General features: G+C 52.4%; 64 protein-coding genes and 1 tRNA gene (1 of these 65 only partly in view). 27 read left to right on the forward strand and 38 right to left on the reverse strand.

Annotated features, from left to right (window positions below):
• The 11 genes from NP77_RS18535 to NP77_RS18585 all read right to left on the reverse strand — a co-directional run.
• On the reverse strand, positions 1-982 hold a 982-nt coding region (locus NP77_RS18535), incomplete at its 3' end, for a DNA methyltransferase (RefSeq protein ID WP_039661173.1).
• Positions 979-1887 carry a recombination-associated protein RdgC gene (gene rdgC, locus NP77_RS18540; RefSeq protein ID WP_039661175.1) on the reverse strand — a complete coding sequence of 303 codons (909 nt, stop codon included), beginning with the start codon at positions 1885-1887 and terminating at the stop codon, positions 979-981. The genes rdgC and NP77_RS18535, both read right to left, overlap by 4 nt.
• Positions 1888-1951: 64 nt before the next feature.
• The gene (locus NP77_RS18545; protein ID WP_072040371.1) at positions 1952-2560 is read right to left on the reverse strand and encodes a baseplate protein; all 609 of its coding nucleotides are present in this window, start codon (positions 2558-2560) and stop codon (positions 1952-1954) included.
• Positions 2557-3546 carry a hypothetical protein gene (locus NP77_RS18550; protein WP_039661177.1) on the reverse strand — a complete coding sequence of 330 codons (990 nt, stop codon included), beginning with the start codon at positions 3544-3546 and terminating at the stop codon, positions 2557-2559. The genes NP77_RS18545 and NP77_RS18550 overlap by 4 nt, the downstream gene beginning before the upstream one ends.
• Positions 3546-4316, reverse strand: coding sequence for a hypothetical protein (locus NP77_RS18555; protein ID WP_039661179.1), 771 nt, complete (start codon positions 4314-4316; stop codon positions 3546-3548). Before NP77_RS18555 ends, NP77_RS18550 begins: the two co-directional genes overlap by 1 nt.
• Complete coding sequence (locus tag NP77_RS18560; protein WP_039661180.1) at positions 4313-5098, reverse strand: hypothetical protein; 786 nt, start codon at positions 5096-5098, stop codon at positions 4313-4315. Before NP77_RS18560 ends, NP77_RS18555 begins: the two co-directional genes overlap by 4 nt.
• A complete protein-coding gene (locus NP77_RS18565) occupies positions 5098-6315 on the reverse strand; it encodes a hypothetical protein (RefSeq protein ID WP_039661181.1) in 1218 nt (405 codons plus the stop codon). Before NP77_RS18565 ends, NP77_RS18560 begins: the two co-directional genes overlap by 1 nt.
• Positions 6308-6640 (reverse strand): hypothetical protein, encoded by a 333-nt coding sequence (locus tag NP77_RS18570; protein WP_039661183.1) that lies wholly within the window; start codon positions 6638-6640, stop codon positions 6308-6310. Before NP77_RS18570 ends, NP77_RS18565 begins: the two co-directional genes overlap by 8 nt.
• The gene (locus tag NP77_RS18575; protein WP_039661184.1) at positions 6637-7290 is read right to left on the reverse strand and encodes a hypothetical protein; all 654 of its coding nucleotides are present in this window, start codon (positions 7288-7290) and stop codon (positions 6637-6639) included. The genes NP77_RS18570 and NP77_RS18575 overlap by 4 nt, the downstream gene beginning before the upstream one ends.
• Before the next feature lie 239 nt (positions 7291-7529).
• On the reverse strand, positions 7530-8024 hold the full coding sequence (locus tag NP77_RS18580) for a hypothetical protein (RefSeq protein ID WP_039661186.1): 495 nt from the start codon (positions 8022-8024) through the stop codon (positions 7530-7532).
• 119 nt (positions 8025-8143) lie between these two features.
• A complete protein-coding gene (locus NP77_RS18585; RefSeq protein WP_052250673.1) occupies positions 8144-8659 on the reverse strand; it encodes a Ref family recombination enhancement nuclease in 516 nt (171 codons plus the stop codon).
• Between the two features lie 514 nt (positions 8660-9173).
• On the opposite strand from NP77_RS18585, the gene NP77_RS18590 reads away from it, so the two are divergent.
• From NP77_RS18590 to NP77_RS18595, 3 genes are all read left to right on the forward strand, one after another.
• A complete protein-coding gene (locus NP77_RS18590; protein ID WP_039661187.1) occupies positions 9174-10055 on the forward strand; it encodes a RepB family plasmid replication initiator protein in 882 nt (293 codons plus the stop codon).
• A 14-nt stretch (positions 10056-10069) separates the two neighbouring features.
• Positions 10070-10450: a hypothetical protein gene (locus tag NP77_RS23510; protein WP_156137303.1), complete on the forward strand. Its 381-nt coding sequence runs from the start codon at positions 10070-10072 to the stop codon at positions 10448-10450.
• A gap of 116 nt (positions 10451-10566) precedes the next feature.
• Entirely contained in the window at positions 10567-11313 is a 747-nt protein-coding gene (locus NP77_RS18595; protein WP_052250664.1) for a hypothetical protein, read from the forward strand.
• 1058 nt (positions 11314-12371) lie between these two features.
• Here the strand turns inward: NP77_RS18595 and NP77_RS18600 are convergent.
• Positions 12372-12587 (reverse strand): hypothetical protein, encoded by a 216-nt coding sequence (locus tag NP77_RS18600; protein WP_039661189.1) that lies wholly within the window; start codon positions 12585-12587, stop codon positions 12372-12374.
• 119 nt (positions 12588-12706) lie between these two features.
• Between NP77_RS18600 and NP77_RS18605 the strand changes: the two genes are divergently transcribed.
• The 16 genes from NP77_RS18605 (at position 12707) to NP77_RS18670 (ending at position 22977) form a co-directional block, all read left to right on the forward strand.
• Positions 12707-13147, forward strand: coding sequence for a LexA family transcriptional regulator (locus NP77_RS18605; RefSeq protein ID WP_039661190.1), 441 nt, complete (start codon positions 12707-12709; stop codon positions 13145-13147).
• Entirely contained in the window at positions 13131-14396 is a 1266-nt protein-coding gene (gene umuC, locus NP77_RS18610; RefSeq protein WP_039661192.1) for a translesion error-prone DNA polymerase V subunit UmuC, read from the forward strand. The genes NP77_RS18605 and umuC (NP77_RS18610) overlap by 17 nt, the downstream gene beginning before the upstream one ends.
• Positions 14397-14905: 509 nt before the next feature.
• Complete coding sequence (locus tag NP77_RS23515) at positions 14906-15082, forward strand: hypothetical protein (RefSeq protein ID WP_156137304.1); 177 nt, start codon at positions 14906-14908, stop codon at positions 15080-15082.
• Positions 15082-15726 carry a hypothetical protein gene (locus NP77_RS18615; RefSeq protein WP_039661193.1) on the forward strand — a complete coding sequence of 215 codons (645 nt, stop codon included), beginning with the start codon at positions 15082-15084 and terminating at the stop codon, positions 15724-15726. Before NP77_RS23515 ends, NP77_RS18615 begins: the two co-directional genes overlap by 1 nt.
• Complete coding sequence (locus NP77_RS18620) at positions 15719-16198, forward strand: class I SAM-dependent methyltransferase (RefSeq protein WP_039661195.1); 480 nt, start codon at positions 15719-15721, stop codon at positions 16196-16198. The genes NP77_RS18615 and NP77_RS18620 overlap by 8 nt, the downstream gene beginning before the upstream one ends.
• Entirely contained in the window at positions 16195-16548 is a 354-nt protein-coding gene (locus tag NP77_RS18625; RefSeq protein ID WP_039661196.1) for a hypothetical protein, read from the forward strand. Before NP77_RS18620 ends, NP77_RS18625 begins: the two co-directional genes overlap by 4 nt.
• A 130-nt stretch (positions 16549-16678) precedes the next feature.
• On the forward strand, positions 16679-17359 hold the full coding sequence (locus NP77_RS18630; RefSeq protein ID WP_039661198.1) for a hypothetical protein: 681 nt from the start codon (positions 16679-16681) through the stop codon (positions 17357-17359).
• A 2-nt stretch (positions 17360-17361) separates the two neighbouring features.
• Positions 17362-17835 (forward strand): hypothetical protein, encoded by a 474-nt coding sequence (locus tag NP77_RS23520; protein WP_072040372.1) that lies wholly within the window; start codon positions 17362-17364, stop codon positions 17833-17835.
• 31 nt (positions 17836-17866) lie between these two features.
• Positions 17867-18175 (forward strand): hypothetical protein, encoded by a 309-nt coding sequence (locus tag NP77_RS18640; protein WP_039661199.1) that lies wholly within the window; start codon positions 17867-17869, stop codon positions 18173-18175.
• Positions 18175-18537, forward strand: a complete 363-nt coding sequence (locus tag NP77_RS22630; RefSeq protein ID WP_052250665.1) for a hypothetical protein — start codon at positions 18175-18177, stop codon at positions 18535-18537. The genes NP77_RS18640 and NP77_RS22630 overlap by 1 nt, the downstream gene beginning before the upstream one ends.
• Before the next feature lie 135 nt (positions 18538-18672).
• A complete protein-coding gene (locus NP77_RS18650; RefSeq protein WP_039661201.1) occupies positions 18673-19605 on the forward strand; it encodes a hypothetical protein in 933 nt (310 codons plus the stop codon).
• Between the two features lie 467 nt (positions 19606-20072).
• On the forward strand, positions 20073-20216 hold the full coding sequence (locus NP77_RS23525; protein WP_156137305.1) for a hypothetical protein: 144 nt from the start codon (positions 20073-20075) through the stop codon (positions 20214-20216).
• A gap of 112 nt (positions 20217-20328) precedes the next feature.
• Positions 20329-21405 (forward strand): acyltransferase, encoded by a 1077-nt coding sequence (locus tag NP77_RS18655; protein WP_039661202.1) that lies wholly within the window; start codon positions 20329-20331, stop codon positions 21403-21405.
• 274 nt (positions 21406-21679) lie between these two features.
• Complete coding sequence (locus tag NP77_RS18660) at positions 21680-22096, forward strand: hypothetical protein (RefSeq protein ID WP_039661204.1); 417 nt, start codon at positions 21680-21682, stop codon at positions 22094-22096.
• A 252-nt stretch (positions 22097-22348) separates the two neighbouring features.
• Positions 22349-22624, forward strand: coding sequence for a hypothetical protein (locus NP77_RS18665; protein WP_039661206.1), 276 nt, complete (start codon positions 22349-22351; stop codon positions 22622-22624).
• A 14-nt stretch (positions 22625-22638) separates the two neighbouring features.
• On the forward strand, positions 22639-22977 hold the full coding sequence (locus NP77_RS18670) for a type II toxin-antitoxin system RelE/ParE family toxin (RefSeq protein WP_039661207.1): 339 nt from the start codon (positions 22639-22641) through the stop codon (positions 22975-22977).
• Between the two features lie 51 nt (positions 22978-23028).
• Here the strand turns inward: NP77_RS18670 and umuC (NP77_RS18675) are convergent, their stop codons facing one another.
• Positions 23029-24291: a translesion error-prone DNA polymerase V subunit UmuC gene (umuC, locus tag NP77_RS18675; protein WP_039661209.1), complete on the reverse strand. Its 1263-nt coding sequence runs from the start codon at positions 24289-24291 to the stop codon at positions 23029-23031.
• A 225-nt stretch (positions 24292-24516) separates the two neighbouring features.
• Here umuC (NP77_RS18675) and NP77_RS18680 point away from each other — a divergent pair, with 225 nt between their 5' ends.
• Both NP77_RS18680 and NP77_RS18685 read left to right on the forward strand, forming a co-directional pair.
• Positions 24517-24792 (forward strand): type II toxin-antitoxin system RelE/ParE family toxin, encoded by a 276-nt coding sequence (locus NP77_RS18680; RefSeq protein ID WP_039661212.1) that lies wholly within the window; start codon positions 24517-24519, stop codon positions 24790-24792.
• 85 nt (positions 24793-24877) lie between these two features.
• On the forward strand, positions 24878-25246 hold the full coding sequence (locus tag NP77_RS18685) for a helix-turn-helix transcriptional regulator (protein WP_039661213.1): 369 nt from the start codon (positions 24878-24880) through the stop codon (positions 25244-25246).
• 35 nt (positions 25247-25281) lie between these two features.
• Here the strand turns inward: NP77_RS18685 and NP77_RS18690 are convergent, their stop codons facing one another.
• The gene (locus tag NP77_RS18690) at positions 25282-25659 is read right to left on the reverse strand and encodes a peptidase (RefSeq protein ID WP_039661215.1); all 378 of its coding nucleotides are present in this window, start codon (positions 25657-25659) and stop codon (positions 25282-25284) included.
• A 137-nt stretch (positions 25660-25796) separates the two neighbouring features.
• On the opposite strand from NP77_RS18690, the gene NP77_RS18695 reads away from it, so the two are divergent.
• Both NP77_RS18695 and NP77_RS18700 read left to right on the forward strand, forming a co-directional pair.
• Entirely contained in the window at positions 25797-26477 is a 681-nt protein-coding gene (locus NP77_RS18695; RefSeq protein WP_039661217.1) for an SOS response-associated peptidase family protein, read from the forward strand.
• Positions 26478-26637: 160 nt separating this feature from the next.
• On the forward strand, positions 26638-27387 hold the full coding sequence (locus tag NP77_RS18700; RefSeq protein ID WP_039661218.1) for a hypothetical protein: 750 nt from the start codon (positions 26638-26640) through the stop codon (positions 27385-27387).
• A 168-nt stretch (positions 27388-27555) separates the two neighbouring features.
• On the opposite strand, the gene NP77_RS18705 is transcribed toward NP77_RS18700, so the two are convergent.
• The 6 genes from NP77_RS18705 to NP77_RS18730 form a co-directional block, all read right to left on the reverse strand.
• A complete protein-coding gene (locus tag NP77_RS18705) occupies positions 27556-28353 on the reverse strand; it encodes a hypothetical protein (RefSeq protein WP_039661220.1) in 798 nt (265 codons plus the stop codon).
• A gap of 9 nt (positions 28354-28362) precedes the next feature.
• Positions 28363-28974 carry a dUTP diphosphatase gene (gene dut, locus NP77_RS18710; protein WP_072040373.1) on the reverse strand — a complete coding sequence of 204 codons (612 nt, stop codon included), beginning with the start codon at positions 28972-28974 and terminating at the stop codon, positions 28363-28365.
• Positions 28961-29452 (reverse strand): hypothetical protein, encoded by a 492-nt coding sequence (locus NP77_RS18715; RefSeq protein ID WP_039661221.1) that lies wholly within the window; start codon positions 29450-29452, stop codon positions 28961-28963. Before NP77_RS18715 ends, dut begins: the two co-directional genes overlap by 14 nt.
• Positions 29453-29563: 111 nt before the next feature.
• Entirely contained in the window at positions 29564-30022 is a 459-nt protein-coding gene (locus tag NP77_RS18720) for a hypothetical protein (RefSeq protein WP_039661223.1), read from the reverse strand.
• A complete protein-coding gene (locus NP77_RS18725) occupies positions 30022-30354 on the reverse strand; it encodes a hypothetical protein (protein WP_039661224.1) in 333 nt (110 codons plus the stop codon). The genes NP77_RS18720 and NP77_RS18725 overlap by 1 nt, the downstream gene beginning before the upstream one ends.
• 93 nt (positions 30355-30447) lie before the next feature.
• Positions 30448-31479: a tyrosine-type recombinase/integrase gene (locus tag NP77_RS18730; RefSeq protein WP_039661225.1), complete on the reverse strand. Its 1032-nt coding sequence runs from the start codon at positions 31477-31479 to the stop codon at positions 30448-30450.
• A gap of 609 nt (positions 31480-32088) precedes the next feature.
• Between NP77_RS18730 and NP77_RS18735 the strand changes: the two genes are divergently transcribed.
• Positions 32089-33168, forward strand: coding sequence for a hypothetical protein (locus NP77_RS18735; protein WP_039661226.1), 1080 nt, complete (start codon positions 32089-32091; stop codon positions 33166-33168).
• A 123-nt stretch (positions 33169-33291) separates the two neighbouring features.
• On the opposite strand, the gene NP77_RS18740 is transcribed toward NP77_RS18735, so the two are convergent.
• Positions 33292-34803 (reverse strand): terminase, encoded by a 1512-nt coding sequence (locus NP77_RS18740; RefSeq protein ID WP_039661227.1) that lies wholly within the window; start codon positions 34801-34803, stop codon positions 33292-33294.
• Positions 34803-36080, reverse strand: a complete 1278-nt coding sequence (locus NP77_RS18745) for a hypothetical protein (protein WP_039661229.1) — start codon at positions 36078-36080, stop codon at positions 34803-34805. Before NP77_RS18745 ends, NP77_RS18740 begins: the two co-directional genes overlap by 1 nt.
• 185 nt (positions 36081-36265) lie before the next feature.
• On the opposite strand from NP77_RS18745, the gene parM reads away from it, so the two are divergent.
• Together parM and NP77_RS18755 are read left to right on the forward strand one after the other, a co-directional pair.
• The gene (gene parM / locus NP77_RS18750) at positions 36266-37390 is read left to right on the forward strand and encodes a ParM/StbA family protein (RefSeq protein ID WP_039661230.1); all 1125 of its coding nucleotides are present in this window, start codon (positions 36266-36268) and stop codon (positions 37388-37390) included.
• Positions 37391-37392: 2 nt separating this feature from the next.
• Complete coding sequence (locus NP77_RS18755; RefSeq protein WP_039661232.1) at positions 37393-37926, forward strand: hypothetical protein; 534 nt, start codon at positions 37393-37395, stop codon at positions 37924-37926.
• A gap of 16 nt (positions 37927-37942) precedes the next feature.
• Here NP77_RS18755 and NP77_RS18760 read toward each other — a convergent pair whose 3' ends face one another.
• The 15 genes from NP77_RS18760 to NP77_RS18820 all read right to left on the reverse strand — a co-directional run bounded on the left by NP77_RS18760 (position 37943) and on the right by NP77_RS18820 (position 52881).
• Complete coding sequence (locus NP77_RS18760) at positions 37943-38350, reverse strand: hypothetical protein (protein ID WP_039661233.1); 408 nt, start codon at positions 38348-38350, stop codon at positions 37943-37945.
• Between the two features lie 398 nt (positions 38351-38748).
• A complete protein-coding gene (locus tag NP77_RS18765) occupies positions 38749-39099 on the reverse strand; it encodes a hypothetical protein (RefSeq protein WP_039661235.1) in 351 nt (116 codons plus the stop codon).
• A complete protein-coding gene (locus NP77_RS18770) occupies positions 39099-39683 on the reverse strand; it encodes an MW1434 family type I TA system toxin (protein WP_039661237.1) in 585 nt (194 codons plus the stop codon). The genes NP77_RS18765 and NP77_RS18770 overlap by 1 nt, the downstream gene beginning before the upstream one ends.
• A gap of 2 nt (positions 39684-39685) precedes the next feature.
• The gene (locus tag NP77_RS18775) at positions 39686-39913 is read right to left on the reverse strand and encodes a hypothetical protein (RefSeq protein WP_039661238.1); all 228 of its coding nucleotides are present in this window, start codon (positions 39911-39913) and stop codon (positions 39686-39688) included.
• 282 nt (positions 39914-40195) lie between these two features.
• Entirely contained in the window at positions 40196-40318 is a 123-nt protein-coding gene (locus NP77_RS23975; protein WP_255351912.1) for a hypothetical protein, read from the reverse strand.
• 284 nt (positions 40319-40602) lie between these two features.
• Complete coding sequence (locus NP77_RS23980; protein WP_255351913.1) at positions 40603-40731, reverse strand: hypothetical protein; 129 nt, start codon at positions 40729-40731, stop codon at positions 40603-40605.
• A 740-nt stretch (positions 40732-41471) separates the two neighbouring features.
• A tRNA-OTHER gene (locus tag NP77_RS18785) sits at positions 41472-41535 on the reverse strand.
• A 435-nt stretch (positions 41536-41970) separates the two neighbouring features.
• Positions 41971-43260 (reverse strand): DNA-directed RNA polymerase subunit alpha C-terminal domain-containing protein, encoded by a 1290-nt coding sequence (locus tag NP77_RS18790; protein ID WP_039661242.1) that lies wholly within the window; start codon positions 43258-43260, stop codon positions 41971-41973.
• Positions 43261-43401: 141 nt separating this feature from the next.
• Entirely contained in the window at positions 43402-43698 is a 297-nt protein-coding gene (locus NP77_RS18795; RefSeq protein ID WP_039661245.1) for a hypothetical protein, read from the reverse strand.
• Complete coding sequence (locus NP77_RS18800) at positions 43698-44216, reverse strand: hypothetical protein (protein ID WP_039661246.1); 519 nt, start codon at positions 44214-44216, stop codon at positions 43698-43700. The genes NP77_RS18795 and NP77_RS18800 overlap by 1 nt, the downstream gene beginning before the upstream one ends.
• Positions 44217-44807, reverse strand: a complete 591-nt coding sequence (locus NP77_RS18805) for a hypothetical protein (protein ID WP_039661247.1) — start codon at positions 44805-44807, stop codon at positions 44217-44219.
• Between the two features lie 136 nt (positions 44808-44943).
• Positions 44944-45108, reverse strand: coding sequence for a hypothetical protein (locus NP77_RS23530; RefSeq protein ID WP_156137306.1), 165 nt, complete (start codon positions 45106-45108; stop codon positions 44944-44946).
• 151 nt (positions 45109-45259) lie between these two features.
• A complete protein-coding gene (locus NP77_RS18810) occupies positions 45260-45544 on the reverse strand; it encodes a hypothetical protein (protein ID WP_039661249.1) in 285 nt (94 codons plus the stop codon).
• Positions 45545-45552: 8 nt separating this feature from the next.
• Positions 45553-45981 (reverse strand): hypothetical protein, encoded by a 429-nt coding sequence (locus tag NP77_RS18815; protein WP_039661250.1) that lies wholly within the window; start codon positions 45979-45981, stop codon positions 45553-45555.
• 30 nt (positions 45982-46011) lie between these two features.
• The gene (locus NP77_RS18820) at positions 46012-52881 is read right to left on the reverse strand and encodes an SNF2-related protein (protein WP_052250666.1); all 6870 of its coding nucleotides are present in this window, start codon (positions 52879-52881) and stop codon (positions 46012-46014) included.
• Positions 52882-53068: 187 nt separating this feature from the next.
• Here NP77_RS18820 and NP77_RS18825 point away from each other — a divergent pair, with 187 nt between their 5' ends.
• Positions 53069-54658 carry a phage portal protein gene (locus NP77_RS18825; protein WP_231572343.1) on the forward strand — a complete coding sequence of 530 codons (1590 nt, stop codon included), beginning with the start codon at positions 53069-53071 and terminating at the stop codon, positions 54656-54658.
• 1033 nt (positions 54659-55691) lie between these two features.
• On the opposite strand, the gene NP77_RS18835 is transcribed toward NP77_RS18825, so the two are convergent.
• Positions 55692-55935 carry the 3' portion of a hypothetical protein gene (locus NP77_RS18835; protein WP_039661255.1) on the reverse strand. Its footprint extends 236 nt past the window's final position, so only the last 244 of its 480 coding nucleotides appear in the window; its start codon lies off the right edge, out of view — the gene reads right to left on this strand; its stop codon occupies positions 55692-55694.

Here is a 55935-nt window from a genome sequence, read left to right on the forward strand (position 1 = left end):
GTGTGCTGTCATGGCTGAATTGCGGGCCGGGATTCTTTACGCCTTCATGGCGCTCTCTTGAACTCGCTTTTGCGCAGTAGAAAAAGCGCGCCGTGCTGCCGCTGTCGGTGTACTCGGTACTCTGATGGTTGTCAGTTCCCCAGCTGGTGCCATCAACACTCGCCGCTTTACTGGTGGCGCTTCGCTTGCCCGTCTGGCTGGATTCAGGAAACAGCGACAGAACCGGATCGCTGCCATCATGGATCAGGTTCGCTGGCCACCGGCCTGGCGGATTGTAGTTCTCCTGGAGCCGGTCATACTTACCGTAGCTGTTAACCGTTACGGCACTCTCTGTTTTGAAATCGCCATGCTTGTTCTTGCTCTTCGATTCGCTTTCATCACCGTCACCAGCAAAAGGCACGCGACACTCTTCAACGTTAATCGCACCTATCCCGTCTTTCAGAAGGTTCGCCACAAGCGATCCCCGGAAAGGTTTACGCGCAACGGAAATCGGCTCATGCGCTGGCTTTAACGCCGTTCCCCAGCCTTTCCAGCGTTTAACAGCGTTATGTTCGAAATCTGATACCTGACGGAAAATTGCTTTCCCGACGTCCATATTTTTCGGGAAGCCGCTGCCGTACATCCAGGCAATAGAATCGCGGATCTCAAAACCGGCAAGGCGTATGGCCAGCGTGCCTAAGTCCTGTGTGCGGGGGCTGAAAAATGCCATAAGATGTCCGCCTGGCTTAAGCACGCGCAGGCACTCTTTCCATACGGACGGCCCCGGAACAAAGCCATCCCACGATTTACCCATGAAGCCGCCGCCTGAATGCTGATAATCATCGCCAGCTAACCAGTGGGACAGCACCTCGGCCATGTCAGGCTCTTTGCTGTTCATGCCATAAGGCGGATCGGTAATAACGCTGTCTACAGAGTTGTCAGGAAGGGTGCGCAGGATATCCAGGCACTTTGCGTTATGAAGTGAAACAGCCGGATAGATCATCGTTTCGCCTCACCGCCCAGCGATTCTACCAGCCCGGAGAAGAAGCTGGAAAACTCGGACGCAAAGAGCATGAAATCAGCCAGCATGCGGGCGCGCTGATCCTCGCGGTCGATATCATCATTCTGCTGTGTGAGCATGTCAGCGTACTTAATGCCCTTAATGCTCAGGTCATCAGATACGCGGCATAATATGCGCTCCTGCCAGTCCAGGCTAAGCTGCGTGACCAATTTCCCGGCTTCAATGTGCGTGCGCACTTCATCGCTCAGTAGATCCTGTTTTTTGCAGCGGATTTTGCCGCCATCTTCCAAAATTGCCGCCAGCTCGGCCTCATCGCCCAGCGCAAAACCGGCAGGCAGTTCTGCGGCGCGCAGCCATTCAGTCAGCGTCAGTTCAATGGGATCAGCGGTCATCATTGGAATAACCGGCAGGGAGCCGATTGTTTTGCGCAGTAGTGCAAGCATGTCTTCAGCGGCTTTCGCGCTGGCCGCGTCAACGTAGATACGCCTGTTAATGCTGTCGATCCAGATATAGGACTGGGAGCGGCGCGAGAAAGCACGCGGCAGAAGCACACACAGCGCCTCATCTCTCAGGCTTACCCTTTCGTTACGGCGCACCTTACGCGACTGCTCGCGCTCCATTTTCTCCACTTTCTCGGCAACGTAATCGTTGAGCGTGGACACGGGCATGATTTTACTTTCGGTCTGACAGCAGAGCAGGTACTGCCCGTTCTCGGCCAGTAGCAGGCCGTCTGACGTTACGTTGATCCAGCCTGATTTAGCCATGTCCTGTGCAGCACAGGGAGAAAACGCCATAGTCTGCAGCTGCTGCTCCAGTTCCTCTGCATCGAGCGGAAGATCCCGGTTCAGGCTGTAGACCATGACGTTTTTAAAGAAGGGTGATTTCATTCAGGAATGTCTCAACTAAAAGAGTTAACACATTATAAATAATATTTTAGATTTAAGATAATCTTTACTGACTGAACGCGAATTGTGGCGCAGTGGCGCTGAAAGGTCCGCCAGACTGGAACACAATTTTTCCTCCAACTTTGATAGTCAGATCGCCACCAACGTCGATTACCAGGTTTCCCGGCCCCAGCAGGTAAATGTCCCCGCCTTCGTTCATCCCGACACGCGAACCGCTGGCCGTGTTGGCTATCTCATACCCGCCACCAGCAGACCGGATCTCCAGCAGGTTATTGCGGTGCGATACAAAATCCGTGGTCGGAGTCAGGGAAGGGCGCGCAGGCGCACCGTCAACGGCTGGTGGCTCATACCCGCCACCCTGTCCGGAGGCTTCAGGCGCGACGCTTGGGACGCCGCCCGGTGCCGACTGCGCCGCGCCGGTGATCAGCGGGCGCCGCGTATCCGGCTTCCCGCGGCCGTCTTTGTAAGGGAACTCCACCCAGACCTGATCACCCACGATGCACGGTACAAACGTGTTGCCGATCGGCAGCTGATATTCCGCCCAGGGCAGAGTATCGGCGTCCACGTCCGCCCACTGCGGAGTAAGGCGGATCTGCGCCCGCATGTGTCCCTGCGGGTCTTTTGTCGCCGTGATAATGGCGCGCTGCTTACTCACTTGTTGGGTACTCCTAAAATCATGCGCGTGGTATAGCCAATGCGATCTTCGTGGTGAATGACCGCAATGGCGATAAAGTTTTTCGGTAACGTTTCGTCTACCTGGTTTTCCGCGTCATAGCGGTGGATCTGCACACCAATAACCATGCCTGCTGTCAGGTCCGCATTGCCGCTGACTTCAATATCCAGCTTGGGGATCAGCACCCTCGCCATATTGGTCAGCGTGGCTACATCGGCGTCAGAAATGTACTTAACCGGCTTGGTGTTATCGCCCACGGCCACGTAACCCTCTGTCATGGAGTAGCCGACATACTGATAATCGCGGCTGCTGGTGGTGGCGGCGTCCTGGTTGATGTTGCTCATCTTGCTGATCGTGTATTCGGCCTGCGGGTTGTTGGCCTCATAGGTAAATGCCGCCTTTGTGCCGATCAGCTTTGCCATGTCCTTCATGCAGAACTTCCCGCGAGCGCACCAGACCAGCGCGCCGTGATCGTCAGCAATCTGGCGCAGGACGCCGGACGGCTTCTCGCCCATATTCAGGTGATAGGTCATCGCTTTGCGGAAAGCATCAGCCTCAATCGTCATTTTGCCCGCGAACTCCGCCATGACGTCACCCGGCTGGCGGTCGGCATACAGGCGCACGCGGGCTGATGGGGTTTTAAGACGCTTCAAATCCGCTGATACGGCTATGATCCGCACCACGTCACCGCTGGCGGGCGCCGACGTCACGAAAAACGTCTCTGTATACGCGCCGCGCTGCCCGGTCGGGTCGCCCAGCTCTGCCACCAGCACAGCGCCAAACCGTGCACCCATTTCATCCACCAGCTTTCCGGCAGGATCGTGCGCTTCCAGGACCAGCAACGGCGCAGTCAGCGACGTCTTCTCGATGTAAATCACAGACGTTATCCAGCTGCGCGGCATTTCCGCACCATTAAGCAGGACCGACTGCAGGAAGTACTGCATAGGCTTATTCTGCTGATCAGCCATCAGTTGCCCCCCGGTGCCAGCTGGGTGTCATAGCGAACGTTGCGGGCATTAACCTCATGCGCGGTCAGCACATCCACCATGACAATCAGCGACGCCTGGCAGGCATAAATCCGATCCTGCGTGAACGGCGGCGACATATCGCTGAACATGATGGTTTTGGCATCCTGAATGCTGCAGTTGAGTTCTACAGGCCAGTGGACCAGCTTTTCCTGCGCGGTGAAGTTGGTGGTGAGCCTGGAGCGGAAGTTAGCGGCCAGCGTGTTGCACATCAGTGACAGCGTATCTTTGTCACTGGCAATCAGCGTGATGGAGTAATTGAGCGATGCCTGTGTAGCCTCAACCTCGGCCAGCGGCATGTTGCCCTGTGACTCGTCGGTAATGTCGCCGTAATCACGGTCTATCTCCTGATCGTTGTTGTCGTAGGTGATATCAAACCCGCGTGACAGGTTAATCAGCGGCAGGGCGTCACGGTTTAGATCCGGCATTTCCAACGGCTTCACGCTGTGACGTCCGGCGCCCGCCACGCGAACGGCACGCAGAAAGTCCATGACGTCATCAAACTTGCCGACGAATACGCGATCTTCCGGCTTTCGCGCCAGGAATGAGGCAAAGCGCTGCTCATGCTGGCGCGGTCCGGTCATTACGGCACTACTGAATACGTCATTCAGCGCCTTTGCTACGGCGGCATCGGCGGCGGTAAAGCCGGTACTCTCCACTTTGCCGGTGCGTGTTTTCACCCACTCGCGGGTGCGGGAAAGTAGCTGATTCATTCGATACGTCCATTACTGGTGGTGTCAAAATTGCGGGCAGGTATGCAGTAGTAAAGCGATCCGACATTCTGCGTACCGAAGCCGTAAATGCGGTGAACGTACCACCAGCGGCGCGCCAGGGTGCCGCTGGCCATCTCTTCGTTCCACTCAAGAATTGAGCCAACCGGCACACCTTCTGCGGCAATACGCAGGATCAGCACGTCATCGGTCAGTCCGTCCTGTTCGCCATCGGCATCGAGCACCTGGAAACTCTCGCGCTCATCCGGACAATCCAGCACCGTGACAATGACCGGATCGGCGTCTTCATAGCTCAGGTTCCGCTGGTTGTTGTTAAGCTCAGTAAACGAGGGCTGTTCAAAGCCGGTCTCGTCGTCCACTTCCCCGACGTCACGCATGTCCGGCAGGTACAGCAGCGCCTGAAACGCGCTGTAATCGCTCTCAATCGCCTTGATCCAGTCGCGGCGAACCATGTTGTTAAACGGGGCGTGACCTTTGTAGCGCGGCTTAAGTGCTGTGCTCTGTTCGCGTGCGGCGAGGGTGTCCGGGAGCGGGGCGCTCAGCGGGTCATAATCCTCACTGCTGCCGCTGTCAGCGTTATCAGGACCGCCAGCGGTATCGTCATCGGGTGACGTGGCGGCGGTCGGCGCGGCGGTGTCCAGATCGATAACAGCGCCGCTGCTATCCGGCACATCGACGGCGGGGGATTGTTGATCGCTTTCACTGCTGGTGGTCTCGTTGATCGTCGGTGGATTGTCTGCCAGAAATTCGTCGTACCGTCCCATTACTGATTACCTGCTTTTGTCTGGTTCTTTGCGTACTCAATAAACATCTTCTCGGCCTCGGCGCGGGGCGTGCCGCTCAGCACCAGGGCATCAATGAACGTCTGTCTCTGGATCTTCGCCTGGTCTGCCAGCTGCTGACGCAGAAGGGTATTTTTGGCCTTTTCGTCCGCCAGCTCTGCCTTCTTCTTCGCGGCGCGGGTGCGCTGCGCTGCCGTCAGCTTTTTGGCGCGGGTCAGCTGGCCACGCAGCTTGTCGATCCGCCCGTCGTCGTCGTCCAGCCGCTTAGCCAGCGCGCCCATGCGCTTCTGATACTTCTCGTGCTCACGCTTAACGGCGGCGACGTTCGTCTGTGAACTGCGATTGCGGTTGAACTTAGCCTTGTCAGCATCAGTGAAGTGCTCAGTGGTTTTGCGCGGATCGTCGCCATAGGCGTTGTTACCGGCGCTTTTATGCAGTGCCTGGCCTATGCGCACCTGCCATGAGGCGGATTGCAAGCGCGTGAAGGCGTGAATGACGTGCTTACAGGCAACGCCTTTCAGGTTCGGGTTTTTCTCTTTGGGGTAGGCGTACTCTTTTGGCGGGGCAAGGGCAAAGTTGCCTGCCGTGGCGATGTAGCGATACCAGTATTGGTGACGGCCACAATCGCAATCAAAAGAGACGCGGCCTGCGCAGAGTCGCTTAGCAATTTTGGCCGCGCTGTCTTTTGCATCGGTGACGTCCTCAATCAGCTGATCCCACTCTTCAAAGCGGAATTTAACCCGGTGATGTTTGTCCAGCGATACGGCGGACGCTTCCACGCTCACCGTCAGCACGTTGTGTTTGAGTGTGGTAGGCGTGGCGCGCTTAATACCGGAACCGTCATCTACCCGGTTGTTTGCACGCTTTATGTCGATCTGCTGACTGCTGGCCACCAGCTGCGCATACGTGATCCCGGCCTGTGAGGAATTGAACTGCTGGCGTGCGCCGGTGCGGTTCGCTTCAAACCCTTTTAAATCCTCTTTCGTGTAGAACGTGCCGGACTTCTTTTTGCCCAGGGCAATAATGTCGTCCAGTGCCTTGTTCTTGAGGGTCAGCGGGTTGAGGGTCCGCCGCGCACTACGGCGTGATTTACGGCGGTCTTTGTCAATCTGGTCGAAGACGCGGGAGAACTCTTTGGAGGAAAGCCCTGCCGTGTCATAGCGCCCGGAACGTGTGCGGGTAAATGGAGTATCAGCCACTGATTAGCTCCGGCTTGTCGCCAGCAAAGTCGCGTATTCGCCCGCGCAGCCACGCCATGTCCGGCAGGGAAATCGTCTGGCCTGCTGGCATCGGCTCCATTTCCGACTCTATCCCGCACAGCAGGCGGAATACCCAGCGCAGATCGGAGTTACCCTCATAGGCACGGTATGCCGCCAGGTCAGCCCGGTATATCTCATCAAGACGAATGGTGTAGTCGTGGTTATCTTCGTGGAATGACGCTGATCGCTTGATCACTTCCTGATGAAAGAGACTGCGAAGCACTACGTCACTGATTGAACGATCGTCGAGGCGGTTATAACTCACAGGATACGTTCCTCATCGCTGATTCGCTTGCCGGTCAGGGACTCAGGCACGGCTTCTGCAGCTTTGATTTTCTCATAGCCGATGATGCGTTTAAGCGTGTCCATAATGGTCGGCTCCTGCTCTGCGGTCGCGGCGGTCATGGCGTTGATGTAATCCGCCGAAGCCACGTTGTTGTAGCCCACAGCGAAGCAGCACAGGATGGTCAGCACCTGCTCCGGGCGAATCTCGCGCCAGTTGATCCGATAGACCTCTTCACCGCTGGCGTTGTATTCCACCTCAACGATGGAATCAGGGAGCTCAAATGCGCCCTTGTTCTCTGCTGGCAGTGCAATGTTGTCCTGCAGCATGAGCTCGTTGTAACGCTCAATGCCGGTGAGCACGGCAGCGCGCCCGTCACTTCCACGCGTTTTGAGAGAGATATGGTTGCCGCCTACTTCGTTTGCCACTTTGCCAGTGGCTTCATCCACTAGCACTTTAAAGCCCTGTTTGCGCAGTGCCTCAACGAAAGGGGCGAGTTTGATCAGCTGCTTTCGCATGCCCTTTGGCAGCGCCTGCGGCTTTGACATAACGAGCGTGTGATCTTCGTAAATGGCGGTGATCGCCATTGGCTGACTGGTTGAAAGGCTGATTACTGCAATTTTCTGTTTCACGTCTGTATCCCTGAAAAGGCGAAAGGCCGCATATAGCGGCCTCTCTGGCTTTTAACGTTCCCAACCGCGCGTTGCAGATTAGGTAAGTTGTCAAAAATTCCATCAGGGAACCGCTAACAGCTTGGGGCGACTGTAAGCGGTTTGTACTTTGCGTAGTTACGGGTCAAGCAGTTTTTTAGAAATAAAAAAGGCCGTTCAGTGGCGGCCTTTCAAATGGATGCTGAATAAGTCTACGAAAGTTATTTTTTTTCCGGTTCTGGACTTGTTTCGATTGCTTTACCCATAGCTTTTAGTCCATTTGCTATGGCTATTAAAGCACCAGTAATATTTGCTGGCTGCGCAGACGTTATCTGATCTGCCAAAGCATCCAGTCCTTCTTTAACCTTTCCAGTAAGAAGATTCATCCTTTCTTCAGTGGTCCGTGGAGGTATAGTGAAATCGCCTTCTCTTGTGTAGTCACAATGAATAGCACCAGTAGCATTTATCAGGTCACTAAAAAAGCTCATGGCTTGAGGCAAAGTGGAAAACTTTCCGATATAAATGTCTTCGGGAGTCTGATGAGATCTACCTACGAAGAAGGCCTGAATCTGACAGGTGTACTTTCTATCATCGAACTTATCAGCGCCTTCTACAGCTGAATTACTCTCAGAAAAACTCAGAGACGCTAAATACTTAGCATCCGAGCCACCAGGGTAAGTACCAGCAGCCCATTTAACTCGTGCGATTAATGCCATCTTTAACTCCATTTAGTCGATTTTCATTAATTACATTAACCTTTTTGCAATTTATTTGTAACCGAACTGCTCACAATAAAAAGACCGCCCAATAGCGGTCAACAGTGCTATCAGTTGAGTCAGCACTTCAGTAAATGCGCAATCCCCGCCAGATTGTAGGCTTTTACCATAAGCTGATGCTCTGACCCGTTATGTCTGCCGAACTCTGCCTTGCCGCCCGTAATGCCGTCAGCATGTACCGGTACCAACCAGGGAAACTCTGCGCGGACGTGTGCCGGTGCTGCGTGCTGATGATGATGATCGCAAAGGGGAAGCTGCAGCAGATGTGCGCCGGGTTTAGTCCGTCCCTCGATATGATGCAAGCTGATCAGCAATGACTCCTTCCCGTGCTGTAGGCAGGCAATGCAGGGCAGCTTTCCCAGTGCATCCATAACAATGCGCTCAGCTGCGCTCGGTGTGCGTCCTTTAAGGCCTCTGCCTGTCGCGCTGGCGCGTGTTTGCCGTTTCGCTGCTACTGGTGCTGGCTTTTTCTCTTTCAGACGCTCAGATGCGCTTACAGCGCGTTTTGCCGCTTTGGTTTTTTGCTGTGCAATCCACTCCGGGGAACTACGCTTTTCAATCTGTTTGGCAAGCATCCTGCTACTGTTTGCTTTCTGCTTTGCGTACTGCTGCTGGCGAAACTCCGGGTCTGCCAGTTTTGCTGCGTGTTTTTCTCGCTGGCGCTGCTGTGCTTTTGCCTGTTTTTCCCGTGCGACCTGAAAATCGGTGCTTTCCATGATTTAACCAATTCTAAAATATTTTTTAGATTGTTGATCACCTCGCGGAATCTGTAAAGCAATCCGTAATTGTCCACTGGTTATGGCACTTAGTTAATCAGCATGGCAGGTTATCCACTTATCCACTGGATAGATCATATAAATCGATCCTATATAGATCCTATTTAGATCAAAGAAGATCACTGTTGATGTAATCACATGATTTTAATAACAAATAACACGTTTTATGTTGCTGGTTTCATGGTAGGCATTGTTGGTTTCATGGTAAATATTGCTGGTTTCATGGTGAATGTTGTTGGTTTCATGGTAGGGTGTTGCTGGTTTCATGGTAGGACAGCTAATTACCCACATTGACCGATAAAAGGTTCTTTCGATGGAAAATGACGAAGAAATCAAGACGATAGGTGATGCTCTGGTATACAGCGCTGAGCATGAAGCGAAAAGTTATACACTGACACCTACAGCTAATCGGACAGTTCAGCCGATTGCGCTGATGCGGTTGGGAGTCTTTGTGCCTGCTGTCCGTAATAAACCTCAGCGCGGTAATGCTGTCATTGATGCGTCTGAAGACTTCGGTCAGCTTGAGATAGCGAAAGCTGAGGGTTATACCAATATCATGATCAAGGGCAGCAGGCTCGATATGAGCACTGATTTCAAGACATGGATTGGTGCTATCCGGGCATTCAGCAAGTATGGCGCTGATAGCAACCGTATTAAGCTACCGTTTACCGAGTTTGCAAAGCTCTGTGGAATCGCCGTCGATGATATTAACCAGCGTTCGCGTGATCGCTTCTTCAACTCATTTCTAAGACTGGCCTCGCTTGTTGTCTCGTTCAAAAACAAAGACGGCAGTAAAGCAACCATAACGCACCTGCTTAATAGCGCCCATTTTGATACTGAGAAAGACATTATCACTCTGGAAGGGGATTCCCGGCTATGGGAGCTTTACGCCTTTGATCACAAGGTGTTACTTCAGCTAAAGGCAATCCAGGCATTGCCGCGTAAAGAGTCGGCACAGGCGCTCTACGTGTACATTGAGAGTCTGCCTACCGGCTTCCTGCAGGTGTCGTTAGAGCGTCTTCGTGATCGCCTTAACCTGAACTCCACTATCAGTACTCAGAACAACGTTGTCCGTAAAGCCATGAAAGAGCTAGCTGACATTGGATACCTGTCGTTTACAGAAGTTAAGAAGAATGGCGTGGTCTACTTCCAGATTCACTCACGTAAGCCTGATCTTCTGCCACACAAAGAGTAATAATTGCTGGTTTCATGGCTGATGTTGTTGGTTTCATGGAAGCGTTGCTGGAATACCGGCGATTAATGCTGGTGGCCATTCGATACAGAGTGTTTTTTGCGCGAAAGCCTCTCGTTATCATGAAACCAACAACATTTACTGTGATTCAGCCAACCATTTTCCATGAAACCAGCAATGTTCTGTATGCACCCACATACTCTCACCATGAAACCAGCAACAACCCGCTCAGAGTAATAATGCGAGGTTATGACCCTGATGCAAGCAGTGAAATGGTGTACGTCATAGTGGGTGGTGAATGTTGCTGGTTTCATGGCAGCATTGCTGGAATACCGGCGACTGGTAACGGGGCAAGGTCATATCGTTTGTTTTTTGCCCGTTTGGAGGTCATGCCATGAAACCATCAACCATTTCTGTGATTAACTCGGCGGTTCACCATGAAACCAGCAATGCCCAGCTACAAGTTGCAAGCTATGTTAAAAATAAAAAATAACGATATGAAGGAGTAAAGGGTTTGGATGTTGAAAAATTACTCGCGGGTCTTACGCTCCCATCACAATTTCTACATCATGATGTGAGCCTCACATTTGATATCATTGCATCACTCAATGCTCAAACTGATGCCTCTGTTGAAGCAGGTATAGAAAAATACCGTTCTGAAGGACCAGAGGTAGAGCAGCATGAAATTTCTGCAGAGGATAATGCTTATTACTATATGGAGTACTATCAGGGGTTAGATAGCAGCTCTGTTGATTTAGACGATATGTTCACGTCGTACTATCCAAGTGTTATCCGTCGCTCTGTCTTTTTGACATTGTACGGCATGCTTGAGCACGATTACGAAAAATTATGCAATGGCTTTGCTAAGAGGCATGGTGAGTCAGTCAAGCTGTCAGATCTCAAACATAGCGGTTTTGAACGTTGCGACCTTTATGCCAAAAAAGTTATTGGCATGCGTACTTCACCATATTATGCGATGGTCAAGAAAGTGACCAGGCTACGAAATGCTTGCGCGCATAATGATGCTCGGTTTGTAGAAAATGATGATAGGCCTATTAGTGAACTTGAGGATCTGATGCGTGCTTTTCCCGATTTATTGGTTAAAGATGGAAAGCAGATTAACTTCAAGGCTGGATCTCTTCAGGCAATGACTAGCATTTTAAAAAACTATTTTAATGATGTTGAAGAAGCCCTAAAAGTGAAAGCACATCAGTTGCCAAACCCTTTTAGAAATTTCGCGGATGAAAAAAGCCGCCCGTAGGCGGCTTAGATCACTTGTAATGGATTATGGTTACAGGTGCATTGAGAATGGCATTGAATTGCCATCCACTCTCAGCACTCTGTGTATTCCACAATGCCAAAAACAAGGTTACGGCTATGCCGTAAATCTCGCTCTTGCTCATTTAATGGTTCCGTTGAACCGCTGGCCTTCGGCTGGCCACATGCGCATTAGAGAAGGCTAACGCAGATGCTTGCGATTAAAAAAATCAGGTAACTCTGACGCCGATAAATGGGCTGAGAATCCCGTCTACCTACCTACTTGCACAATTGAAGCATTCCACCTTTTACTGGGCCTTTGCAACTTTTTTTTTCCATTAACATGGAGGTTTTTTTTTGCATTTTAATATCTATTAATATCAATCTCTTATGTGATTTTAAATTCTTAAAACCACGCGCGCTGGTGCTTGACACTGAATGTTGGGTGGTGATATCGCATCCTTGCTCTTGAAACGGAGGCAACAAACCGTATACTGATTTTGAAGGCTAACGCAGGTGTTTTTTTAGATCACACCCTTGCTGCCAGCGGAAGTTGCCTGAGAACAATTTTCGCATTCTGATTAAACGCCTGAGAACGTTTCTTCAGATTCAATCAAACCGCCTCCGGGCGGTTTTTTTGTGCCCGGTATCTCTACAATGTCGTGCTTACAAAATAAGCATGACATGAACCAGTTACAAATAAAAACCTTCTCTCAAGGCAGAATTGACCTTAAAAAATTTTATTTAAATAAATTTTTTTGTTAATCAACAGTTTAACTGATACAGCTTTTTTTGTTTTCATTGATTAATTGCATGTTTCTTATTCAATGCGGTGGATTTAGAAAAAAAACCTTTATCTAATCCTTATGGCCCGCAGTATAACACGGTCGGTTTTGTGAATTGTCTTGCAAATGTAAACGCGGGTTGGCCGCAACTTGCTCTGACAGATGGAGAGTGTTTAATAACTAATACGGCGTACCCGTGAAACCAGCGATACTCGCGGCATGCAGTAATCCAAGCCACCAGCATAAAAAAAGCCGCTTCGCAGCGGCCTTTAGTCGATCAAATATTATTTTTTAGCAAAGCATAAAGCATAGCTCTGCTGTCAATGGTGTTTCCCTTCAGGTCTTTGCACACCCAGTTTTTGCGCTGAAATGTGATGTAGCAGTCGGTGCGGTTGATGCGCAGCGGTTCTGTCCTGCCTGCTTCTACAAATCCTTTTGCCTTCCAGATGCCGCGCATCTTATCCAATTCGATCTGCTTCAAACCTAAATTCATATTGAGGAAATTCTTAAAAACTTTAGAGTGGACCTATTCTCTTACGAAATCAGCCACTGGTCAATTCCATACTCCTAATCTTATACTGTATTTTTATACAGTAAAAAGGAGGGGCCATTATGCAGGTACAAATAGTAGCAATACCAGACGAAGCCGCGCCGCGTCAGGCTTTCAGGCAGTTTCTTGAAACAGTGGCGGCGGGTTTCCCGTCTCCGGCCATTGGATATGAAGACACACCACTGGACCTGAACGAGTATTGCGTGAGGGCAAAAACAGCGACTTATTTCGTCCGTTGTGAGGGTGAGTCGATGATCGGGGCCGGTATTTTTGACGGCGATCTGCTGGTGGTGGATAAATCGAAGGCTGCGGCAGACGGCCAGATCGTGATTGCCTCAGTGGACGGAGAGTTTACGGTAAAAAAGCTACAGCTGAGGCCGGTGCCGATGCTGCTGGCCATGAACCCACGCTATAAGCCGATCCCTGTCGAGCCTGATTGCTTAGAAATATGGGGGGTGGTGACTTACGTTATCCACCGTACTGACAATGTTCCTGCACAGTGACGTTAACGCCTTCTATGTCTCGGCGGAGCTGGCATTCAGGCCTGACCTTTACGGGCGCCCTGTCGTGGTGGCGACGAACAACGACGGCTGTATTGCGGCACTCAACCGCGAAGCTAAAGACGTGGGCCTTAAGCGGGGCGATCCATTATTTAAAATCCGCGATGCCATCCGGCGCTACGGCGTGGTGGTATTCAGCAGCAATTACACGCTGTACGACGCATTCAGTAAGCGTTTCCATACGATCGTAGGCGAGTATGTGCCTAACTTGGAAACGTACTCAATTGACGAGGTATTTGGCTCACTGGATGGCATGGAAAAGCTGGTGGACTTCCAGACCTTCGGGGAAGAGATCAGGCGTACCGTTATCCAGCACACCACGATGAAGTGCGGCATAGGGATAGCGGAGACAAAGACACTCTGTAAGGTTGCCACGCACGCAGCAAAGACCTGGCCTAAAACAGGCGGCGTAGTGGTGCTGGCCGACCCGAAACGGCGCGACAAACTGCTGTCTCTGCTGGACGTCTCAGAGACGTGGGGCGTTGGCAGAAAGATTGGTGCCAGGCTGCAGCTGATGAACATCAAGACGATGCTCGACCTTGCCCGCGCTGACACAACCATGATCCGCAAAAACTTCAACGTGATGCTGGAGCGCACCGTGCGGGAGCTGCGCGGCGAACGCTGTTTCGAGCTCGAAGAGAACCCGCCGACCAAGCAGCAGCTGGTGGTAAGCCGTTCCTTCGGCAAACGCCTTACCAGCCTGGATGAAGTGAGTAATGCCGTGTGCTTCTTTGCCACCAGCGCCGGTGAAAAGCTGCGCCGTGAAAAACAGTATTGCCGGAATATCACGGTATTCATCCAGACCAGTAAACATGATCCGCGCCGACCGTATTACTCACGAGGGGCGAGCCATACGTTTACCACGGCAACACAGGATACGCGTGATCTGATTGATGCCGCCGTTCATGGCCTGAGAGCTATCTGGCGAGACGGCTACGAGTATGCAAAGGCCGGGGTGATGCTGGGGGAGTTCTGTGGCTCAGAGCAGCAGCTTAATCTGTTTGATGAGTCTCCGCCGCGCCCCGGCAGCGATAAGCTGATGGCAGTTATGGACAGATTGAATAGCTACCAGCGCGGCACACTGTTTATTGCCGGTCAGGGCGTTAATCCGGCGTATCAAATGAAGCGGGAAATGTTATCTCCACGCTATCTGACCCGCTGGGAAGAGCTACCTGTGGTAAAGATGAAGTAATTTGGCATAAGTGCTGGATTTATAAGAATTTAACTTAAGTATAAATATATGCCAGTCAGTACCACTACTTTTAGTAGTGGAGCTGATCACTTGTTGATCGACCCTTAGAGTGTGCATACAATCAGAAAAAACTGAAAACGCATAAAATAATGAAATGCGTTACCTTTTTTTCTGGCTTGGAGTTGTACGGATATGACTGACACAGCAAACTTAGCATTAAACCTGATGATGATTTTCTTCGCACTGCTTGCGCTGGCAACTGTCGTGACATTGTGCGGATTGCCTGCAATATTGCGCTCATTTGACGCAGACCTGGCAAAACTGGATTCACACCTCTGATTTACTAATCACTTTCCCGCACTGAAAGTATCTTCTCTGCCGATCGGCTGGCCGTATTTCACGCCAGCCGGTCACAGTTAAGACAAACCGCCTATATCTAAACATTAAATTTAAAAAATCTTTAGAATGTCATAAACTGTTTTCTGAAATTGACCACTGGAAAACTTAATATGACCGGCACTGCTAAAACCCCCAATCTAAGCCAGCCGTCTCTCATCAGCGCATTACTCGCTGAAATAGCAAAACAGCGACCTCATTCCAACGTGAATAATGCGCAGTTCGCTGCCATTGTTGAGGCTGCGAACCATGTAGTTTTTACCTTCAGCCGTAATAGTGGTGATGCCTGATGACAGACCGCTTTTACATGATCTGCACCAGAGATACGGTAGGCAGTAATGCCTCTTTCTGGAGCCAGAATGGTCATGGCTACAACACCAATATCGACAAAGCACACGTCTATACCCTGGCAGAAGCACAGAGCCGCTGGAATACAGGCCGGAGTATCGATCAACCCGTTTGCGCTGACAGCGTAGATGCACTGGCCGTCATTCACGTTGACCACCAGCATGTACCAGGTCAGTCAATCATTACCCCTGATTGCAGCCGGTATGTTGCCTTTCAGAAAGGGCGCTGGGACGGCAATGACCTTTACTGGCTGAGCAACGGCGGTCTGCCGACGACCGACTTTACTCAAGCGGCCATTTTCGATAAGCCAGGCGATACGACCGATCTGGTCTGGCTACCGTTCACCACGGTTGACGCAGTAAAGCGCCGCACGTTCCCAATCGCCATGCTGGATCATCGCCGCATGGTGCAGGGTGCTGGCTTACGCGTACCGGCGCACATCAGCCGCGCACGCCGCCGCAAGCCAGGAACAGGAAAGACTCGCCATAACTGCCCGAACTGTGGACGCATTAGCTGGCAATTAAACCCATATGACTTTGAAGGCTGCGCTGACAGGCAGTGTGAAGGAGCGCGTAGGCATGGATAAGGCCGTATTAGACATGTGCTGCGGTCCACGCATGATGTGGTTCGATAAAGCCGATCCCCGTGTCCTGTATTCCGATATCCGGGAAGAGACCCACCAGCTACCTGACCGGGAGCTGGTCATTAGCCCGGACGTGATTGCCGACTTTCGATCCCTACCGTTTCCGGATAACTCATTTTACGTGATTGCCTTTGATCCACCGCACCTGGAGCGGGCAGGCGAGAAGGGCTGGCAGCGCCTTAAATACGGAGTGCTTAATCGTGGAACCTGGCGCAATGATCTGCGCGCCGGGTTTAGTGAGGCATTTCGCGTACTACGCCCAAACGGCCTGCTGATTTTTAAATGGAATGAAACGCAGATCCTGGCGCGGGACATTTTGGCACTGACTGACCAGAAACCCCTGTTTGGCCACATCAGTGGGAAGCGTGGTTTAACGCACTGGTTTACCTTTATCAAAGACGGAGAGCAGCAATGAACCTGCGCAAATTATTCCGGCTCAAAGCGCCGTGCGCTAATTGCCCGTTCCTGAAAACTGGCGGCATCGAGCTGAATCCTGGACGCCTTGAGGGCATCAAAGCGCACCTGTTGCGAGACGACTTCTCATCGTTTTACTGCCACAAAACCACGCACCGCACTGGCGAAGAAGAGGACGAAGACGGCGAGGTTTATAGCCCGTCCGGTAAAGAGGCGCACTGCGCCGGTGCCGTAGCGTTTTTGCTGTCCCACGGCCGTCATAACATCGCTATGCGCCTGGCATTCATAGAAGGACATACAGCGCCTGCCGACTTTGCCTGCGCAATAAACATGATCGCTACAGAGAGCTGAGTAAACCGCAAGAGTGATAGCGAATTGGTTTGATTGTATTGACAAGCAAATTCATGCTCTGTATATTTCACCTCATGCCGCTAATTTAGCGTCACCGCCCTGGCGGCTCCAGGCATTAAGGAACTGTGCAATGAATACCTCTCCAATGACTGCCACCGCTGCGCTCCAGCACATGTCTTACACCCTGACCGGCGTAATTAAACAGAGTCAGAAGCCTGGCTTTAACGAGGCGGAAGCCTACGCAGATATCAAAACCAATTACGAGCTGGTGGCCACCAGCTGCACCGACTTGGCGACCGTTGTCTGGCTGCGTAATCACCTCTGCTTTGGTTACATTGGCGATGAACACACATTTGAAGAGATCAACCTGGCCTACCGCGATCACATCGACTTCATTCTCAAATCAGGCTGGCGTCCAGGCGCTGCACCGGTGCACAGAATGACGCTCAGCAATATGTTTGAGCTGGACTGGTGGAACCCTCAGCAGATCGTGGTAACTGCACACACTAAAGATATCGTTACCGGCACTGCCACCATGACCGACACAGAAGGCGAATATCAGTTCGCGTTTGAGTGGACAATGATCATGGGTGAAGAGGCCGAACAACACGATCTGCCGTTCATGGTAAACATAACGGCAGCACGGTTTACCCTGCCGTATGAGTTCAAACTGTTTGAAGATGAGGGAAGTCCGCTCGATGCGCTGACGGCGCTACAGGAACTGGATTGCGGTCTGGGCTTCTGTATTGAGTATTTCCCTGATATTTACAAGCAATATGCTCCGACAGAAGGGGCAACTAACCGAGGCTAATCATGACCGATAAAGCACGCGATCCACGGGCTTTAAATTCAGTTAAAGGAGCCGCCCCTGCGACGGCTCAGATTCAGATGCGCGTCATTCCCGATGTTAAAAACCGCTATGTCGCGCAGGCGCAGCGGGAAGGGATGAAACTGTCAGAGTGGATACAGCATCACCTCGACGCTGTTTGCCAGTCAGCCGATGAAAAATTGCGGCACTCTGGAAATTCGGCAGGGACCGATATGTGTTTCAGAATTTATAACCGTCGCGATGAGTCATGGAGGATGCAAGAAGCCAGCATAGGAAGTGTTGGCCTTAAGGTTCCCCGATATACCGGCGAAGAGTCACAGGCCGGATTCTTTTGGGCTGATGAAATTAAGCATTTAGACAAACTCGGTGCGCAGATGGCTATCCAGAGTTACGAGGAAGCTATTCCCTGCACACCAACCAGGGAAGAGATCCGCTTTCGTAACGAGTGGGATAACTAACCTGCGTGCCAGCTACAGGATACGAACACCAGTGATTAAACAGGAAATCAGGGCGCTGTTTCTGGCGCACGGCTTCGAAATGGAGCAACAGCCTGATGGCAGTACCGATTTAAACCCTGCCTGCTACAGCGTCGCTCAGGCGCTTGCAGAGCAGTTTGGCGATATTTACGGGCAACCGGCTGGAAATGTGGAGATCGCCGCTGGTGCAGGCACAGAGGCGCGCACGATGGCGCTGTTTCACGATAAGGCGGCAAGCATTGAGTTTCCGACCTACATCATGCGCAAGCCTTCGCAAACTCCTGCACTGGCCACCAGCAAAAGTCCGGTATCCGGGCGCTGATGGACGACAGATTAAGTCAGTACGGCTGGCTCTCTTTTGAGGGCTGGCCGGACAGTGAAGTTCACGACTATCTCACGACGAAATGCGGCATCATCCACGCCCGTAAGTTACCCGATGGCAGCTGGACAGGCCTTCTGCGCCTTCTGTACACGCTCAGCGTCTGCATGGGGATCACGCCAACGGATGTGTATCAGTATCGCTGGTGCTTCGAAGACCCGGAAGAGGCGGTGTATCTGTACAAAAATGCCATGGAAGTAGACGAGATACCGGAGCGCCGGGAGTCGCTGGTGGGCCACCGGCACACGACCGGAACCCCGCTTTATGTTGAGTTTGACCAGCTAGGTCTGCCAAAATGGCGTTGAGCGTCACAGTCATGCACATTTAAAAGTGGCATTCAACTAACGAATAAACTAATCAGAAAAATTCTATTAATCTACTGGCTCATATCTAGTTGGTAATAGATAAAATAACCAAAATATCAGCAATAAAAGGAAATTATGCCTACATTATCTGAACGCAATTATGAAACCCCGAAGTCATGGGCTGAATTTGAATCAATTTGCAAAGACTCTTTTCAACTCCGTTGGTCAAACCCAGACCTTACAATGCACGGCAGGCAGGGACAGGCGCAGGACGGGGTTGATATCTACGGTAACAACTCATCTAATTTTTTTGTAGGCATTCAATGTAAAAATACAATAGATGGAATCAGTGAAAGTCTAATTGATTCTGAATGCAGCAAAGCAGAGAAATTTTCACCACTAATTAATATTCTTTACATAGCAACCACTGCTAAGCGAGATGTTCATATACAACGTTATGCGCGAAATTTGTCTGTCGATAGACGAGGTAAAGGTAAGTTTCCGGTTGAAATAGTTTTTTGGGAAGACGTTTGCTTAGACCTTGCTAGAGACCAAAGCGTGCTACGCAAGCATTTTCCAGAGTATAATGTTAAGCCTACTAAGTCAGAACTGATGCGTGAAAAAGACTTAAGTAACCTTCAGTGCCTACTGTCTTTTTTTGATGTAGTAAACACCCTTCAGCAATTGGAAACAGATGGGAAGTACATAGCAGAACCAATCAGAGCACAATATGAATACATTCACAATGTCATTACATCGCCTGTATTTAAATTAAATAATCCAGATATTGAACGAGATACGGCGGCTGTACTTAATGATTGGTATAAGCTAATGCTTATGCTAAATGATGCACCATATAGATATAATGATGCTAACAGGTGTTTCATTTTCATAATGCCTGGAGACTTCTGTAGAACTCCAGAAGAGTCTGACCTTTTTGATAAAATAACAGCGCAAATGGCAGTTCTTAGAAATTCCATAGGTAATTTCTGCGATAACATAAACTCTAATTTTCATGAAATAGATTTAAACAAAACTAGCCTTCAGGCAAGAAGACTTTACGCCTGATTCACAGAGAGTTTACTGTTCTAAATAATCTAACTTGACTGACCACCCGCTAAACAACTGATGGCCAGTTATCAATTTAAGCAATTCAGAACGACAGAAAATGGAAATCAGGATTAAATGCCCGCATTGCGGATCGGGAAGCGTCAAGAGCAGTAGGGCAGTCTATGAGCAGGGAACCTCAAACACGCGCAGCGTCAGCCACACAGGGTGGGTATCGAATCGCGGATCGGGTGGAAGTAGACGGCAGGGCAGATCAACGCGTCAGTCGGTTGCTGCTTCGCGTAATGCACCAGCTGGCGGAAAGCTGGAGGTGCTTACATTTGTCGGCTCTTTCCTCCTGTCTGCCTGGATGATACTCGATATACCGGCGACCACAGTACTGGGATCGGTAATTACCGGAGCAGTTATCGCATTGCTGATAACAGTGCTGGTGGCTCACCTCAACCGCCATAACCGGCGCAGGGCGCGTGAGAGTTACAACAGGCAGTGGTATTGCAGTAAATGCGGCGACACGTTTTTACGCGATAACGTTGCCAGCTCATAGTCTGACGCGGCTGGTGGATGAGCTGGCAATTCCGTTCAGTACCGGTGCCACCAGCCCGCAGAAATAACAGATCCACTAAACGCATGCGTTTCCCGCGCCTGCTGGCGGTTGCCCTAAGCCGCCAGCATCCCTAGAATGCGCGCTTCTTTACGCTATACAGACGATTTTCAAACGGACTTATGACACAACAACTTAAATCTATTCAGGCGCTTCGCGGGCTTGCCTGCCTCGCCGTCGTTACCTTTCATTTCCGCTACCAGATACAGGACCAGTACCCGGCATTAACCAAACTGCTTTCAACCGGCGTTGTTGGTGTGGATCTGTTTTTCATCCTCAGTGGCTTTGTTATCACACTCTCTGTCTCGCGCATGGGTACTGGATTCGCTGCAGCAGGCGATTTCCTGAAGCGCCGTGCGCTGCGCCTGCTGCCTGCCTACTTCATTCTGCTGCTGATCAACTTTTTCTTAAGCGGTGGAATGGCGACGTTTCACTATGCTGAGAAGACGCAGGCGGTGATTAGCGCGGCGACGCTATCCGTTTACCTGCCGCAGCACGCGCCGTTTTACGTGGACGACAACGGGTTTATGGGCGTGCGCTGGACGCTCAACTACGAGTTTCTGTTTTACCTGATGATGGCTGTCTGCCTGCTGGTGCGCGCACGCTGGGTGGCGCTGGCCGCAATGCTGGGCGCGGTGCTTGTGGCAGTACCGATGGCAGCAGGCCACCAGCCGACGCTGCTGGTAGAAGGATATGACCTGGGCTACGCCTACCTGAACCTGATGACGAACCCGATTATCTGGCAGTTCGCTGCAGGCGTACTGATTGGTCTGGTTTACCCACACATGGCGCGCCTGCCGGTTGCCGTGCGGGTGCCGTTCCTGCTGGCTGCAGTTGCACTGTTTGTGCAGCACATTATCAGCTACCAGCATATAGGTCATGGCATGATGGCGTCTGGTACTGTACTGGCACTGCTGCTGGCCGCTGTGGCGTTTAACGACAGCTGGTTAGGGCGCATCACGCCGCGTTGGTTGGTGTTGCTGGGGGATATTTCTTTCTCTGTATATCTGATCCATATCGTGACCAAAGCCCGGTTAGCAAAAGCATTCACGGACCAGGGCATGACGTTCTTCGTGTGTAACGTCCTGCTAGCGCTGCTGCTGGGCTGGCTCAGCTACCGTTATATTGAGCCAATCGGACAGAAGATTGCGCGCCGACACAGAGAGAAAGTGCTTCGTAACGCAAGCAACGACGCATAGCCCGCAACCCTCAACTCTCTCAACTAAGCCCGCATCAAGCGGGCTTTTTACTGCCTTACAATCTCTTATCCAGCACTCCACCTTATATATAAAAAAAGCCTGCACAGGGCAGGCAAATCGTATCGCAGGGAATGTCCATCTTGTATGCAACAGCAGCATAGCTGTGTGCTGGTGGCAGGCTACATGGCTAACATTAGGTTTAGTTTGGGAAGCACCGTTACCAATATTACAAACCTCATATCCTGGCCGTCACACTGACTTAGAGGCCACCAGCATGACCATTCCAATCGACTTACAACCCCTTGCCGCAAATGCGGCCGCATCGTCAGAACCAGCGATCGCCGGAGAATTAATCCTGAACGCCGGCATAGCATTTTCTCTGCCAATTATTCCGGTGCCGCTGGTGGTGTCGTTTCACAGCACAGACGGCACGCGGGCGCAGCTTACAGTGAATAAGGGCAGGGTGACGTTTGAGGGCAATCCCGACGCTGCAGCGGAAATGTTTATCGAGGCGATGACACGAAAGCATGCGCAGCAATGGATCGCACAGCAGGAGCAGCTGGAGGCAGCAGAAGCACTGGTGGCGGCATACTCACACCATAACGGCCTGATGATGCTCACACAGCGGCTGGTGGATGCAGAGAAGGAGCGCGACGCACTACATGAAGAAATTAACCAGCGTCGGGCATAAGTTAACCGGCGTGCGGTCGGGGATAAACGTTCACTATAGTTAGCAGACTTACTTTTAAGACGCTAAGCCCCTATCGTTGAGCCGATAAAAGTGGTGGATAAATATGTACTCAATTCTACCACGCGTGATATAGTTCTAATAACTGCTGTGTTTACAGCACCAGTGAGAAACGAGCTTAGCAATGTAGCGAAGCCTTAACTAGGAGACAGAGATTGCTGCTCTCACCAGTGAATCTCAAATGAGGAATGCACAATGGCCGAAGCCCAAACTATGTCGCAGAAAGTAGCGAGAGACAGTTTAGGAAATGCTCAAAACTTCGAAGGAGGAATGTACGTTACGAAAAATGGAGTAGCAGAACTTTTTATTCAGACAGCTGCAGAACGTCAGGCTGAACTGAGAGAAATGGCAGAAGAGAGAAACATAAACGCCCTTTTTAAGCTGGCAATGCAGGCTAGAAAGGAAATCGCAGATGGCAAAGGCATGTCTCCTGAAGAAGCACTAAGGAGGTTACGTGCCGCAAGAAAATAAAAGGCAGGTGTTGAGTGACAAGTCAGTACACAATCGAAGTATCAGAAATCGCGGTTCAGTGTCTCCAGGATATTGAGTCTTATAAAAGCGATTTCATCGGGTCGGATCGGGCAGCGGCTTTAGTTGAAAATCTGCTAAACGACTCAGTATTGAACATCATGGAAGATCCTGAAAGATACCGCTTTAATCCTCATCTTTCAGAGCTCGGCTTAATGTTGCGTGAAAGGCTTGATGTAGAAACAGAACATCGTGTGCTTTACCATTTTGATGGTTCTCACATTGAAATACTGCTTTTCGTGAATATGAAGCAGGATTTTCAAAAAATGCTTTACCGCTATAACATACTGAAATGACACTCAATGCCCGGATATTCCGGGCTTTTTTGTGCCGTCCTGTCAGTATGATCACTTTATTCTTGGGATATCTTTCAATCTCGTTGTATAGCGAGGTGATAACATTTCACGCTTCATCTGCCACGCACTGTCATGCTCTCCCTGTCCCGCAAAGAATACCTTTCCTATTCCAGATCGATTGATAGCGTCCAGTGCTGCCATTAGCGCATCAGCATTAGCTCGCGGCTGCTGCTCACTGAACAGGTCAAACTGCGCGACGTCTGACTGGTAAAAATCCCCCAACATGACGCCTGCTTTTGCGTACCGGTAGCCGTCCCGCCAGATGGTGTTCAGTCCACGCAGGGCAGATTCGATAATGTCCCGCGTATCGCTGGTGGGGTAATCACAGACACAGGAAGCCGTATTCGAATACTGGGGCTCGTTCGCGTGCCTGGCAGTGGTAATCGACACGCTGATATGACGGCAACGTGAGTTTTGTTCTCTCAGCTTCTCCGCCGCACGGGTGGCATACAGCACTACAGCCTGTTTCATGTCCACCAGCTCAGTGATCCTCTCGCCAAATGACCTGGAGTTGAGGATGTTCTGCTTCGGCGGCGGGGCGTCTTCCATTGCAATGCAGGATTCGCCATTCAGTTCACGCGTGGTGCGCTCAACGATAACGTCGAAATTCTTCCTGATCATGCTGATATTGCTGTCAGCCAGCTGCAGTGCCGTGTTGATCCCCAGCTGATACATGCGCTTGGTGATACGCGGTCCGATTCCCCATATATCGCTGACGTCGGTCAGGTGCAGTAGTTTGCGCTGCCGGGTCCGACTGGACAAATCCACCACGCCCTTTGTCTGCGTCCACTTTTTCGCGGCATGGTTAGCCAGCTTGGCCAGCGTCTTGGATGGGCCAAACCCCACGCCGATTATCAGCCCGGTTTCCTTCCGGATACGCTCTCGCATCTGCTGTCCGAACGTCTCAAGCGGGATCACATTGTTGATGCCGGTGACGTCCAGAAAGGATTCATCAATGGAATAAACCTCCTGTCCTGCCGCCATTTCACCTAACAGGGCCATCATGCGGGCCGACATATCGCCGTACAGCTCGTAATTGGAACTGAACACATGCACGCCGTTCTCCGTGAAAAAGCGCTCATTCAGAAACAACGGCGCCGCCATCTTGATCCCCAGGCGCTTTGCCTCCGCTGAACGTGCGATCACACAGCCGTCATTGTTCGAAACAACGACAACCGGCTTACCCCGCAGATCGGGCCTGAATATGGTTTCACAGGAGGCGTAGAAGTTATTGGCATCAGCCAGGGCGAACATACCGGACTACCTAAGTTACTGTTTAATTATGAAGTATTGGTGAGGCCTGCAAAATTATCAACATGGTGATTTAGTTATGCTTTTATCACTACGTGAACTGCAATTAGTTATGCCTCCAAAACTAAATATATCACCAAATAACTAAATATCTTTACATGTCACACGAATTTAGTTATATTTATCTCATCCCAACGGGATATGTTCTTTAACAACATGGAGAGGCAAATGCCGGAGCTTGAGTGGAAACGAAAAGCCGATAAGCAGCTGAGCCAGATTCCTGAACCGTATCGCAGTATGATACGCGACAGAATCCGGGAACTGCGTAACTGGCCCGACGTTGAGCACCTGGTTATTGAAAAGCTGACGGACGACAAAGAGCAACGACGAAAGCTGGTGGTAGGTAACTACCGCGTACTTTGGAAAATTGTGAAAGGTCAGCCGGTAGTTATCGAGATACTGGAAGTGTTGAGACGGACAAGTAAGACATACAGCAAACGGTAAAAGGACGGCGGGGAAACCCGCCTGACTGCTTCTCCATCTATGCCCGAACACTGAAACTCAAATGAAAGAGAGAGAGTGTCATAGCATGAGTGCAATACAATTTATGACGGATGCCGAAGGCAACCGCATCAGCGCCGTAATACCGATTGAGTTATTCAATAAACTGGCGGCAGAAAGCGAACTGGCTGAGTTTTTCGAGTCTGTTCCCTATGAAGCTGATGATAATGACGACGAAACAATCCCCGGTGCGGTGGTTGATATTCGTCACGAAAACAACGTGCCGCTGCACGCTGCATGGCGCTTATATCGCGGCTACTCGCAAGAGTATGTCGCCGAAGCGCTGGGTATTACCCAGGCTGGCGTCTCCAACATGGAGAAAAGAGCGAAGCCTCAAAAGGTAACGCTTGAAAAGCTGGCCCGCATCTACGACTGCCGCGTAACACAGCTGTATTAACCACCCGCCACTAAGCCCGCCGCGTGCGGGCTTTTTTAATCCTGCGGCATAGCATTAAAACCCATTCCGGCCACGTCTGTCAGGGCATAGGCCACCACACCCCATACAGGAAGCGCCTGGCTCACATCGAGCAGCGTTACTGTCTCGTCCGCGTCCAGCGCCTGCAATGCCGGTATCGGATTAAGCAGCAATCGCCTGAGCGTCAGCTCGCCGTCGAGCTCGGCAACGATAAGCTGGCCATGTGCCGGCTTAAGCGCACGGTCGATAGCCAGCACGGACCCTTTAACAATTCCCGCGTCGGGGCAGTCGCTTTCACTGCGCATGAGGTAGGTTGAGTACGGGGAAAGATGCACCAGATCGCCCAGGTTCAGGCGCGTTTCAGTGTAGTTTTGGGCCGGACTCTGAAAGGCCATGAATTGCTCCATTCTTAACAGCTTTTCAGCCTTATGAGATGAACCTGATAGCGACTAGGTGTCCGTCGCGCAGGCGCAATTAATACTCCAGATATCAGTATACGTCGCTATCCTTACATCAACAGAAGGAGGTACCTATGTGTGGAAGATTTGCGCAGTACAGCAGCCGCGATGATTATTTTGATGCACTCGGCCTGACCCCCGACGAAATCACATTCGATCCGGCACCTGTCGGGCGCTTTAACGTAGCACCAGGCACTAAAGTATTACTGCTAAACGAACAGGAAGATTCGCTGCGCCTCGATCCGGTGTACTGGGGCTACGGACCGGAATGGTGGGATAAGCAGCCACTTATCAACGCGCGCGGTGAGACAGCTGCAAGCGGACGCATGTTTAAGCCTCTATGGAATCATGGCCGCGCTATCGTGCCTGCTGATGGCTGGTTCGAATGGCAGAAAGAAGGTGGTGAGAAGCAGCCATTCTTCATCTTTCACAAAAAAAAGGAGCCGCTTTTCTTCGCCGCCATCGGCAGACAGCCTTACGGTCAGGACCACGGCAAAGAGGGGTTCGTAATTGTCACATCAGCCAGCAATCAGGGCATGGTCGATATACATGACAGGCGACCGCTGGTGATTACGCCTGATGCCGTTCGTGAGTGGCTCAGCAATGAAACGTCCCCAGCGCGTGCGGAAGAAATTGCCCATGATGCTGCCGTTCCGGAAAAAGCATTTACCTGGCATCCTGTCAGTAAAAAAGTAGGCAATATTCATCACCAGGGAAGTGAGCTCATCGGGGCTTTAACCGCAGATAAAGATTAATGCCCTTACCGTTCACAAAAATCTATATGGGTATCTCTCCGCCGGGTATCGCTTCCGGATTGCGCTTCTAACGCAACGCGGTGTGGCAATATGCCTCATAAAGTTTTAATTCTTTGGGGCCGATATTGGGGTTAAGTGTTTCCCCTCTCTGGATAGGCTAATGAAAATTATAATTTTAGGTGCATTGGTAAGTTTTGCGTCCTTAACGGCGCATGCTCAAGATGATGAATATCCGATGACTGATATCTGCCGTGCAACCTTGAACGATATGCTGAAGCGCGATATTTCAACTATGAACTCAACACTGCTGGCGGATGGTTCCGCACGAGTCAAGTACACGCGCCCACAGGACGGCCAGAAATTTTCCTACCGCTGCCGTTCCGTTGATGGCCACATTGGCATCCTGGATGAATCTCTTACTGGGCCTCGCTGGTATGGCGAATTACCAGAAGATATACAGAGAATGTACGTGGTAAAGGATAATTCTCTAATCATCCGCTCCATCTACCGGGGGGATGTGTCTGAAACATTTTTTTCGCACGCTGACTTTTCTAATAAGCCAGAAAACTACAAAGATGAGACTCCAGTACTTACACAGTACGGTACATCAATTGCGAAAACCTTTGGCAATGGCAAAGTTAAACTGACTAAGGCTTATCACGTTGTGAGCAAGCCTCTAAATACCTATCGAATCGACTTTGACACATCTTCGAAGCGATTATTAACCCAGCCAGGCGCTGAAGATGATAATGCCATTTTTGACGAAAACACGAAAAAAACAGAAACGTGGGAGGCTGCATTTTGTACGAATGATTTGAAAAAAATCATGACGGAAAAGGGCATGGATATGGTAACTGGTGTTCTTTTAAACAACGGACAGACACACTCAATAGCTCCGTGCTTTAAGTGACCTGAAAGCAAAAAAAAGCCCCTGTTAGGGGGCTTTGGAGCAAAGGCTAATGGCAACACAGGCTAAGAAATGCACCAACAAATTAGAAAACCCTTAGAATATATTAAGCTATTTAGCCACCAGCCCGATACACCTGCGCCCGATAATTCCGGCAGGCCTTAACGCCTTTTATTCCGCTTTCTGCGGCTCATGCGCTGGCGCTGCGGCCACCAGCTCCGGCTCAGGCTGTGGGGTGTCGGTTTTCGCCTTTGCCAGCAGGATAGTGCGCAGCAACTCCGCCTTTTCGATGGCTTCTTTCACCATATCCGCATCCAATCCGACAACCGCGTACTTATCCAGGCCTTCCATACGGAACAGGTTCGTTTCAGGTGCCACTTCCTTCAGGGTTTTCTCATTCTCTGCCGTAATGTAGATCAGCTGCGGCTCGGCCTCTGCGCCGTCCGGGATGAACACATAAGCACGCTGGCCCACGCCTAATGCCTGGAGGAAAAGCAGGCAGACCGCCAGTGGGAGCGAAGTTTGCGACACACTGACAGGTTGCAGCCTGCCGGTGAGGATGCCGCCGTGCAATTTTACGTTATAAGGCATGTACGGGCTGATTGTCTCCACACGCCACAAGCCCGTAAGAGAACCGTCTACAAATGCCTCGCCGGTAACGTTCATCGAAATCTGACGCATGAGCAGCTGCGCAAAGCTCTTATCCTGTGCTGGAGCCAGCGGCAGCGCGCCAGTTTTCTCGTTGATAGCTTTTACTGCCTCCTGGCGGCTGGCTTCATCCTCTGGCAGTTCCTGGCTGTGAATCAGCCAGTAGCGCTCATTTTTGTTACCCCATACAGTGACGCCTTCGATTTCCTGCGGCTCAAACCCCAGCGCGGCCACAAGTGCGGCTTCCAGGTCTTCCGGGCGGATCTCGCCTTTCTCGTTAAGCTCGATCGTCGTGGTTTTGCTGATGATGTACTTGGTCATGATCGGGCCTTATTTGCTGGTGGTCTTTTTGGTCACGGTCGCGGTGCTGGTAGTCTCGGTCGCTGCTGGCTCTTCTGCCGGTGCTGCGTCTACCGGCGCGGGCTCCTGCGAATCTGCCGGGGTGGCCATAGTCGCGTCTTCAGTAGGGGCCGGATCGGTCTGTACCGCTGTGGTAGAGCCAAAGCCGCCATCGCCGCGATTGGTCTCGGACAGGGTATCGACTTCTTTCCAGGTGACAGACTCCACTTTCTCAATCATCGCCTGCGCAATGACCATGCCTGCTTTCGGCTCAATGAACTGGCCACCTTCATCAGCAATCATGCGCAGTCTGATCTCGCCACGGTAATCACTGTCGATAATGGCCACATTGTTAGCCAGGCGCAGGAAGTTATCCGCCGCCAGCCCGGAACGGGGATAAATCTTCATGCAGTAGCCTGGCGGGATCTCCACGGCCAGCCCGGTAGTGATCCACCATGCACGCGGCTGGCGGGCCGCGCCTGGCGTCTGTACAACGGTGAGTTTCACATCCAGCGCGGTGATATCCCACGCTGCAGCGCCGTCCGAACCACGGAACGGCAGAACGGCGTCTGGTGTGAGGCGTTTGATCTTAACTTGTGGCATGACTTAACTCCGGTGATTTAAAGGTGTAGTGGCGGCGTTTACGAACAGAGTCCTCATACAGTGGGACGTCTGTGTACTCCACCAGCCCGCGTGCAATGAGTTTCTTAACGGACTGCAGGAAAAGGGAATGGCTTACGTCAAACTCCTGACGCACGTTTCTGGCGGTGATGAACCGGCGCTTGTCGAGCAGCATCAGAATGTACTCTTCAATCTTCCCCATCTTCAGGGGTGTCAGGCTGGTGGCATACGCGGCAGACACGGCCAGGGTGTATTCGTTATCAATGGATCGCGCAATCAGCCCGTTTTTTTGCAGGTCCAGCAGCGTTCCCCGGATAACGTGCGTTGACGTGTCGGGCAGGGCGCGGGTAAAGCGACGGCGCGTGGCGATACGCTCATCCTTCAGCAGCAGCAGCACGGCTGAGGCCGTTTCCGGATAGCGTGCGCGGAAAATTTTAAGTTTTGGTAAAAGGCGCTTCAAAGTTCTGTTATCCTTGCCAGTGGTTTATTTCGGATACCTACATCCAGTGGTTAACGTTTGAACCTGATTGATTGAACGGAATAAGGGAGCCAGCGATGGTTCCCTTTTTCTTTAGTCCTGCGTCCACTTCTGGCCCGTATCCACGCACACCACGCCGTGACACACGCGCCCCTGATCCAGCCTGAAAGCCATGCCCCCTAGCTTGCTGCGCCTGCGGCAGAACTGTGCGCCAGACAGATAGGCGTGCGGTACGCCGGAATCAATCGCGCCTTCCTCTGTACACTGGCCGTCTTCTGCGTCGGCATAGCCACGCGCAAACTCGCTCAGCACTTCGCGCCGGTCCTCAAAGCGGATGATCTCGCCGTGGTCCTGGTCGCGTGCGTACTCGATCGCGCCGTACTTAACGAGCGATGCAATGGTTTTGGGGTGCCTGAATATTTCTTCGCCCCAGTACTGGCCGGTGCAGGAATCAACGTAAGAGCCGCTGGAATAGGTGCCGATAGGGTTAGAGATGTCGTGTGCCATAGCCACTGCCACGAAGAAGTTAACGACGTTGCCGGTAACAGACATTATTTCCCCATAAAGAGCCGTTCCCGGCTGCTGAAGGTGTTTGTTTCCTGCCGGGTGAATACGTTGTCCACCAGCCCGACAAATGTGGCAAATTCACTTCTGTAATACTCCAGTAGCTTATTTGCGGCGCGTTCGGTGAGGTATTCCACGTAGTACCAGGCACTGTATTGGTCGATCCTGGGTTTTTCGAGGGTCAGCAATGGGACAGATTCTGACAGCGTAGAAACGCCATACTCCACCAGCGCCACGCCGTCGCGCTCGATGGCGGTAAAGGTCAGCTGGTGGCCGTCAATGATGAATGTGCGTGTCAGTAAGATTTGTTGTCTGGCCATCGGTATTCGCAGGATGCGGGATGGCCTGAATTGTGGGGGATAAAAGCTACCGTTACAATTATTATTTCTTTAGATTTCGATAAACTTAATTCTCTATTCTCCGTCCAGTATTCCCGACATTTTGCCTTTCTGGCTTTCAGAGCGACGCAGGTAGCGCATAACGGTTTTTGGGTCCTGCCATGTGCCTTCCTGCATGATCTGCGTAATTGTGGCGTCGCGTTCTGCCATATCCATCGCCGCACCTACGCGGGCGCTGTGACCGGACCATTTCGCATAACGGCCTTTATTGTCCTGTACCGGCTCTTTACCCAGCAGATCCCAGGCGTCTTTGAATATCTTCTCAGTTGCCGGTGCTGACATAGGCTTTTCAGACACGCCAGCCGTGTTGTTGTGCCGGACCGGCCCAAAAACCATCGCGTCAGGATGATGAATCAGCCCGGATAGCTCCAGCCAGTGCAGCAGGTGACCGGCAGCGGCGCGGCTGAGGTGCTTAATCACGCCAGCCGCCGTGACCATCGTCTTTGTGTGAGACAGGTTAATGATCACATGGCCACTGTCGCTGATATCCAGATCGCGCACCCGGATTCGGCTGAGCTCGGACATACGGCACAGGGTGTTGTAGGCGACAAACAGGAATGCCAGGTTGCGCTGATCGGTCAGCCGTTCGGACCGGCCCATCAGGTGCGACAGTAGCTGCAGGTCTGGCAGTCGGAACGGCACAGCCTGGCCGGTGCGCTCACCCTGCAGAACGGCTTCACGCCGGATGCGTTTCAGGGAGCGTTTCAGGTCCACGCTTCCCCTGAGTTCAGGGAGTCCACTTTCCCGGCACAGCATGTTCATCATGGCGTAATGCTTGTCGATGGTGCTGGATGCCAGGCCGCTTTCTGCCATGTCGAGGAAGTATTCCCGCGCCAGATCCGGGTCGATCGGCAGATACCCAACGTCACGCTCATTACACCAGAAGGCCCAGCGGCGGATGACAGATAAAAGGTCGCGGAAAGTATTCTCGGAATAAGCGGCCTTATCTGCGATGAATCTCCGCAGGTTATTAGCAATGTCTTCCGGCGTTAATTGAGTTAATTCTGCCGGGAGAGCGCCGGTTTTTATTTGAGCCAGATGTTTCATTTATATATTCCATCCCAAATCAGAGAGACAACGCTACGCGAAATCTACGAAAACAGCAGGGGTGTCATGCGTCAGATTTCACGTAGCGACGCCTGATGCAAAACCGCTCACAAAGCACTCAGTTTGCCAGCGGTTCCGCTTACCTGATCATTTGATCATCAAACACTGATCAAGCATACATGAAACAGGGGTAACTTTATATAAGGCTTATTATTTAAAGTTTCCTTTTTCGGCACATTTTGCCCGATGCCTGCTTTAGAGAGTAGCTAAATCGAAAAATTTGCAAATTCGTTACGTTATTGTTCGTGATCGCCAGGGTGCCTTCATATATGATCATTTGGCATTCATTTGATTGCTTTCCGAAACTGTTATCACTGGAAACCTTCGGGTGGCACTCGTAGTGCCGGGTAACAGACACACACTTTTTGCACACAGTTTCATTAGCGAGCCTGTACAGCAGAAATATCTGACAGATGCCAAATGCAGACTATTCTTATTATTGCAATTCTAAGGAGAGTTAATTTTACATGGCTACTGTTTCTGTCTATATTCGCCTGCATTAAGTCCAGAGAGACTTGTACCGCTCATTAATATTTTTGGAATACAATTATGCCTAACTTCAGCGATGTAGAATTTGAGAAGCGTTATAAACATTTTCTACAGGTACAAAAAGAGTGGCTGACTCTCATCACGGACAACCAGATTTTTAGCGATAGAAACTCCCTGGGTGAAGAATGCCGCCCGATTGGCTTTATCACTGACAAGAAAGCCTTTAAGCGTGCCGAGCACCTGCTGGCTGACTGGCAGAGCTTTGCAGACCTGGCAGAAGAAAAGCGCAAAGAGCGCTCTATCGCGATCACCACGAACCTCTATCTGCCGGTTCCTGTACTGATCACCAATCCAAAGCACGTCACTATTAACCGCTTCCGTGCAACGGCCACCGCGAACCACACCCGCGAAGATATCCTTAAGCGTTATGAGAAGCAGATAAACAAGCTGCGTAAAGTTCCTTTTGCTGCCGGTGCAATCATGTCGCTGGAAGATGAAATGAAAGGGATTGAAGCTGCAGCGCCAGGCGCAATGTACCGCGCACGCACTAGCAACTATTCTGATATCCAAGTAACAGCGCGCTATACCGATGATAAGAAAGATGAAGGTGAATCTTTCCGCTATGGCGCACATGGGATGCTGATTTACGGCGACAAGCTGGATAAAGAGCGCGATATCAAGCTGAACGTTACGAGTAACGGTAATTACACGTCGCCATACGATGCTATCTCACCCGTACCATGTTCAATCCTGCCTAATGCCAAGCTGTACACCATGGAAGACGTGGAATATAGCAAGGTGCTGGCCGCGCAGCGTTCCTCAGTGGCGTACACCGTAAACACACGCCGTGCTCAGTTTGAGAACAGGGCAAAGGCTAAGATTGCGAAGGCAAAAGACGCAGCGGAAGCGCGTCTGTTTAAAGCTGAAATCGAAGAAAACCGCGATTTGCTGGAGAAGCTGGAAGCCTACGACTGGGCGCTCCTGGATAAGAAGGTAGCCGCTGGTGATACAGAACAGTTGACGATGCCTGAAATCCGTAAGCGTTACGGCGGAGAAGAGCCTCGCGCCGGAAAGAATATGCGTAACATGTACAGCCTGCTGCGTGAACTGGAAAGTAACCTGAAAAATCAGGACAAATAATCAGTATTCTGCCACCAGCAGGGAAAACAGAAGGGCGCACAAGCGCCCTTTTTTATAGCTATTAATCAACCTGCCTGTGTCTTTCTTATCCGTTTACTGACTATAGTGGTTATCTGCTGGTGGTCAGGTCAGCAACGCATCCAGCTCTGACAGTTCATCCAGCTTGCTCTGTGTGAAATCGGCCATATCTTCGCTCAGTTCGGCCTCAGCCGGACGGTAGCCAATCAGGAAAATGAAGCAGTAAGTATCCCAGCGGTCAGGCGACTTGATGTTAAGTTTCTGGCGCATCTGTGGCTTAGGCACCATCATGATCCGCCCCATTTCATCCATAAAGTACGGAATCTTTGAGGCCTGCTCTGCCGTGTGCTGTGAGATATCTATGCGCATCCTGCCCGACCGGATCGCATCAGCGGCCATGATGTTCGACCAGGCGCGCTGGTTCTTGAATCGCTCCCTCACCTTCTTACTGAATGGCGGCTGGCCCCAGCGGATGCTGACAGCGTTAACGCCCCTGCGCTCCAGCTGCTTAAGCGTACCCGAACCCACGCCGTCACCATCGACCGCAATGGTAATGCCCGGATAGCGCTCCTGCGTGCATTCATTGGCGATGTAGTCACCGAATGAGATCGGGTCCATCGTACCGGGCATTTCCACCAGCTTAAACGACACGACACGGCGCGCATCACCGTACCCGGATACTTTACAGATGTTGAGTATCGACTTATCACGCCCGTTACCGACGTCAGCGGTAGCAACCCAGCCCCAGCCCTTCTCCAGAAACACTTTGCGGCGTGCTGCGCGATCGCACTCGTCACGCCCCAGCAGATAGCCGCTGACGTTGCGCGGGAAGCGGCCCAGCACCTTCACCATGTATTCCAGTGAGTCGCGGCCCCCGTACTCCACCAGCTTTTCACGGATGAATTTCAGGGTAACGTGCGGCGCTTCCTCGGAATTGAGGACAATGGCATTCCAGAAGCCGTTAGGGTTATCCGCGTGTCTGGCTAACGAATGGTGCGAGTCATAGAAGTAACCACTGGGGCGAGTAGGCTGCGACATCATCAGCATGCGGTTATCTTCTTCTGTCAGCGCACCACGCATGATTGCGATCGCTTTGTCAGAGATACCCGACGCCTCATCAAGGATCAGCAGAATGTGCGCGGCGTGCTCACCGGCAAGCGCTTCCTCGTTACCCAGGCGATAGCCCTTACACAGCACCTCCCATATACCCTTACGCGACTTCTCATAAAACATCGTGTCAGTCAGGGTGAAGTAGTTTTGTAGCCACGGGTGACGTCTGGAGGCGTTCGCCCAGTAGGTTTTGACGTACTTGAATACGCCGGTCTTAACCTGCCCGATTTTGTTGGCCACGATGATTACACGGGCATCCGGATACATGAGCATGTAGATAAGCAGCATCATGGCCGTAAGGGATGATTTACCGGTACCGTGTCCGGACGTCACTGTAGTCTGACTCCCCGTCTCCTGTACGGAGTTCATGATCTCTTCCTGCTGCCAGGTGGGGATCATGCCAAATAGCTCAACGACGGCCAGCGCCCAGTTGTAGCGGTAGCGGATAACCATATCCCGCCAGCGCAGGTCAGTGGTGACGCTCTTTATGCGCTTCTGGCCACCCATCAGGCTTCGTCCTCGCCCGGTATAACGTCTATCTCAGGCGGCATGTCGTCTATGTCGTCGCCGTACAGCTCCGCCGTGGCCATGTAGTCAAAGTTGCCGTTGAGATTACCCTCGCCCGCTGTTTCGCCGGCGCGGTTCTCTCCGTCTGCCTGGACGTCACCAAATCCGCCGCCATCAACCAGCGCTGCCACTTCCGCACGGCGCGACTCAACAAACGCCGCGCTATTGGCCTGCTGTTCCCGGAACTTACGCGCATCCCGGTCCAGTTCGTCCTCAGTGACCGCGCCGCGCTCATCAACTGGCGGTTCGGCGTTCTTGAGCTCGTTCTCAAGGCGTCTGGATAGTGACTCTGGCAGTTTGATACCGTGCCGCTCGATGTACTCCGCCGTCTCCAGTAAATCCCAGTCCTTTTCCTCGCGCAGCTGATAGGCACGGCTGATCACCTCACCGGCGTTATGAGTCAGCGCATGCTTCTCATTGTCTCGCCGGTTCTTATCGGTGCCGCTGGCGATCGCCGCTACCCGTGTGGCGTGGTCATTGACGAGATAGCCGACCTCGATCATCAGCTTTGTCATTTTCAGGATGGGATGTGGTCCGCCGCCGCCTTCGTCATCATCCTTTTTGCCGCCGTTCTTCAGGTTGTCGGCTTCCAGCTCAAACAGTTCGACCGCACGCGCCGTGGTGCGCTTCAGCAGGTCCATGTGGGCCAGTGAGTCAAACAGCACTGTCATGGCGCTGGCTTCGACACCCTCGCCCAGCACCTCTAAAGCCGCTTCATAATCCTGCGGCCGCGGGTAGCCACGCCGGTTGGCGACCAGCTTAGTCTCGTTACCTTCCTCAAAGGGTTTACCCTCCCCGCGGGGCTTCGGGGTGTGCTTCGGGCGCCCGGAATCTTGAACACTGTCATTTATGATCTTTTTGGCGTGTGAAGCATTGGGCTTTTTCTTCGCGCCAGGCTGCGCTGCTGTCTCTTCGCGTGGTTCCAGTACCCCCTCTAAAGCCGTGCTGTGCCTGAGTTTTCGCCCGTTTTGGCGGATGATCAGGTCTTCTTTTCTGGTGTGACCATTCTGATGATCAGAAGCGTGATCACTCAAATGATCATGATTGTGATCACCAGCCTGATCACGCATTGCGGCCAGCGCTTTGCCGTTCAGCTCCCGGCGTGCGGTGTTAAACGGCAGACCGTAGTGCTCACAGTACTCTTTGACGGTTATCCCGCTCTGCGCCTTCTGCTCGATGAAGGCTTTTCTGTGGTCATCCCAGTTAACTTTGGACATGGTTTATCGTTCAAAAGAGGCCAATAAACCGGGATGGTATGGAGTCTGTAATTTGCAGTGATCACAATAATGATCAGGTACTACACAAACGCGCTGGAAAGTTACCGTTTAAGTGTCATTTTTTTAAAATTAGTGATACTTTTAAACCTCAATCAAAGTACGAAATAAACCACTGGATAATTTAAATGACTAATAAAAAAGCTGTTTTAGTAGCTGTAGATGCGGGTTCAGGTAACGTTACGATTGCCTATGAGGAAAACGGCCAATGGCTTTCCCTCATTACCCCTTCATTGGTCCATGAGGGCCACCAGCAGTCCTACTCAAACCATGCGTCAGCTACCTGGTTTACCGAAAATGATAATGGGAACGAAGCAGCCTATACCGTCGTTAAAAAGGGCTTTACTGACCTGTACGACACCTGCGACCCGGACTACCAGATTTCCGCCCCACACCGTGTGCTGGTTCATGAATGCCTGAAACGTGCTGGCATCGTGGATTGCGACGTCATCCTGGGTGAAACCCTGCCAATCGGGCAGTTCTACAGCGGCACCGGCGTTATCAATCAGGACCGTATCAACCGCAAAGTTGAAAGCCTGAAAAAGCCTGTGCGCAACTACAGCGGCGACGTCGCGCCAGCGCGTATAAGACACGTTGAAGTCTTCCCGGAAGCCGTACCGGCGATTCTGGCCGCACAGACAGAGTTTCCTGATCTGGAGCAGGCACAGACCATTCTCGTGATTGATATCGGCCGATTCACCTGTGATATCGCTATCGTGGATGAAGAGCTGGTGCCAATTAAAAAGGCCAGCTTTGAGCACGGCATTCAGAAGATGATCAACCGCGTTCTGGTGCTGCTGCAGGAGTTTGAAAAGACTTCCGGGCGCTCATTCAACGCAGAAGAAATCCCGGTTGGCATCGTGGACGACATTATCCGTCAGGGCTATATCGGTTCACGTATGGAAGCCGCTAAAGACAAGCGTATCGACGTAACCAGCGTTATCGATCAGGCAGCGGGGGAACTGGCGTCAGAAATCTGGCGTGACGTGCGTTCTTTACTGCGCAACGTAATTGCCCTTGATGCTGTTCTGGTTGTTGGTGGCGGTGCTAACTATCTGGCTGGCCGTCAGGCAGGCCTGAGCGACCATACAGCTGATTGGCACGATATGGTCATCATCCCGGCACAGCCAGAGCTTTCCATTGCGCGTGGCGTATTCATGGCGCTTATGTCGTCAGAGGATGAGCTGCGCGAAACGATCAAAGAGACGGCAAAAGTAAGCGACATTAAAAGCCGCGCCAGCGATAAAGGTTAACTATGAGTCAGGTATTAAGATTAAGTGGGCTGGAGGACGACGGGTTACTCACCGGCGCTGCTCTGGCTGAATATAACCGGTTGCAGACCAACGCGGCCAAGCGTAGCTATCTGGTGCGCCTGGTGCGCAGTGGCTACGCGCTGGATGAAATGGGCCTGAGTCCCGTCATCGAGCTGTTGCAGACAACGGATGGCAAGAAGTTCCTGAAAATGTCTGAGCGTGAGCGCCTGCAGCGTCTGCTTACCATGATTAGCGCCCTCCTGGGTGAAAGCGCTGGCGTGCCGGTTGCTGCTGCCCCACCAGCGACAGAAAAGGCTATGCCGGAGTCCGTCGAGCCACCAGCGGCAGAATCTGCGCCAGTGGAACCCGTCGCTGCAGCTGAGCCTGCACAGCCAGTCGCTACGTCTGCCCGGAGTTCATCTGAGTCTCTGGAAGATGATGATAGGCCACAGGCATGGGGCAATCCGGCTATGGCTAACGCAGGCAAGGCACGCAGCCTGCTTAACGCTAACAAAAAGAACGTCGGACAGTCCTGATTACCCTCAGCCCCGTTCACATGAGCGGGGCATTTTCGATTCTTCCCCTTCTGCACATATCCATCAGTTCCCTTGCCAGCGCGCATACTGACAGCTGTTCCAGTTCCTTTTTTTGGAGAACCATCTTCGTGGCGCTTTCCACGCACAGCGATTCGTAATTCAGATCCTTTCTTCCGCGCACCTTGAAGATATAGCCGTTCATGGCCTCCAGGCGATACTGCCGGGGATAGGCGTCAGGGTGAACCCGGCACTGTGCGAACGGGGAACGGACAAAAGAGCGCAGGATATTGGAGATAATGCCGGTATTCACCACTAAGTGCGGGTATTCCGTTTCCACCAGCCTGGTAACTTCGGCCACTGTCATGTAGTCCCGCCTGCGTATTAACAGATCGGCCACCTCTATACTGCTCACCTTTTTGTCCATGTACTGCTCCGCTTGAATTAACTACAAGCAATTCTAAGGATTGTATAATTCGAGCAAGTGCGAACGGCGTAAATATCGCCATTATTAGGAGGTATGAGCGGGTATTCAGGACAAATCCGTGTGCAAAAAGTGTTTAGCTAAACTGGTTGGTGGCTTTATCCGGGAGAGAAGATTGTAGCGCTGGCAGTATCTGGCAGTGGTTGCGGCGGTGAATGTCAGTACCATTGATTAATATATCTTCTGGCCGGGCATGGGCGCGAATCCAGATGCTTTACTTAGAGTTTCAATCAAATCAGGCGGGCTGATAGTGCCGGATGAGGGTTTTCACCCGGCAGGAGCTGAATCAGGCAGTCAGTGGATGCTTTTCAGGCAGTGGCTTACCACACTGGACCATAAAGTTACCATGTCACGTGCGAGCGTCTGAATAATGCCGTCGTAGTGCTGTTTTGGCGCAGCTTCCCCGTCGTCACCCACGAAAACCAGCCCCATAGCCGTACACCTTTGGTGATATCCACGCTGTAAGCAAATCTGGGAGTTGATTCGAAGTGCGCCACCAGCTGTTCTGCACGCCATGCGAAGCACACGCCACAGATTTTGCTGAGCTCAAGCGTCACTGTGCCGCCAACGAGCATAGTTGAGGTTTCGGAACCTGCGCAGGAATTACTGTGTTTGCATGAGATTGACGTGATTTTGCAGTTATCAGCACGCCAGGCCAGCTGAGCCAGCCAGATAATTTTCTGCATTTCCATTACACCAGCTTCCAGTCGTTTGCGAGAATATCGGTAGAAGCCGGCGCCCAGTCAGAGACGGTCAGCTGTTCTGCATCAATGAGTAGCAGCTGGGGCATCTGCGTGACAGTAGCCTCCGGGTTGCAGTCAAAGTAACGAGCCGGTACGCCGTACATGTCTGTCCCGTTCAGTGTGGCGCGCATCATGCCTCTGCTGAGGCGCAGATATACACCCTTCCCCCACGCTGCCCGCGCTACCTTGCAGCCCTCTGACAGCCATAACTGCGCCACGGCCAACGGTGCGTGCTCCTGCCTGAAATTCAGTTCGCCGGTATTAATCATCGCTTCGTTGCGCAAGATCAGATCGTTGAGCTTAATCAGCGCAACACAGGCGGCGTGGTTCAGTGTTTCGCCATGACCGGTCATTGTCAGGCCGCTTTTACTAATAATGGCTGCATAACCGTCATTTTTGGTCTCAGACGTATCTGTAATGGTATATCCGAGGCGTTCAATCACGGCCAGGAGTGCCATGTAGTCGCCTGCATAGTCGGCTTCTGCATCTGCAATCATGCCGATGGTTGCGTTTAACTGTTGAGCGGTCATCATTATCAGTAGTCTCGTTTCTGTTTGCGCTTCTGCGCTGCCTGTCTTTGTTTCTTCACGCCTGCATTGTTTGTGGCCAAACGACGTATTCCCTGTTCGATCTCTTCCTGCACGGTTGGCCGGGTCTCCTCCACCACCAGCGTTCTGACCTGCGGGACGGGAAAGGTTGGCGGACGACGGGCAATCCAGCTGAGGCTTCCCATAATTGCCCCCATCAGTGCGATCTTCTTCATGCGTTTTCTCTTCCTGCAGGCGTGCAGAATCCCCGGCAGGCGCCGGTGATTAAATTTCACCTGGTTAAATCCGGCGTGGGATACGCGCGGCGGTAATCTGATGCCTGTACCGGCGCATGGCCGGGTGGCTGTAATGGCATTGTGCTGTCCGGATTCGAACCGGCTACCGTCCGTTTGTCCCCATCAGGCCTAACGGCTATTACATGGAACGGCGGTTGCTTCCGTTAAGCGACAACACAACGGTAAAAGCACATTGCAGGCGCTCTTACCTGTTGTCCTGTATCAGCCCGCCACCAGCTGCGCGATAAGCCACTTATGACCGGCAAACAGTCCGGCATTAAGCAGGCAGTGAAACATGACAAACTGCATGGCTCTGATGATCTTTGTGTAGGTGCTGTCACTCATGCGCTCTGCGTCCGGATAAACTGACTGTCTGACACTGATAATGCCTGACATATCAGGTATAGCGTTAGTGGTGGCCGGTGCCATATCCGGCAAGTAACCCCTCAAGTGACTGGTCAACCTGGTTACTGGCGGCTTTAACCCCTGTGTACGCGACTGAAGAAGCGGGGGCCAGTCTTGCGATCGCAGCAGCAACTGCGAATGCACCACAACGGATAGAGCACTGACCATTCCTAGTCCAATGGCGCTCTGCGCAAAGCATCAATGCTCTTTCCTGTTAGTGTGCCTTATTTGCGGCGCTGCTTCTTCCTGCCGCCGCTTACCGCCTTGATGAATGTCTCGATGGCATAGATGGCCACCAGCGCATAAATCACGGTGAGAAACGGGTGCTCTGCAGCAAACTCTGATAACGACATATCGCGTCCTGTCGTGGGAAATGAGGTTGTTGTGATCGTTTTCCGTTAGCGCGATTGTTCCATGAGGCGGGACTTAAACCCGCTTTGCTTTCGCAGCCCATCGCTGACCGCCTGTGTTGATTCACAGACAAGGCTTTCGCCCCGTGGATTCCAGATCCACAACTCCTACGGTGTGTGAAAGCGATCACCACAACGGTCGAGAACACTGAGCAACCACGCGCCAGTTGTTATTTCAGTCACCTGCCAGTGTCCTCGCCGTTATGGGCTGGACTTTCCCAGCAGTCACGGCGTGTTGAGGTCTGCCGATACCCTGCCCCGCCACCAGCCAAATTAGCCAGTAAACAGGGCATCGCCTGGTGTTGACGTGTAATGCATGGGGGGCTGGTGCCACCAGCTGTCCGATACGGAATCTACGGACGGGTCATGTAAAGGAATTTGCAAAGCGTCAGGTAACTGTTCCGTCCCACGTGCGCACAGCCGCATTCCCCCATTTGTGAGCGCGCTGACAGAGGTAATCTTTCGCCAAACGCCAGTAAAACGACAGAAGCATCAGCGCGCTCACAAATAGTGATCCCTTACGAGGATCAGGCGGGAACATGTTTAAGCCTCATGGGGCGTTCTATGCGCGGGATTAGTCCATCAACCGCGTTCACTGCCATGACAGGAGGGGCTACTTGCCGTTCACCCTACTCATAACACACCCGGAAAAAGCTAATAACCGGGTGCGGCCCGTTACGAACTGGTGCAGGTTGGCGGAATTGAACCGCCGACAATGGAACACTCTACCGACTGAGCTAAACCTGCTGAATAATTGCCGGTGCATACCCGGCGCGGACACTTAGGTATCTGGTCAACCTGCCCGCTTGCGGTAACAAATAGGTGTGGAGGCACCTGCCAGATTTGCATTGCGTTTGCCTCGCTGCCGAAGCGTTTCCCCGTTTCAGCCGTCAGCACACCTTGATGCGCTCACGGCTGAGCCTGGAAAAAAGGCCCGGAAACTACCGGGCATAAAATCCTACACACACAGCAAAGCCTACTCTGGAATAGACTTTGATTTGTGAAAAAATGCGGATTAAACAGACAGTTATGCCTAACCCGCCAAATGCCTATCATGATTTTGTATAGAGCCGAGATGCCCTTGTCAGCGGGGAGAAATGTACACAAAATGGAGTTATGAAGCAATGAAAATCTAAGAGTTTTCTTAGATTTTCAAAGCAAAAGAAGGGAGGTATGTGAGAGTTAGCGGCGCTTTACTTTCGGGTTTGTAATGTTCTCAATATCGCCGTTGGCTTTCGCCCATTTTATACACCAGCTGTTCACGGCAGCGCGGATCTCCATCACAGAAGCCTCGCTTAACCCCTTCACTTTCGCCAGCTCAGCAGGGAGCTCGCCACCAGCATCGGCAACCGTCTCATATCCGGCCTTAGTCAGTGCGTTAAGGGCGCGTGTCGGTATGACCAGCTCGGAGACCGGCGAGGCTTTGCCGTCCAGAATGCGCTGGTGGAGACGTGGGAAATCCTGCGCTATGCGCTTCATGATGCGTGCGTGGAGCTCGTCGTTAACAGCGGTATCCCACATCGGCTCAAGTTCAGGCAGCAGACGGAATACCGGATTGCCCCATATACCTGGCACTACATCCATTGCAAGCATCATCGCGGTGCGGATCTGGAAATGGAAATCAGCCATTTCAATAGAGACGTCGCGGATGCCGTGGAAGACGCTCAGACCAAAGTGGAAGTTGTAGATGTAGCAGCCCACGTCACCGGAGCCGTCCGGCAGCTGAAGCAGGAACTGCTGCACGTCTTCCCGGCCATCGTGGAAATCGACACGCTCTTTCAGGTGGTTATATAGCGCGGTTGTCTTAAGCAGGTCGTTAGCCGTCTCTGCGCGCAGGCGACGCTCATCGCCTACAACCTTATCCGCAATGTTCAGTTTGCTCTGTAAGTCCTGGCGTTTAACGCTTTCCTTTTTGCGGTCAGCGCGCATCTGCGAAATGGTTTTGTCCCGCTCGTTCAGGTCAGTTGCCAGGCGTTCAGGGTGCTTACGGCGGTACTGCGTGTGCTCCTGATTCAGCGTGGCCAGCGCCAGCTGCGCGGTCGTCAGGGCGGACTCCATATTCTGTAGCTTCGTTTCCGCTCTGATTGCCCGGTTCTCTGCTTCCAGCACGCTTTCTTTTGCCGCGTCTCTGGCTTCTTCAATGGCGTTCTGCGCATCGAGACGGATTTTCGTTATTTCGTTGTGGAGTGCGGACTGCGCGGCCAGCTGCTGCTGTACCTGCTCCAGCGCCTCGAACATCAGATTGTAGGTATCCGCTTCATAATTGAGGCGCAAACCGATATCGATCTGGATCTGCTCCAGCGCGTTAGTGCAGTTATCAAGAAGGCGCAGCTCCAGGTCATCGAGCGTCAGGCGTTTACGGACGGAATTAAGCTGGCCGTAGGCGGTGACAAAGGCCTGGTGAAGTACATCGTCATCAACGTTGCATTCAGGGAGATTTTGCAGCTGCTGGAGTGGAGCGAGAGTTGTCATAGTGAGAATCAGATCCGCGTTTGAATTGCGGCGGATGATAACTCGAAATTAACCACTGTCTAAGACTTTTCTTAGATTTCATTGAATGATTGAGGGAGGATAGCTGGTGGCATTGTCCCGGACTCCGCCACCAGCAGAGGATTAGAACAGTTTTAACGCCGCTATGACTAGGGCGGCTACAGTGACAATCATCACAACATTCAACAGTACAGACGGCACTTTGATCTCGCCGGTCTCATACTCTGCCTGCGTCATGCGGCCCAGGTAACTGTGCGAGACCAGCACTGCGTTTTCGTCAAAGCTCAGCGTAACCCGGACATTCTCCAGCACCTGACGGGATACCTGTCGCGTGGCCAGCTGGACCACACCGGATCGCATTTTGCCGTTGTCGCCCATGTAACAGACCGAATGGTAATGAAATGGCTTATTCAGGCCCATCAGCTGATAACTACCCAGTCACAGACGCGCATATCTTCAATGCTCATATCATGCATTTCTGTAGTGCCGTCCGGATGAGTCAGTTCCAGCACGTCACAGCCTTCATGCTCCTGCTCCAGCGACACAAAATAACCCGGCTTCCACGCTTCACGACGCATCAGCAAAGCCGGATCTTCTTTCATTTTCAGCAAGGCCTGGTCATAGCTGCACGCAATGGCACCGATACCAATTTTGCTCAAAGATTCGATCTGTGCCGTAGTCATGCGTCCGCGTCCTTCTGTTAATGATTTTCTCAAGATGTAGCTAATCCCCTTCACGCCGCCGAAATAGTTCAGCTGGCGGTTGCTCATGCCGCTGCGCGTCATAAGCTCCTGCTTAGGTACTTTAAAAATGCCGACTTCCATAGCCATGTCGGCAAAAACCGAAAGCCCCCGGCCTAAGCTGTCGCGCGTTTTATTGCGGCGCGCATACTGCTCAAACGTGGGGCATCCGGTAAAAAATTGCGCATCAAAAAGCACTTATTCGCTCCAGAAACCGTCGTTCTCATGCGCTGGCATTGCTTCACCGGCTGTGAGAATTGCGTACTGCTCCATCACGCTGATCGTATCTTCAGGTGAAAATGATAAAAGAACGTAATACCCCTGCTCCTTAAGGCGACGCATCCACGTCACCTGATGCTCTGAAGGCATACGCTTACCGTGTTTCTGCTCTACCCGCATTCCGTGATAGATGCCTGCCGGTATTTCCAGGGACATATCCGGAACGCCCCGCTTTGCGCCCTCAGCCTCAATTGCTGCGGCGGTCGCCTTTAGGCGAAATCCTCCGTTAGGTACGGCATACAGATGGTCATAAATAACCCTGTTGTGACGGTGAAAATGGTCAAAGATTCGAACCTGATCGTAGTGCTCTTGCCTGCCTTTGCGCAGATCGGGTTTTTTGACGAGAGCGGCCAGCGCTTTTGCGTGAACCGATATTTCAGTAACTGCTGCTAACCAGGCCGACGCTTTGCCGGATTTTACCGACGCTCCACCAGCAGATTTATCAGCTACTTTTGGACGGGTTTTTTGGTTTTTCTTGTAGGAGTGCAACCACTCTTCACTGAAGCGCATATCCGGATTTGCCAACCGATGATTAAATAGTCTAAAAGGTGGATCTGCGTTGGGGGGTATTTTTAACGCTGAGACGGGAAAAAACAAGCCTGTAATCTACATCTTTCAAAGATAGTGATTACAGGCAGTTATCAGTTTACTGGTGCGCCATCCACATAAACATCAGGGTATAGACAAGACCGGTTGTGGACAGACCGAGTACAACGAATTTGCCGATCATATTAGGAATCGTTGTGGCTTCAGCTACTGGAGCCTTGTTTGGAGTGGTATTAACAAAATCACGCTGCGCAAAATTAATCATGGTATATTCTCTTTGTTAGGTGCAGGGGTGTACGTCGCCAAACTGAACCCCTGCAAAGTGAAAGCCCGGCCATATGGTCGGGCTTTTTCTTTGTCGCCGCCTTGGCTGCTTAATGCAATCTAAGGGTTTTCTAATTTACCGTCAACAAGATTCATGACTTTTTGTCACTTTTCACCTGCAACAAGGCTCCAGATGCAGTTTTCAGGCGCTCAAGTGCATCCTGCAGGGCGAAAATCCAGCTGGTTTTATCCAGTTCCCGTACCCGCTTGACCCTCTCCTTTGTGTAGGGATTAATGACCCATACCCATGTTTCATTGTCCTTGCGATCGCGCATCGTGAATACCCCAGTCGGGGGGTAAAAATTCAGCTCCGCGCAATTGGCATAGGCATAGGCTTCCAGTTCCTCCAGCTTGAGGTATTTGTTTTCTCGCGGCACGGTGTCTCCTAATATCTTCTTTTTTCTATGGATTCATCATAGCTGACGTACAGATAAGGTTCAGTATCATCCGCCGACGGCACAACAGGAAGCAGATGGTAAGCACTGAATACTGCATCGTTCTCAGTGCGCTCGTCAGCATACAGATGAGCAGCAATGATCGTGAGGGCAGGACGTGAAAGCGAGTATATTTCAGCAATATCACTTTCAACTACCTGCCCGAATTTAGTAGTAGCACGTTCCAGCAACAACGTTTTAATCGCAGGCCACCATGGACCGAAAGCCCGGTATGCGAGTCTCGCACTGCTAACGCGCTTTACTAAATTTTCCAGATAGTTTACTGAAAACGCTTCCTCGGTTCGCCCGTCCAGTGCCAGAGGTAGCAGGCTCTCGATGTAGGTTTCAGTCGGTTTAATGGTATCAATCAGTGTGGTCATATTAGACGGCCCTTTCGGGCCGCTCCTGAATTATGCGTTTACAATATCGCTGCGTAATGCATCGAGATCATGGGAAGATGGGATAAGCCAGGCGGCTTGTGTGAACTCGTTTCCGGCTACCGGATCTTCTTCAAAGTTCCAGAATTTCGCGCCGTATTTCTCTTTGATGAGGTCACGCACGGCTTTACGCTTGAGTACCGGCGTGTCGCTGGTATCCGTCAGCACGTAGGCACCACCAGCCGGGAAGTCGATTTTAAAGGTGCGGTTCCTCCACTTGCGTGAAGCCACCAGCTCCTGCTCGTTTTTCATGACCTGGAAGCCATCGGACTGCTTCTGTACCTGTGCGGTGCGCACGGTCGTTGCCGCTGCCGCTGCAAGTCTTTGAGCCTCATCACGGCGGGCCTTCACAGCATCAGGTGACAGCTTGCCGGTAATCATCCCTTTGTAGTCATCCCACGTTACGGCGTAATCCCGGTATCCGCCTTTCTCGATCTGCTCCAGCCACGCATAAACCTCATTTAACCGGCTCATAACGGCGGAGGATGAGGTAAATGTTTCGGCACTGATCGCTGCTTCATCGAGCGCGCCCAGTGAAACGCCGGCACGCAGATAAACTGCAGCAGGCGATTCGGTAATGGTGGCCGGTCGAGTAATGTCAGATTGCGCATCAAATTTCGACTTCACCAGCAGCAATGCAATCCCTGCCTGGCTGTCACGCTCGCTCATCTGGCGGAACTGCTGCAGCGCGGCGGCGGCATACTGCTCTGTCAGTGACCTGATTGCCTGCATCTTGCCGTCGGCCATCTCGTTACGCAGCTGGTCGAATATCACTTCATACTCATTACGGTTGGAGAAACCTTCCATGCCGTTACGGAACTGGCGAACACTGATCGAGTTGCTCCAGTAGTAACGGTCCTGCCCTGCGCCCAGGAAAGCGGCGTGTGCTTCTTCATCCGTTGCGCCGGTCATCGTCCGCTTTCTGGAGTCGTTTGCTTCAAACTCAGCCACCAGCCGCTTAAAGACTTTGACCACTTCCGCCATGCCCGCCTGCTTCCCGTAAGCCTGCAATGCCGTGTCGTAGTTGCGGCCAAACATCGCCTTGAAGAAGCCTTGCGCGCTGTAGATGTTGTTATCCACGCTGTACTGATAAAGCTCGCGCTTCAGCTGCTCGTCGCTGTGGTCCGGATACAGCCACGCTTCAGCCGGTCGCTCTTCGCTGGCGCTGATCGTGCCGCTGAGGTAAGCCAGTTTCAGCCTGCCGTCGCTGTCACGGTACAGCCATCCGTCTGTGCGCACATTCAGGACGCCCGCGTGAATGGCCGCGTAGAAGTCAGCACGGCTCAGCCCGTCCGCCAGGTCTATCGGATCGATGCCCTTCGCTGCTGTCTGGAGCGCTTTTGCCTGGTCACTGGTGATATCCACGCGGTCGCCCACCAGCGCAGACGGCATTTCAGCAAAGCCACCGACATTCGGACCGGTATAGCAGCGCAGCGGCTTGTGGATCAGCTCAACCTCAACTGTATTTTTCTCCGGGAAGAATTTGCGAATCTGGAATACGCCCTTTTCTTCGCGGTCATCGTTGAGCCAGATTTCATAAGTCGCGCCAATTCGCAGCAGCTGGCCATCAGGCAGTTTCATGTACTGCTCCGGGGCGCGCAGCACGTCCGGATCGACTTCCAGTGCGCCGGACTTGATTGCGCGCTCTACTTCCCCGCGGGAGCGCTTGATGGTGCTGGCCGCACTTTTGGAGCGAGTCAGCGCCTTGCGTGCGCCGCCCAGCTCCTGCTCCAGCTTCTTCTGCTTCGCCAGGCCATCACGGAGTGCAGCACGCGCTACGCGACGGTCCTGACCGCGCCACTGATCCGCTGACCGTTTGCCATACTTCTCAACTTCGAGGTTATAGGCGGCTTCAGCTTCGGTGACGTCCTCGCGATAGCCATCAATCTCGCCGTTGATCGCATCAAAGGCAGCAGACAGCTTGGTAATGTTGTCTTCAAGCACTTCAACGGGTGTAGCAGCCGCAACGCTTGCCTTCAGGTAGATGTCCAGCGCGGCAGCGGCTTCACGCTCGGCCTGCTGGCGGTCCGCTTCACGCTTCGCTTTCAGCTGTGCATCCACGCGGGCGCGGCGCTCTTCCGGGTTAGCGGCCAGCAGCAGGCTCTGCTCTTCTTTGGACTCAACATCACCGTTTTTAATGCTGGAAACGTCAGATTTCATGACGTCGTTGATCCAGTTTTTCTTGCGCTGCAGCGTCTCCAGGCGGAACTCGTCAAATGACCCTTTGCCACAGTAGTAATGCACGCGCATGGTGTCGCGCTCGGAGCCCACGCGGGCGCCGCGTCCGTTACGCTGGTCGATACTGGCTGGCGTCCAGGGGAGTGTCAGATGGTGCGTATCAGCGGTGCCTTTGTGCAGGTTAATCCCCACTTCGGCCTTTTTGTTGCAGATGATGATTGGCGTACGGCCTTCGTTGTAGTCGGCGGCGATCCCTTCCATCCCGGCCAGCGAGGCGTCACTCATTGCGGCCTGATAATCCTCATAGCGCGCCAGTTCTTCGTAGTACTTATCCCATGCGCCGTCCTTAAAACTGCCGTCCGCTTTTTCCACCGGCTCAACCGGTTTCTTCACGGGTTTAACCTTCACGCCGGACGCTTTACTGACTGTCGTGGCATTGATAATGCCTACCTGCTGCTCTGTCAGGCCCAGGGCGCTGGCGATAATGCGGCGCAGCTTGTTATGCTGGGACTTCTCATCCATGAAAATGATCTGCTTACCGTCCGGCAGGCCTGCCTTCAGGTTCTCAATCAGCGCGGCATACTTTGGCGGTACCGGGTGAGAGACATTTTGCATACTGATACCGGCAGCAGCGATTGCGTCCAGTACCTGCTGTTCCAGCGTGTCGCTCACCACTAGCTCCACGACGCCGCCGCGATCCTTCAGCGTGGTTTTGACTACCTTGCTGGTGCGCGTATCGGTAAGGCCGGTTTCCGCATCCTCAGTGGTCTCTTCATCATCACCGGCAAGAAGCTGGCCACCGGCCTCACCCGGCAGCGCACGCGCCACCTGTTTCGCCAGCTCTACGTCCTCTTCACGGAAGCGGAACGTGATAGCGGAGCGGTACAGGTCCGGATCTATAACCACCTTATCCATGTCGCGGATAACAGAGAAAATGAAATCGTCTTCGTTTTGCACAATGGAAATATGGCCATCGCCATTGTCCTGTACGATTTCCTTTTGCCCAATACGGCTGGCGCGCACGCGGAGCTCTTCATAAAGCTCCTTCTGGTCCCGCGTCATTGGCACGCCAACGGTTTTCTCGTCGAGGCCTGGGATCTTCACGCTGTCTTTCACGTCAGCAGCAGATTTAAGCGTCGTCCAGCGATGGAAGATGCCGCGCAGACCATCAAGGTTTTTGAAGCCCACCAGCCCCTGCTTGTCTTCCAGTTCGCCTGAAATCTTCTGGACAGTAACGGTGTCGGTTTCACCGAATACGCGTACAAAGTCATCCGGCGTCAGTATCCCCATCGCCTTCCACTCATCCAGCGACACGACGTGTGACAGCATGTTAAAGGCGTCAATCGGGGAGTTAACCAGCGGCGTTGCGGTCAGCATAACGACGCCGCGGCCGTTGTACTTTTTCATCATGTACTGGCTTTTTACGGCCATATCGCGGGCAATCTTTGAGACAGACGGATTAGGCAGGTAGGCCAGCTGGCCTGCTTCGCGTCCGGCGCTGTGCGAGTTGCGGTAGTTATGCCCTTCGTCTGCGATCACGCTGTCAAAGTGCATATCCTCAAAGTAAGGGATCTGGCTCTTTTTCTTCGTGCCGGTATCTGCTGCTTTATCGCGGAGTTTGTTACGGGACGTGGCGGCGCGGTGCGTGGACTTCATCAGATCCGTGCGGCCATTTTCAATCTGGTTGAAGACCGCCTGGTTGGAGTTTTCCTCAATCGTCTCCGGACGCATTGGGATATCGCCAAACTGCTCTTTAGTCATTATCACGGCGCGGTAGTTGGATACCGGGATCATGTTCATGCGCTCAAGCACAGTTGCGGCCGCGGACTCTTTCACCACGTTACGCATCACCGGCTGGCCGTCTTTGTCCAGTTTCGGCTCATTGTTCTCATCGCGCTCTTGGGCCTGCATGATCTGGCCATCTTCGCCGCGCACTTCATCCAGCCCGACAAACAGCATGTTCTGGAAGGCTTCGGCACTGTAGAAACTCTGCGCTTCGTGATACCAGTTCTGGAGGACGGCTTTCGGCACGACGTAGACGGTTCGCTTACTGCGCCCTACCTCGTAGTTGTAGGCTTCCAGCGCCAGCGCCGTCGTGGTTTTACCCAGGCCTGTGCCAAAGCCCATGATGCCGCGGCCGTCTTCTGACAGGCGCCGGACTTCGGCATTCTGATAGCTAAGCGGGAGACGTTTGCCGCTGATCTGCTGCAGTTGCAGCGAAGAAGAAGAATGCTCAAACGGAACGTAGCCGTTAAAGGCGTCGTTGTAATCACTGACAACGTTTTCAACGTCCGGATGCGTGCGAAGCCAGTCATTGAAATGCGACTCCAGCTCACTGATTCGCTTCAGGTACACATTGGCGTTTACCCCGCGTGGCTTCACGCCGTTGAGGTAATTTTCCAGCTGGTTGTAGAAGCCATCTTTGTAGCTGGCGCGCTTGAACTCGGTCACGCCGCCTTTACTGGTGACAGATCGAACCTGATAGCCAGAGAAAACGCCGTCCTTGCCCGCATAGTTGTCTTCTGCGGTCAGATAGCCATTGTCGTTTGCCAGATCCTGCGTGTATTTGAAGTCATCAAAACCCTGCTCGATCAGGAACTCTTTGATCAGGCGACGGTCCAGCCAGCGGGCATTGAGGTTTACCGTAATGTCTTCAACCGGCGTGTGCTTGCGCTTCTCGTTAATGGCTTCCAGCTGGCGGACATAGTTCGCCTTTACCGGGCCATCCGGCGCATCATCAATTAGCCCCGCCAGGCGGGAGACTTTGCCGCGCACGTTGCCGCTGGTGGCGCGTGCCAGCGGCATGATGTTGCCGTTGCCATCGAGGGCGATCTCCGGGAACGTCGCCAGGTGCGCCAGCAGCGCGTCGTCATCTTCCGGCAGTTGGCTGGTAAACGCGGCACGGAAAGCGGCCAGCGCAACCGGGACCATATCAACATCGCTGAAAAGGTGTGATACCACCTGCTCCGGGCTGGCGAAATCGACTGCCACGGCTTCGCTGCGGTCGATGGTGCCGTTCAGCAGCGCGGACAAATCGCCGTCACGGCTCACGTTAGCCTGAAAACTCAGCCATCCTTTCGCGCTGGCGTCAGACAGCCCCGCCAGTTTCAGGCCTTTCGGCGTGCCGTACTGGCCCAATTCTTCGCTCACCAGACGGGCAGCGTCGGCAATGATGCCGCTGGCGTCGCCGCCCAGCATCTGCGTATTCAGCGCGTCATTGATACGCAAACCGATGATCGAGGCACGCATAACGCGCCAGCGGTGGCCCGGTTTCTGCTGCATGGCGAAACGGATCGCAGCATGGGTGCGATCGTCAAACAGCTGTGGGTATTCGACGCTGGCGGCGTACAATTCGCGGCTATCGAGCGACAGCATGCCGTTAATGGTGCGCGTTTTTGTCTGAAGATCGCCAAACGTGGCCGCGCCGAAACGCTTCGCATCAATCCCGCTCGATGCCGTGGTGGCGTCTTTGATAAACCGGGTGCCGTCATAGGTGTGCCAGACGCCAGCCATGAGGCGCTTATCACCTTCAACTGGCGACTGCCAGACGGCGGCAGGCGTACCCAGCCGATCCCAGTCAATGCGGCTGTCAAAGCGGCGTGACAGCGCGGCCTTCATTGCCTCATTGGTCAGCTGGCCATCTTTTTTAACCACCAGAATATTATTGAAGTCAGATCGCTCGGTTTCACCGTGAACAAAGCGACGGCCTTCAGTTTCAAACCACTTGCCCCGGATGAACGTTGGCCACAGGATGTTTGCCGCCTCAAGAGACTGATCATCGCTGTCATGCACCAGCTGAGTCAGCGCCTCGGTATGCTTGCGCAGTACCCACACATCCACCACCGTTGCGGTACCGCTTTCGGCAAACGTGCCGGACGGCATGCGGTGCGCGCCTAGGAACTCCGCCACGCGGGAGACGCGATCGCGCAACTTCTTGTTGTTGCCGCCGCCGTCGGTCATGCCGTTAGGAACCACCAGCACCACCAGCCCGCCGAATTTCACCTTGTCGATGGTGCGCATCACAAAGTAATGGCCAACGTTGGTTTCATCGCGGTAAGCCGGGTCGAGCTCGGCAAAGCCTGTGCGCGAGTCGCCAAACGGTACGTTACCTACGGCATGGTCATAGCTGTTATCCGGCACGGATGCTGCCAGCTTCTCAAATGCGCCCAGGCGAACATCGTCCTCCGGGTGCAGCAGCTGGTTGATACGTCCGGACGTGTCAGAAATCTCTGCTGACGTCATCATAGCGCCAGCCGGTTTTGTCTCCTGAAAAACGCCGGTACCGGCTGACGGCTCCAACATGTGACCGCTGGTTATGCCGTAATCGGAAAACAGATCCCAGATGCCTTCCGCCATGAATGGCGGCGTGTAGTATTCGTACTGACTGCCGCCGCTTCCTTCCAGACCGCCCTCACCACTGTAGCCCGCCAGTATCCGGCGCTGTTCATCAGTCAGTTTGTTGCCGTTGAAGCCCTGCGGCAGAGAGTTAAGCAGTGCGATCGCATTGTCGTTTGCGCTCCGGCGCTCACGCTGCAGGCTCACGCCTTCACGCTTGGTCACGCCAAACGCGACTACGGTCCGCTGTTTGTGCAGGCGCATGACCAGCCGGATCAGTTCTTCAATCGATCCCGCCTCCTGCAGCGCCCTGTTTGCTGGATTTTCCACTGTGTAACTTTCCCTCAGATTGCATAAAGCGAATATGCTTTATTATATTCTAAGGGTTTATTAAATATGGGGTATAACTTTGGCTACTAAAAAAAAGGCATCGTCTGTTTTAGGAGCACTTAGGCAGGCATTCCGGGGCGCGACGACAGAAGCACCGCAAAGCCTGGCATGGACTAACGGGCAAAACGTGGTTGTCTCTCGCTCCGGGCTGGCGGCGATGGCATACAACGAGGGAAAGGCGGGGGAAATGACCTCTGCCGGTGACAGTCTTTACCTGGGCGCGGAGTTGCCGCTGGACCGGCTGCAGCGCTATGCGATTCTGGAGGAAATGGCTAACAGCCCGACGTGCTCAGCCGCGCTGAATATCCACATTGGCCACGCACTCGCGCCGGACAAAAAAACCGGCCTGGCGTTCTCTATCGTGCCGGTTGATCCGTCCGACGCAGAGGGCGCGGCACGGGCCAAAGAGCTACAGGACGATCTTGGCGCAATGATTAATCGGCATCTGCCGTCGCTGGCTATGACCATGGCGATTTTCGGCGTCTCTTATGTCCGCCCCTATGCCCGAACCGGCAAGGGGATCACCAGTCTGGAAAACAGCTATTACTCGTTGCCCTACTTCATTCAGGAGTTTTATAAAGGTGATCAGCTGGTGGGCTTTGGCGGAGATTATGTGCTGTCACCTGACACCCATACCCGCACGCTGTCTACGCCGTGGTCCCTGGTCCCGATGAAAAATCCGTACTGGACGCCCACGCGCAACGTTCAGCCGGTGACGTCCGGGAATCGCGGTTACTCTTTGCTGTCGGAGGAAGAAGATAAGGAAGTTTCGGAGACGCAGAACTACGGCACCAGCTTCCTGGCGCATGCCTATGAACCCTTCCTGAATCTGGTCGGCGCGCTGAATGCCCTGAAGGCAACGCGCTACAACGCAGCCAAAATTGACCGCCTGATTGCCCTTACGACTAACTCACTCGATCCGGTTGTGGGCGCGAACTACACCCGCACTGTGTCGCAGACGCTCAAGCGCCACGGCGAAGCGCTCCAGAAAAAAGCGGTGAACGGTAACACCATGCCTACCGTGATGAACCATGTGATCCCGGTGATGGGTGATGGCAAGAACGGGATTACGATTGATACGCAGTCGATACCCGCCGACATTAGCGGCATTGAGGACGTCATGTTTCACCTGCGCCAGCTTTGTGCCGCGCTCGGTATCGACTCAACTATGCTGGGCTGGGCCGATCAGATGGCAGGCGGACTGGGTGAAGGCGGCTGGATTCAGACGGCCATTCAGGCGGCACTCCGTGCGCAGTGGCTGCGACAGGGTGCGCAGGAGATGATTTACCGACTGATCGACATTCACCTGGCGTTCAAATACGGCAAGGTGTACCCGGTCAATGACCGCCCCTATGTTGTGCAGTTCAACTCAATGAATACCGCCATTCAGGAAGAAGAAAGCCGCGAAATGGACGCCCGCGCCAACTTCATTACTCTGATGGTGCAGGTTATGGACGCCTTGCAGGCCAACAATAAGCTGGCGGAGAACGACACGTTTATGCGCTACCTGTTCGGCGATCAGCTTAAGATGGACGGCAGTACGCTCGACAAGATGCTGGCGGAGTTTGAGAAAAGCCGGAAGAAGGCGGATGCGCAGGAGGATGAAGGCGGCGGCGGCATGATGAACGAATCCGCCCCAGATGGGACCGATCCGGCCAGCTGGACACACGCAGAGCTGGTGGCGTTTGCGCGCTATGTGACGGCACCCGGTAACTGACTGTAGGTAAAAAAAAGACCGCACACCACATCCAGGGGGGGTTGTGCGGTTGATAAACGCCTTATCAATGCGGATACATTCGGGATGAAAATAGAGAGGTATTGATGTTGCCATTAACTTCGCTGGCAGAGAACGATGGATACCAGTGAAACTAATCCTTATCAGCTTATTTTCTTTTCCGGCTTCGTGGCCTGTTTTGATAAAAGAAACACGTCTGATCTATTCGCCATTATATCGGGCTTATTGGCACAGAGAGGACATGCCCTGACACCCGTGTAATTTATCCTTGCTACGCTAAGCACCTGATTTAACGTGTAGCAGCTGCTGATAAAAGCACGGTCCCATTCAGCGGGCAGCTGCGGACAGTCAAGCCGGTGCAACAGTAACCCGCTGTTAGCGTGGTCATTAACGTATAATTTCATGGCCTTATACATGCCATATCCTATTGCTGTGTGTGACAAAATCACCATTTAAAATATGAGCCAGTTCCGACTGTCCTTAGCCTGAATTAGCAGCTTCCGAGTCTATGCGAAATTTATATAACTGCCTTTTTCACATTAGCTCATCTGCGTTAACAAAAGTTACCACTTTCCTTTTAATTTAAAAAACATTTTTTGACGGGCTATATATTTGCATTGACCTAGCGAAAGTTATTTCGCAATTGAATGAAAGTCATTAATAGTCGCTAAAGTGCTGATATTCGGCTTGCACTGATCAAATATGTCGCAATATCAGAAAATCCGTTCGGAATTGTTACGCGTAAAAAAAACCATACAAACCTGAGTAAATTCGACGTTTGTTTGTAGACAAAAAATCTTCAACAAAAAATATGACAATATAAACGATAAGTTTATCTAATTTACTGAATAATTTTTTCAGCGAAATACATATAACGGCAATAATACATAAGCGTAATTATTAGGCATGATTACAAATGATTAATCTCAGGCACAAAAAACCGCACGCGGTTAAACCTGCATGCGGTTATATTCCGGCTGCGTTTAACGGCTTTGCGCTGCCGTATCAGATGCAACTAATTAGGCCAGTCATAAACAAAGTGCTGCACGGCCACGGCTTTCAGACCACTTTTAATTTTAACGACCTGCTGCGGTCCGGGCTGCTGCTCAGCAATGGCAAGTTTCATTATGGCTGCGGCAGGCTTAACGGCTGGCATCTTATCTGATTCACATTTTCGTGCCGCTATCGCCGGCGCTTTCTTTACTGTGGGCGCAGGCCTCTTTGCCTGTTCGGCAACGGGCTTATTGCTGAGGTTTGCA

The organism is Pantoea sp. MBLJ3 (assembly GCF_000816655.1).
In the GTDB taxonomy this organism is placed as follows: domain Bacteria; phylum Pseudomonadota; class Gammaproteobacteria; order Enterobacterales; family Enterobacteriaceae; genus Pantoea; species Pantoea eucalypti.

Bases quoted from the DNA above. Each gene is read 5' to 3' on its own strand.
- umuC (WP_039661192.1), top strand. From the start codon at position 13,131: ATGTTCCTGCACAGTGACGTTAACGCCTTCTATGTCTCGGCGGAGCTG.
- NP77_RS18660 (WP_039661204.1), top strand. From the start codon at position 21,680: ATGACCATTCCAATCGACTTACAACCCCTTGCCGCAAATGCGGCCGCA.
- NP77_RS18770 (WP_039661237.1), bottom strand. From the start codon at position 39,683: ATGATGACCGCTCAACAGTTAAACGCAACCATCGGCATGATTGCAGAT.
- NP77_RS18550 (WP_039661177.1), bottom strand. From the start codon at position 3,546: ATGGCTGATCAGCAGAATAAGCCTATGCAGTACTTCCTGCAGTCGGTC.
- NP77_RS18620 (WP_039661195.1), top strand. From the start codon at position 15,719: ATGGATAAGGCCGTATTAGACATGTGCTGCGGTCCACGCATGATGTGG.
- NP77_RS18680 (WP_039661212.1), top strand. From the start codon at position 24,517: ATGCCGGAGCTTGAGTGGAAACGAAAAGCCGATAAGCAGCTGAGCCAG.
- NP77_RS18685 (WP_039661213.1), top strand. From the start codon at position 24,878: ATGAGTGCAATACAATTTATGACGGATGCCGAAGGCAACCGCATCAGC.
- NP77_RS18625 (WP_039661196.1), top strand. From the start codon at position 16,195: ATGAACCTGCGCAAATTATTCCGGCTCAAAGCGCCGTGCGCTAATTGC.
- NP77_RS18755 (WP_039661232.1), top strand. From the start codon at position 37,393: ATGAGTCAGGTATTAAGATTAAGTGGGCTGGAGGACGACGGGTTACTC.
- NP77_RS18695 (WP_039661217.1), top strand. From the start codon at position 25,797: ATGTGTGGAAGATTTGCGCAGTACAGCAGCCGCGATGATTATTTTGAT.
- NP77_RS18775 (WP_039661238.1), bottom strand. From the start codon at position 39,913: ATGAAGAAGATCGCACTGATGGGGGCAATTATGGGAAGCCTCAGCTGG.
- NP77_RS18700 (WP_039661218.1), top strand. From the start codon at position 26,638: ATGAAAATTATAATTTTAGGTGCATTGGTAAGTTTTGCGTCCTTAACG.
- NP77_RS18560 (WP_039661180.1), bottom strand. From the start codon at position 5,098: ATGGGACGGTACGACGAATTTCTGGCAGACAATCCACCGACGATCAAC.
- NP77_RS18655 (WP_039661202.1), top strand. From the start codon at position 20,329: ATGACACAACAACTTAAATCTATTCAGGCGCTTCGCGGGCTTGCCTGC.
- NP77_RS18600 (WP_039661189.1), bottom strand. From the start codon at position 12,587: ATGAATTTAGGTTTGAAGCAGATCGAATTGGATAAGATGCGCGGCATC.
- NP77_RS18690 (WP_039661215.1), bottom strand. From the start codon at position 25,659: ATGGCCTTTCAGAGTCCGGCCCAAAACTACACTGAAACGCGCCTGAAC.
- NP77_RS22630 (WP_052250665.1), top strand. From the start codon at position 18,175: ATGGACGACAGATTAAGTCAGTACGGCTGGCTCTCTTTTGAGGGCTGG.
- NP77_RS23520 (WP_072040372.1), top strand. From the start codon at position 17,362: ATGACCGATAAAGCACGCGATCCACGGGCTTTAAATTCAGTTAAAGGA.
- rdgC (WP_039661175.1), bottom strand. From the start codon at position 1,887: ATGAAATCACCCTTCTTTAAAAACGTCATGGTCTACAGCCTGAACCGG.
- NP77_RS18585 (WP_052250673.1), bottom strand. From the start codon at position 8,659: ATGCTTGCCAAACAGATTGAAAAGCGTAGTTCCCCGGAGTGGATTGCA.
- NP77_RS18815 (WP_039661250.1), bottom strand. From the start codon at position 45,981: ATGACCACACTGATTGATACCATTAAACCGACTGAAACCTACATCGAG.
- NP77_RS23530 (WP_156137306.1), bottom strand. From the start codon at position 45,108: ATGATTAATTTTGCGCAGCGTGATTTTGTTAATACCACTCCAAACAAG.
- NP77_RS18730 (WP_039661225.1), bottom strand. From the start codon at position 31,479: ATGAAACATCTGGCTCAAATAAAAACCGGCGCTCTCCCGGCAGAATTA.
- NP77_RS18805 (WP_039661247.1), bottom strand. From the start codon at position 44,807: ATGCGCTTCAGTGAAGAGTGGTTGCACTCCTACAAGAAAAACCAAAAA.
- NP77_RS18745 (WP_039661229.1), bottom strand. From the start codon at position 36,080: ATGTCCAAAGTTAACTGGGATGACCACAGAAAAGCCTTCATCGAGCAG.
- NP77_RS23510 (WP_156137303.1), top strand. From the start codon at position 10,070: ATGGCTGATGTTGTTGGTTTCATGGAAGCGTTGCTGGAATACCGGCGA.
- NP77_RS18705 (WP_039661220.1), bottom strand. From the start codon at position 28,353: ATGACCAAGTACATCATCAGCAAAACCACGACGATCGAGCTTAACGAG.
- NP77_RS18765 (WP_039661235.1), bottom strand. From the start codon at position 39,099: ATGGAAATGCAGAAAATTATCTGGCTGGCTCAGCTGGCCTGGCGTGCT.
- NP77_RS23515 (WP_156137304.1), top strand. From the start codon at position 14,906: ATGACCGGCACTGCTAAAACCCCCAATCTAAGCCAGCCGTCTCTCATC.
- NP77_RS18760 (WP_039661233.1), bottom strand. From the start codon at position 38,350: ATGGACAAAAAGGTGAGCAGTATAGAGGTGGCCGATCTGTTAATACGC.
- NP77_RS18650 (WP_039661201.1), top strand. From the start codon at position 18,673: ATGCCTACATTATCTGAACGCAATTATGAAACCCCGAAGTCATGGGCT.
- NP77_RS18615 (WP_039661193.1), top strand. From the start codon at position 15,082: ATGACAGACCGCTTTTACATGATCTGCACCAGAGATACGGTAGGCAGT.
- NP77_RS18590 (WP_039661187.1), top strand. From the start codon at position 9,174: ATGGAAAATGACGAAGAAATCAAGACGATAGGTGATGCTCTGGTATAC.
- NP77_RS18720 (WP_039661223.1), bottom strand. From the start codon at position 30,022: ATGTCTGTTACCGGCAACGTCGTTAACTTCTTCGTGGCAGTGGCTATG.
- NP77_RS23975 (WP_255351912.1), bottom strand. From the start codon at position 40,318: ATGAGTGACAGCACCTACACAAAGATCATCAGAGCCATGCAGTTTGTC.
- NP77_RS18630 (WP_039661198.1), top strand. From the start codon at position 16,679: ATGAATACCTCTCCAATGACTGCCACCGCTGCGCTCCAGCACATGTCT.
- NP77_RS18605 (WP_039661190.1), top strand. From the start codon at position 12,707: ATGCAGGTACAAATAGTAGCAATACCAGACGAAGCCGCGCCGCGTCAG.
- NP77_RS18580 (WP_039661186.1), bottom strand. From the start codon at position 8,024: ATGGCATTAATCGCACGAGTTAAATGGGCTGCTGGTACTTACCCTGGT.
- NP77_RS18790 (WP_039661242.1), bottom strand. From the start codon at position 43,260: ATGACAACTCTCGCTCCACTCCAGCAGCTGCAAAATCTCCCTGAATGC.
- NP77_RS18795 (WP_039661245.1), bottom strand. From the start codon at position 43,698: ATGGGCCTGAATAAGCCATTTCATTACCATTCGGTCTGTTACATGGGC.
- NP77_RS18725 (WP_039661224.1), bottom strand. From the start codon at position 30,354: ATGGCCAGACAACAAATCTTACTGACACGCACATTCATCATTGACGGC.
- NP77_RS18665 (WP_039661206.1), top strand. From the start codon at position 22,349: ATGGCCGAAGCCCAAACTATGTCGCAGAAAGTAGCGAGAGACAGTTTA.
- NP77_RS18740 (WP_039661227.1), bottom strand. From the start codon at position 34,803: ATGGGTGGCCAGAAGCGCATAAAGAGCGTCACCACTGACCTGCGCTGG.
- NP77_RS18555 (WP_039661179.1), bottom strand. From the start codon at position 4,316: ATGAATCAGCTACTTTCCCGCACCCGCGAGTGGGTGAAAACACGCACC.
- dut (WP_072040373.1), bottom strand. From the start codon at position 28,974: ATGCCACAAGTTAAGATCAAACGCCTCACACCAGACGCCGTTCTGCCG.
- umuC (WP_039661209.1), bottom strand. From the start codon at position 24,291: ATGTTCGCCCTGGCTGATGCCAATAACTTCTACGCCTCCTGTGAAACC.
- parM (WP_039661230.1), top strand. From the start codon at position 36,266: ATGACTAATAAAAAAGCTGTTTTAGTAGCTGTAGATGCGGGTTCAGGT.
- NP77_RS18735 (WP_039661226.1), top strand. From the start codon at position 32,089: ATGCCTAACTTCAGCGATGTAGAATTTGAGAAGCGTTATAAACATTTT.
- NP77_RS23980 (WP_255351913.1), bottom strand. From the start codon at position 40,731: ATGTCGTTATCAGAGTTTGCTGCAGAGCACCCGTTTCTCACCGTGATT.